This is a genomic window from Bacillus sp. B25(2016b), from assembly GCF_001679765.1.
Lineage (GTDB): Bacteria > Bacillota > Bacilli > Bacillales > Bacillaceae_G > Bacillus_A > Bacillus_A thuringiensis_K.
In genome coordinates, this window is record NZ_CP016285.1 from 2,047,317 (window position 1) to 2,101,853 (window position 54,537).

Below are 54,537 nucleotides of genomic sequence, written 5' to 3' on the forward strand. Positions count from 1 at the left end.
AATGATTAAAGGTTTACTTTATTTGCAAACGAAAAAGAATCTTTATGTTTAACAAATTTTTTATGATCTGGAACGTTTTGAATTGCTACAATTTGCGAATCTCTTGCTTTCAGTGAATCTTGAATCCCGATGGTCATAAGCTTAATAAATAGAATGGTAATAAAGAATGAAGCGAGAGTATAAAAAATAATCCACCATGAAAGATTCATTTCATTACGATTTAATCCAATAAGGCCTGCCCAATCATTAGATAGAGAAACAGGTTTGAGCACTCCGTCATAGAGTTCACGCATTTGTATGCCGCCAATTACAATGTTAAGCAACGCTAAATGGATAACGAGTATGAGTGTTTGGACGATATGTTCCATAAATAATACAAATAAGCGGTCAAGTAATAAGACTCGTAAGTGTTTTTTAATAATATGAAAACGACTAGCCCCCAGTAATTGTGAACTTAAGATGTAATCTTGTTTCATAAATTCATCAACCTCTGAGGATATGTATAAAGAAAGTGTAGGCAGAGCGACAAAAATAAGTACGAGTACTTGATAAAACGTAAATGAAATATTTGGATCTACCCCATCAGCATTTGATGTAATTATAATATTAACGGGCGTGATGAGTATGAATGCGATAAATAGAGTTGGAATATAATAAAAAACTTCTGAGCATGACTGGAAAAATCTCTTGAGTTTTGGAGCAAATAAACTTAAGAGGATTCCTATACATGTTCCGCATAAAATTCGAAAGAAGCTAATTGCCACGGCTAATAAAATAGTGAATTTTGCTCCTTCTACAATTTGTAAGAAAACAGACTCTCCAAAACGATCAGATCCAAAAGGTGGAATTAACGATGGCGGAAAGGGGGCCTTTCCAAGTAATTCGTTATTGTCATTGTAAAGTAACTGAGGAGGTTTTGGGATGTTATCTTTAAAGAACCAACTATAAATAAAACTAGCTGAAATAAGTATGAATAGATAAGCAAAGCCGATTAAAAAGCGTTTTGATTTCCAAATAGATTTCATAATGATACTCCTTTCAATTGCTTTTTCCATCTATTCATCATGAATGAGGCTATTTGGAAAATGGCGTAAAATGGTAAAATTATCATAACAAGTATGATAAATGCAGCTGGAGGTGAAACAAACGCCTTATTAAATAAAAATTGAATAATGCCTTCCATATTAAAAACAAATTCTAAAATGAATAAATTAGAAAGTAAGAAAACAAAAATTGTTTTTAAATGGTGGAAGAAGTGGATAGATATATTTTTGAATAAATGGATGCATAGTATATAACTTGAGGTAAGGCCTTTTCCATATGCAACCTCTACGTAATGTTTTCCTTGCTCTTCTTTTATGTATAACACCATCATCCGAAACATTTGTAATGTAGGTAAGACAGCTAATGATAAAATAGGGAGTAAATAAGCTCGATTTTCATTAAAAGAAATAATAGTGACAGGAGATTCCCCAAATTTCTGAAGTACCCATATGAAAAATATTTGCAAACAAATCATCATCATCATATCAGGGACAGCTTCTAATATGAACACAATTCGGTTTATCCATTTTTTTATATAATCTTTTGCTAAAAAATAAAAAAATGCCATGCTAGATGATAAAAAGAGAGCAAGAAAAAAGGCTGAAAATAATATAGTAAATGAATATAGGTAAGGTTCTAAAACAGTTGGAAATAATGGTGTTTTTTTGAAATGGCCAAACTTCGGGTCTGATCCTATAATCACTAATGATTCAGGGGAAAAAACCTGTTTTAACATAGTAACGGTCTGATTAAAAAAATAAATTGGTTGAAAGGTAAATCCTTGTTGGGTGATAAATAAATAAGGTAAATTTAATAATAGTAAGAGTGATAAAAGAATTGATGAAAGCTTAATTGTGAATTGAGATATTTTATTTAACATTAAATCCCTCCGACATCTTTTTACAACATTATACAATAAATTCCGTGTTATTGTTTTTATTTTTCTGAAAAATAAAAATACTTTTTGGTTTTATAGTATGCAAGATATATTTACAAGATAAAAAAGGGTTAGTAGGGGGCCGCGCTCTATGTTTATCAAGATAAAAGACTAGTGAACCTAAAACAATAAATAAGAGCAAAATGCACAGAATTCTCATTCTGCGGTTAGTTACTTTTCTTGGCTTGATGGTGATGTTACGTGACCGCTAAAAATGAATATTGTTTTTCAACTCTTTCTTCAAGCAAATAAGTAGAACGTATGGAGGACTATGTATGTGTTGTTAATGGGAGGAAAGAGTGTATTGCGTAACGAATATAACGTAAGTTTACCGCATGGAAAAGCTAAATGTAGTATATAAGTGAAATGGAATGAGGGGATTTATTTTTTGGTACGAAAAAAATTTTCTCTGTATAACTTGATAAATGAAAAAATATTTTATATACTAATTCATGTAAACGGTTTACTAAATCGTATTTTGCTAGAAATGAAGGGAAGATTCGCATGGAAACAAGGGGGAGAGTAATCGGGATTGATATCGGTACCACAAGTACAAAAACGGTTGTGTTCACAGAAAAAGGAAAAGTCATTGCATCACATGCAATCGATTACCCAATTATTCAACCGAATGTAGGATGGGCTGAGCAAGATCCTGATGTAATATGTGCCGCTGTATACAAAAGTGTAAGCGTTGCCATTGAAAAAGGTAATGTATTACCAGAAGATATTTCTTCAATCGGTATTAGTACAGCTATGCACGCATTAATTGCAGTAGATGAAAATGGTGCGCCATTAACGCGTTCTATCATTTGGGCAGATAATCGAAGTACGAAGCAATCAGAAAAATTATTACAACAAATGAATGGGCATGAAATTTATAGACGTACAGGTACACCGATTCATCCGATGTCACCACTTTCTAAATTGTTATGGATGAAAGAAGAGGAACCAGAGTTATATACAAGTGCCTATAAATTCATTTCCATTAAAGAGTATGTGATTTACCAATTATTTTCACGCTACGTAGTTGATTATTCGATTGCTTCTGCTACGGGGTTATTTAATTTAGAAACATTAAACTGGGATGAAGATGTTTTAACTATGTTACATATGTCACCAGAACAATTATCAACCCCTGTACCAACTACATATATTTTATCAGGTATGAAGCTAGAATTAGCACAGAAGATGGGGATAAGTGCAGAAACACCAATTGTCATCGGAGCAAGTGATGGGGTTCTTGCAAATGTAGGAGTTGGTGCGATATCACCGGGTGCGGCTGCAATTACGATTGGAACGAGTGGTGCGGTTCGAACAATCTCATCAAATATAAATACAGATGAGAAAGGGAGAACGTTTTGTTACGCATTAACAGATGAGCACTGGGTAATCGGTGGTCCAACGAATAACGGTGGAATATTACTGAGGTGGTTACGTGATGAATTTGGTAGTCCAGAGCAAGAAGTAGCAAGAAAGCTCGGCATTGATCCTTATGATTTATTAATTAAATATGCAGAAAGCGTACCAGCTGGAGCGGATGGACTATTGTTCTTACCTTTCTTATCTGGAGAACGCGCACCTTACTGGAATGCAAATGCTCGTGGTACATTCTTTGGAATCAATCTTCAACATAAGCGAGAACATTTTATACGTGCAGTGATGGAAGGTGTTTGTATGAGTGTATATTCAGTAGCACTCGCAATCAGGGATTGTACAGGGCCACTTACTGAAATACGAGTTTCAGGAGGGTTTGCAAAATCTGCATTTTGGAGACAAATGTTGTCCGATATGATGGGAAAAGAATTGCTTGTACCTGAAAGTCATGAAGCATCTGCGCTTGGGGCAGCAGCAGTTGCTTTGTATGCTGTAGGAAAAATTGATTCTCTTGAAGAGGTAAAGGATTGGATTGATATTGTCCATCATCATGTACCGAATAAAGAAAATACGGCTATATATTTAGAAATGTTTTATATGTATGAACGACTTTACAATCGCTTGAAAGAAGAATTTGATTGTATAGCTGCTTTCCAACGTAAACAATAGGGGGATTGGGAGAAATGGTAGTTGGGATCGTACTAGCGGCAGTTGTCATACTACTTTTACTTATTACGGTAGTAAAATGGCATCCATTTGTCGCATTAATTTTAACAGCAATTGGTGTAGGATTAGCAATGGGAATGCCTTTAATTGGAACTTCACCAAAAGATCCAGGGATTATTGATTCTATTAAACTAGGGCTTGGTAATACGTTAGGATTTTTAGCAATAGTTTTAGCACTAGGAACGATGCTTGGAAAAATGATGGCCGAATCTGGTGGTGCTGAACGTATCGCTAACACATTAATTAATCGTTTTGGAAAGAAACGAGTTCATTGGGCGATGATGTTCGTTGCATTTTTAGTAGGGATTCCGGTATTTTTCCAAGTTGGATTTGTACTATTAATTCCGTTAGTATTTACAATTGCGTTAGAAACTGGGGTATCACTTATTACAATTGGTATTCCGCTAGTAGCAGGACTGTCAGTCGTACACGGACTTGTTCCACCGCATCCAGCGGCAATGGCGGCAGTTGGTATTTTTAAAGCAGATGTAGGGAAGACAATTTTATATGCGTTAATTGTCGGACTTCCAACTGCAATTATTTCAGGTCCACTTTACGGGAAATGGATTGGTGCTCGTATACATAAGGAAGTACCATTAGATATAGCGGAGCAATTTATTGAAAAAGATAATAAAAAAGAGCTTCCTAGCTTTTGGAATACATTGTTTACAATTTTACTTCCAGTATTTCTTATGCTTGGTGCATCAATAGCAGAAGTTGCATTAAATAAAACGAGTCAACTAGCACAAGTATTACACTTTATTGGAGATCCGATTGTGGCTTTATTAATTGCAACCATTTACTCTTTCTTTAGTCTTGGATATGCAAAAGGTTTCTCAAAAGATAAAGTGTTACAATTTACAAATGATTGCCTTGGACCTATTGCAAACATATTGTTAGTGATTGGTGCAGGCGGTGCATTTAATAAAGTATTATTAGATTCTGGAATTGGAACGACAATTGCAGATATGGCGAAAGAATCACATATTTCACCGATATTATTAGGGTGGGGAATTGCGGCACTAATCCGAATCGCAACTGGATCGGCAACTGTTTCTATGATGACAGCAGCTGGTATTGTTGCGCCGATTGCAGCAAGCACACCAGGTGTAAATGTTGAATTATTAGCACTTGCAACTGGTGCAGGGTCATTAATTTTATCACACGTGAATGATTCAGGATTTTGGATGATTAAAGAGTATTTCGGAATGACTGTGAAAGAAACGTTATTAACATGGACTGCAATGGAGACTATATTATCTGTAGTAGCACTTGGGCTAATTTCGATATTAAATATATTTGTATAGAATAGGAGATTGATTAATATGAAACTAGGTTTAATTGGATTAGGAAAAATGGGATTCCCATTAGCTGAACACTTACATGAAGACAAGCATGAAGTAGTAGTATACGATGTAAATAAAGAGCTTGTTGAAAAGGCAGGAAAACTAGGAATTACTGCACGTCATACATTAAAAGAAATGATTGCTGAACTAGAAGCTCCTCGTACAATTTGGGTAATGGTGCCTGCAGGAGAAGTTGTAGAGTCAGTATTAAAAGATGTTTATCCGTTATTAGATGAAGGTGATATCGTTATTGAAGGCGGAAATTCATTCTATAAAGATACGTTACGCCGTGCTGAAGAAGCAAAAAGCTTCGGATTACATTATGTAGATATCGGTACATCAGGCGGTGTAGAAGGAGCTAGATACGGTGCTTGCTTAATGGTTGGTGGAGAAAAAGAAATTTACGACCAATTAGAACCTTTATTTAAAGATTTAGCAGTAGAAAATGGCTATTCTTATGCTGGCCGTGTTGGTAGTGGTCATTTCTTGAAAATGGTTCATAACGGTATTGAGTACGGCATGATGCAAGCAATCGCTGAAGGATTTGAAGTACTAGATAAGAGTGACTTTGATTTTAATTATGAAGATGTTGCAAAAGTATGGGCGAACGGATCAGTTATCCGTGGTTGGTTAATGGACTTAACTGAAAAAGCATTTGCAGAAGATCCGAAACTAGATGGCATTAAAGGTGTAATGAACTCTTCAGGAGAAGGAAAATGGACTGTTGAAACTGCACTTGAACTTCAAGCTGCAGCACCAGTTATCGCTATGTCATTATTTATGCGCTATCGTTCTCAGGAAGATGATACATTCCATGGAAAAGTAGTTTCAGCACTACGTAATCAGTTCGGTGGACATGAAGTTGTGAAAAAATAAGGATGTTTTTGAAAAGAAACTTGTGCATAAGCGCAAGTTTCTTTTTTATAGTTTAAGAAACTACTAATTTAAAAATACCAATCAATCATCGTTTTTTTGTCACAAATGACAGCTTCAACGTTCATTGAATGAACAATATATTCTATATTTTCTTCTTTAGCTAATAATAAGGTTATAAAGGAATTAAATATACTCATAAACGCATACTCATTATCTTCGCCAGTAATAATTAACTCATTATTGCTAATGTCCCAAATATCTAATGGAGTAGTATTATCTACCGCTAATAATCCGTTTGTATCAAGAATTGGTTCAGAGAAATATAAATTTTTTGCACCTTTAGAACCGAGGAGTTTAAGTAATTTATGTAATAAAAATATAGACGTAAAATCTTCTGTTGGATAATAAAGATCTTTTTTTAAGTTTGAATATAGCTTTTCAGCTAAATCCTCTCTTTTATATTCTTCTGTAAAAGCACCAATGGAAGTCAACATGGCCATTGCTAATTCTGCGTATGAATGTAATCCACTATAAGACATCATTTCCTTCCAAGAAACGGATTTTCCATTATGAACGATTTCTTCAGCGCTAGGATAGATGTGCTCATATGGTCTTTTTCTCACAGACTTTTCCCATCCTAAAGGCATTTGGACAAAAGGGTGTAGCAATATAGCTGCAGATTTACAGGTGCTTGGTAGTTGTTCTAAAATTGGTGATTTGTCATCTAGCCAAATGTAATCCAACAAAATATAACCTCCTCTTAGACTTTGAAATGTACGGATTCCCGCATTATGTTTTTTGTATTGATTGTATCAAATATAAAGCGCTGCATGAAATATGTCCCAACATAAAAGTAAGAATAAATAAAATGAAGTTTTCATAAATAGTAAAAGGGTGCTTATGTCATCAGTATAGCTAAGAAATGTTGTTACATATGAGAAGAGCGTGTTAATAAAATATGAGGTGGTTAAATGGGAAATGAGCAAGTGAAGTCTGTAAAGGAAGAAAAAAAGTTATGTCTTTGTATGATCGTCAAAAATGAGTCTAGAATTATGGAAAGATGTTTAAATGCAACAAAATCAATTGTAGACTTTGTTTCTATTTGTGATACTGGATCGACGGATAATACGCCTGAAATTATTGAAAATTGGTGTAAGGAAAATGAGATACCTGGGACGGTTCATCATGAGCCGTTTAAAAACTTTGGTTATAACAGAAGCTTAGCTGTTTCGTTAGCGCAAAAAACATACCCAGAAGCAGATTATTTATTAATATTAGATGCAGATATGATTTTAGAGGTTGGTCCGAATTTCGATAAAACGAGCTTAACGGAAGATCATTATCTTACACTGCAATATGATGTTCATATTAAATATTGGCTTACGCGTCTTTTAAAAGCTTCTTTACCATGGAAATCTGTCGGTGTTACTCATGAGTATTGGGATATAGATCGTTCAAAAGTTGGAGCGAATTACAATACGAGGGTAGCTCGGTTAGAGACTCTTGTCGTGAATGATCCCGGAGATGGCGGGAGCAAAGCTGATAAATTTGAAAGAGATGAGAGGTTGTTGTTACAAGGAATAAACGACCCAGAAACAACGCCAGATTTGCATATAAGATATTTATTTTATTTAGCTCAGACTTATTTTCATTTAAGTCAATTTGAGAATTCAATTAAATGGTATAAAAAACGAGTGGAAGCAGGAGGATGGGTTGAAGAGGTATTCTATTCGTTATTGCGAATAGGATTTTGTTATGAGCAGTTAGCAAATCGTTCAGCAAATAAACAAAATGAAGTGACAGATGCTGATGAAAAAGAAACTGTTAAAGGGCAAGAAGAGCAATATTTAGCATTAGCTGTTTTTTATTTTCAAAAAGCTTGGGAATATAGACCAACCCGGGCTGAACCATTATACCAACTTGCAAGGTTGTATCGATTACGATCTCAAAACAATATTGCTTTGATGTATGCTCTGCAAGGGAAGGAAATTCCTTTTCCAAAGGATGATCTACTATTTGTAGATTATCATGTGTATGATTACTTATTTGACTATGAAATTTCTATTAGTGCTTTCTATATACCTCATAAAAAACATTTAGGAGCGGTGTCGCAGAAGTATTTGGAATCGATAAAAGAAAAGATTCCATTTCATATAGCAAATATAGTAGAGAATAATGCGAAATTTTATTAAATACATTTTCGGTTAAAGGAGTAGTGGAGTAATCATGGAATTAATGCGATGGGCGATTGAACTAGGAGAATCGGTGCATGGAAATACGTATGAAGAATTGATGCCACTACTAGACTATTATTATGATCGTGATCATTTAAAAGCGTATTGTATCGCAAATCTTCTTTTAAACATGGATGTATTAGATGAGGATCGGGAAAGAATCGAATTAAGAAGATGCATCGCTGCTTATTATGCTGGATTATATAAAGTAGCAAGAAAACATGCAAATGAGTTGGTACTTAAACATCCAGATGTAGATTTATATAAAAATAATTTAAGATTAATGGAAGTTTATTTGAATAAAGAATATGATTATTGTCTTTTTATATGCCCAAAGACATACGGTAGTTTCATAGATGTTGCGCGAGCTTTAAAGTGGCGGTTGGAGCAGGAGGGAAATACCGTAATTATATCAGAAACAATACTGGAAAATGTAAAGAATACAGTTGTTTTTGGAGCACATACATACGCATATAACCCGAACCTTCTTCCGAAAGATGCAATTATTTATAATTTAGAACAGCTATACGAAGGAAGTCCATATGCGCACCCCCTTTATTTAATATTATTAAAAGATAGAGTGATTTGGGATTATAGTAAACAAAATATAGAATGGCTTAAACAAAAAGGGGTAGGAAAAGAAATAAAACATGTAGAAATGAACTATGCTCCCACTTTGGAAATAAAAAAAGATGCATTTGAAGATGAGATTACTGAAGATATTGATATTCTGTTTATAGGTGCTCTTAATCCGAGGCGGCAAGCTATTTTTGACCACCTAAAAGCGGTTGCGCCGAATTTAAATATAGTTTTTAAAAATAATGCGTGGGGAATTGTTAGAAATGAATTGATTGCTAGAGCTAAAATTATATTAAATATTCATTTTTACTTATCAGGAATTCTTGAAACACCTCGCGTGTCTTATGCAGTCGCAAATAAGAAATTTATTATTTCCGAAAATAGTAATCCAGAAGATGAGGTAGAGTGGCCAGGAATTGTATTTACTCCGTACGAAAAAATAATTGAAAACGTAATGAAATATATAGAATTACCAGAAGAACGGAAAAAATTAGCGGAAAAAGCATATAATCATTTTGAAGCAAATGAAAGTTTAGGTACGTTGAGTCTGAGAGATGAAACAAAGTAATTGTACGAAACTCATACGAAAGTATGAGTTCTTTTTTGTTTATCATACTATTTTATGAAGCAAGTTAACTCTTTATATTGTGTTTTGTATAGAAATTTCTGATAATATATAAGTAGAACTTGAAAACAAAGGGGAGAAATAATCATGAAACTAGTCGTTATTAACGGTACACCAAGAAAATTTGGTAGAACTCGCGTGGTGGCGAAATATATTGCGGATCAATTTGAAGGGGAATTATATGATTTAGCAATTGAGGATTTACCTTTATACAATGGAGAAGAGTCACAACGTGATTTAGAGGCAGTAAAAAAATTAAAAACGTTAGTGAAAGCTGCGGATGGGGTTGTATTATGTACACCAGAATATCATAATGCGATGAGCGGTGCGCTGAAAAACTCTTTAGATTACTTAAGTAGTAGTGAATTTATTCATAAACCAGTTGCGTTGTTAGCGGTTGCTGGTGGCGGTAAAGGTGGAATAAATGCATTAAACAGCATGCGAACGGTCGCTAGAGGTGTTTATGCAAATGCAATTCCAAAACAAGTTGTGCTTGATGGATTACATGTGCAAGATGGTGAACTTGGGGAAGATGCAAAACCATTAATTCATGATGTAGTTAAAGAATTGAAAGCATATATGAGCGTATATAAAGAGGTGAAAAAACAACTAGGAGTGGAGTGATATGTCCTCACTTTATCATGATTCTCGCTTGTATTACATTCTAGGAGCCAATAGTCTATCTGCTATTGGTTCCGGGATTGTTATGATAACGATTCCTTGGCTGTTAATTAAAGAGAGTGGAGGAGAGACAACATTTGGTTATGTTTCTATCATTGCAACCCTCATTATGTTTTTATTAACACCATTCATTGGGCAAAGTATTGATCGTTTTTCAAGAAAATCTTTATTGCTATGTAACGAAGGAATCGGAATAGCCGTAATCGGAATAATGGTTATATGGGGATTTGCTGGGCAACCTTATCATTCTATTCACTATATTCTTATTTATATAGCCGGATCATTCTACTATTTATTATTTTATCCTACAATATTTGCGTTCAACCAAGAGATATTTCAAGCAGAACATTATAAAAGTTTAAGTGGAACGATGGAAATACAAGGACAGTTAACACAAGTTATTTCTGGAGCGGCCGCGAGCTTCTTAATTGAAATTGTATCTTTGAAGTGGATTTTGTTAGTAGACATGTTAACTTTTGCTGGAGCATTTTTTCTTTTCTTATGTATACCGTACGTAAAGAAAAAAGAAGTGAAAAGAAAAATAACATTTAAGAAGCAATTGTTTGAAGGAATTCACTTTATGAAAAAATGTCCTAAGCTCTTTTGGTTCTTACTGGCCACTTATATGCCGTTTATAGGTGTCATGATGGCAAATTATTTAATACCAGTGTATATTTCGGATATACTAAAAGCCAATGCCTCTGTATACGCAATAGAGGGCACGATGTACGGTGTCGGAGCGGTTGTTGCAGGGATCTGTATTCCACTCATAATGAAATATATCAAAACAGAAGTTTCAATCGTTATGACGATGTTCATTTATGTAATTTCAATTACTGCAATGAGTATTGAACCTTCTGTATTGTTTTTATATGGACTAGCGATTTTTCATGCAATTGGAAATGCGGGTACAAGAGTGGCGAGAAATGTATTGATGATGGAGGAAATTCCAAATGAAGTAATGGGACGTGTAGACAGCTTATTTCGCCTAATTGGTACTGGAATACGAATTGTATTATTAATGTTGTTTACAGCGGGTGTATCTAAAGCCGGAGTAATGCTTCCATTTTACGTATTAAGCTGCATATTGATCTTCTCATTAGGAATAGCTATTTATTATGTACTATCACAACGTAAAGTAGCGGCGAATGTTTCTAATAAATCAATCGTTTAAAAAAACACTTCTGCCTCCCTTTCTTTTTTTATATAATAAAAAGAAAGGGAGTGCAAACTTATTTATGAACAAATGGATCTTTCTTATAATTTTATTATTACCGCCACTATATATCATTTATATGACGTTTAGAATGAACAAAGTTGCTCGTGAAAAGTTGAGCTATCACTCTCCGTACGTTCTTATACTGGGTGCAAAGTTATTTGGAGATAGACCGTCTTTATCTCTTCAAAATCGTTTGGATGTAGCGTTGGAGTATTTATTTTCCCATCCTGAATCGAAAGTAATTGTTTCAGGTGGTCAAGGAGAAGATGAAGATATACCGGAAGCTCACAGCATGAGAAACTATTTAATGGTACACGGTATAGATGAGAGTCGTATTTTAATAGAAGATCAATCTACAAATACGTATGAAAACTTAAAGTTTAGTATGGATTTATATAATGTGAAACATGCAGTAGTTGTAAGTAATACGTATCATTTATATCGAACGAAAATAATTGCAAAGCGTTTAGGCATGAAGATGGAGGCACTAGCTGCTGAAACACCAATTCGTTCTAAGAGAAAAATGTATGTTCGCGAATATGCTGCTATTATGAAAACAATATTGTTCGACCGTTAGAGCTCAAATGTGAGCTCTTTTTTAATTTAAAAGCGTATCATTTGAAATGAATGCCATATTCCATCAAAATAAAGGAAACAACAGTAAAGGAGTTGTATTTGTGATTCAATTTAATCATGTGTCAAAATCGTATGAAGATGGCACGAAAGCAGTGGATTCATTGCATTTAGAAATTAAAAAGGGAGAATTTTTTGTTCTTATCGGTCCGAGTGGTTGCGGGAAAACAACGACAATGAAGATGATTAATCGTTTAATCGAAACGACTGAAGGATCGATTTTAATCGATGGAAAAGATATTCAACAATATAATATAAACGAATTACGTTGGGATATAGGATACGTGTTGCAACAGATTGCTTTGTTTCCTCATATGACAATCGCTGAAAATATTGCAGTTGTTCCTGAAATGAGGCAATGGAGCAAAAAGGAAATAAAAGCACGCGTCGATGACTTGTTACATATGGTTGGATTAGATCCGGATATATATCGAGATCGTATGCCTGATGAATTGTCAGGAGGACAAAAACAACGTGTCGGTGTCGTGCGAGCATTAGCCGCAAACCCGAAAATCGTTCTTATGGATGAACCATTTAGTGCGTTAGATCCATTAAGTAGGGAACAGCTTCAGAAGGATATTGTACAGTTGCAAAAAAAGATTCAAAAAACAATCGTGTTCGTAACACATGATATGCAAGAAGCATTATCACTTGGAGATCGCATTTGTATTATGAAAGAAGGAAAAGTTGTTCAACTAGATACACCAGAAGGAATTATACATAATCCGAAAAATGAATTTGTAGAGGAGTTCATTGGAAATCATGGGCGAACTTGGTATGAGGGGAAAAGTGTAGCAGATGTATTGCCACTTGATCAAAGTGTGCAATTAGAAGGGCAGGCGCTATCATTACATTCTTCCTTACAAGAAGCACTAGTTCGTGTGCGTGATGAAGAGGTCGTTCCAGTTGAAGAAAACGGTCAATATATTGGAGCGTTAACAAGTCGTCATATTGTCAATTACATTGTTGAACAAATGAAGGAAAGAGGCTAAACAGTGACTAATTTTATACAAACGTTCCAAGAACGAAAAATAGAATTACTAACTGCATTAAGTGAGCATTTACAAATATCGCTTATTTCATTATTTTTTGCAGTAATTATAGCAGTGCCACTTGGCATCTTATTAACAAGAAAAGAACGAATGGCTGAATTTATAATAGGAACTTCTGCAGTAATGCAGACAGTGCCATCACTTGCATTGCTTGGACTCTTAATTCCGTTAGTAGGAATCGGAAAACTTCCAGCGATTATCGCATTAGTTGTGTATGCACTATTACCTATTTTACGAAATACATATACAGGAATAAGGGAATTAGATGAATCTCTAATAGAAGCCGCGAAAGCTATGGGGATGAATAGTTGGAGAAGATTGTGGAAGGTAGAACTTCCTCTTGCATTGCCAATTATTATGGCCGGTATTCGTACAGCAATGGTATTAATTGTTGGAACGGCTACATTAGCAGCTCTCATTGGTGCTGGTGGGCTCGGTAAGCTTATATTATTAGGTATAGATCGAAATGATCATGCACTTATCATTTTAGGGGCCGTACCAGCCGCGTTACTCGCTTTATTCTTTGATATAGTACTTCGCATACTTGAACGACCGAAACGCTCTTCTAAGCGTGTTATATTGATGATATGTATTGTTTGTATAATGATTGCTTCTCCATTTCTTTGGAGTACAGAAAAGAAAGATATTGTTATTGCGGGCAAACTTGGATCAGAACCTGAAATTTTAATTCAAATGTATAAGCAGCTTATTGAACAAGATACAGATTTACACGTACAATTAAAACCAGGTCTTGGGAAAACAGCATTTGTATTTGAAGCGTTGAAATCAGGGGAAGTAGATATATACCCAGAATTTTCAGGAACAGCTTTATCTACTTTCGTGAAAGAAGAACCAAAGAGTACAAATCGTGATGAAGTATATGAGCAGGCTCGCGTTGGAATGGAAAAGAAATATAATATGATTATGTTGAAGCCAATGGAGTATAACAATACATATGCACTAGCCATGCCGAAAAAAATAGCAGATCAAAAGAATATAAATACAATTTCTGATTTAGGGAATGTTGCGCAGGAAGCCAAAGTAGGATTTACATTGGAATTTGCTGATCGTGAAGATGGTTATAAAGGAATGCAAAAATTATATAACTATAAGTTCTCGAATGTTAAAACGATGGAGCCGAAGCTGCGTTATAGCGCAATTGAATCTGGAGATGTTAACGTAATTGATGCATATTCAACAGATAGTGAATTGGAGCAATACGGACTGAAAGTGCTAAAAGATGATAAAGGGCTATTCCCACCTTATCAAGGAGCACCATTATTAAGAAAAGAAACGTTACAGAAATATCCTGAACTTGAAAAGGTATTAAATAAATTATCTGGAAAGATTACAGATGAAGAAATGCGAAAAATGAATTATGAAGTTAACGTAAATGGTAAAAGTAGTGAAGAAGTCGCAAAACAATTTTTACAAAAAGAGAATTTACTTCGTTAAATTTACAAGGAATATACAAATTTATATGTTTGAAATGACCGTTCATTACAAAATGAGCGGTTTTTTTGTGCATACTTATACATTTTTTCAAAAAAGTATTCCATTTTTGCTCATTTTCTTTTAGAATAAGTAATGTTTTCCTGAAAAAATATAAGAGAAACGTCTATTAGAGAAAAAGGTGACTTTAATAGTTGAACGAACATAACACCTAGAATGACAGATGGGGTGGTACAAATAGAAAAGAAGTTAGGATTTTTTCCATTAATCGCATTAGTAGTTGGAACAATGGTTGGTGGCGGTGTTTTTAGTTTACCGCATGATTTAGCAGTAGGAGCAAACAGTGGTGCAATAATAATTGGCTGGTGTATTACAGCGATGGGAATGATTCCCCTTGCGCTCGTATATCAAACGTTAGCAAGACAAAAACCGGAACTTGAAGGTGGAATTTATAGTTATGCACGTGCTGGTTTTGGTGAATATATTGGATTTAATAGTGCTTGGGGATATTGGCTAGCAGGAATCTTAGGTAATGTCGCAACAATTATGTTACTGTTTAGTACATTAGGTTATTTCTTTCCAATTTTCAAGGGAGGAAATAATGTTGCGTCTATCGTTGGGGCATCACTTTTATTATGGACACTTCATTTTCTAATTTTATTTGGGATCCGTGAAGCTTCTATTATGAATGTTATCGCAACAATAGGGAAGTTAGTTCCAATCGTTTTATTTATTGTTGTAATGGTAACAGCCTTTCGCTGGGACACATTTACACATGATTTTTGGGGAGAAGGAACGATCTCACTTTCCGCTATACTTGGTCAAGTGAAAAATACAATGCTTGTAACACTTTGGGTTTTCATTGGAGTTGAAGGAGCGGTTGTATTATCTGGAAGAGCGAAGAATAGTCGAGATGTTGGTAAGGCAACAGTATTGGGACTTATTTTAGTAATGTCCATTTATATTTTAATTTCTGTCCTGTCAATGGGAGCTATGACAAGAGGCGAACTTTCTGTGTTAGAAACTCCGTCAATGGGACATGTATTAGAGCACGTTGTTGGTCCATGGGGTGCAGTTGCGATTAACATCGGATTAGTTGCTTCACTTGTCGGTACATTAATTGGCTGGTTTTTACTTGTTTCTGAAATTTCTCATGTAGCAGGAAAAGATGGCGTATTTCCGAAAGTCTTTACGAAAACAAATAAAAAGCAAACACCACACATGGCATTATGGATTTCAAATGGTGTTGCCCAAATTATATTTATCATCGTTTTGTTTTCGGAATCAACATATCAAATTATGTATTTCATTGCATCAACATCAATTTTATTACCATATTTATTATCAGCGTTATTCCAATTTAAATTAGTCATTACAAACGAGCTAAGGGACGCTAAATTCAAAAACGGAGCGTTAGCTTTAATTGCTTCTATTTACTCTGTATGGCTTCTTTATGCAGCTGGTTTAAAGAATTTACTACTCGTTTCAATTGTGTATGGAATTGGAATTATTGTTTACACGTTTGCAAGAAAAGAACAAGGGAACCGTTGCTTTGCAGGTGCAGAGAAATATGTGATGTGGGCAATTATTATTGCGGCTATCACATCACTGTATATGTTATTAACTGGAAATATAAAAATGTAAAAAGTCCTTTTCATTTAAAGGGCTTTTTTCTTCGTTTAGAGAATATTTACTACATAAGATATTCAGGAGGGATGAGAATGGAAGAAAAAGAACAGTTGTCTAGAATAATTGATTTAGCTAGTGAGTTAAGGAAAGTATTAGTGCAAGAATCTTTTTTTAATCATCATCCTGAACTGAGAGGAGTCATTGAAAATTTAGCAAGTTCTGTTGAAAATTTGGCGGAATTACAAACAAGTAAAGATGAAAACGCTGAAGATCGATTACGTTACGTACTTGCGAAAATGAAAATTGCTCATAATGCAATTTTACAAGAGAAAAAAGCATTTCCTTCTCATTAATATAAGTTTTCATTTTGAACCTGGCGGATAATGTCAGGTTTTTTATTTCTAGTTTTTCGTTTCTTTCATACACTAAGAATAGTATGAAAAAAGAAGGTGACTATGGTGAAATTACATAAAGCTCTTCAACCAAGTTTTATAAAACGAATGTACTATATGAGATTTTTAGGGAAATTTACAAAAGCTGAGAAAGAGAAGAGTGGAGAAAATTTCTTTGTACAATGCTTATCGCCAATACCATTCACTTTACAGGAACAATTTGCAAATGAACTATATGTATTTGAAGGGTTATGTAGCAATAAAAAGAATGAAAAAATCTTTTCGGAATTAAAGAAGAGGAAATTAGAAAAGCAATTAGTAATGTTTCGTCTTTATTATGAAAGAGGAAATGTATACGTGGAGTTAATATGTACAGAAGAACCGAAAGAAATAGCAAGTAGCTATAAAATGATTCCGGCACCTAAAGTTACAAATAATAAAAAAAGAGAATCTTTAGAACGAAAACTTAGCAACGGTTATTTATCATTTCTTATGCCAAAATTTCCGAAAGACTTTGAGTCTCCCGAATTATTGTGGCACGATGGAAGACTGTATGGAAACATATCTTTAAAGTCATCAATTAGCTCAATTGCCTATTTTGAACAGAAACGTGAATGTAAATATATAAACTGCAGTGACTGGACGAAGTATGTAGAAATAGCGGTAGAAGATCAATTATATTTTGTAAGTGATCATGTGTATGAGCACTTACAAAAACGAATGCATGAAGAAGGTAAGCTAGTTGAAGTAGAGGATATAAAAGTGCAAAAAGATGAATGGGAATGGGATGAGCGTGAATCGTCTTTTTTACAGTATGTACAAAGTATGGTGCATAATAAAGGGTTATATTTGGATGAAACGGATATTTATAATTTCCATATAAGTGTAAAAACAAATATGTTAACGATTCTTGGTGGTATACCGGGTGTTGGGAAATCGCGTTTTGTGCAAACTTATGCAGAAGCATTAGGGTTACAGTATGGGGAAGAGTTGGTTTGGATTCCAATTTCGCCATCGTATCAAGAACCACATGATTTACTTGGTTACCTTCATCCAAATGGTACTTTTATTGAAAGTGAAACGAAGTTAGTTAGGACGTTAATGAAGGCGAAAGAAAATCCAAATCAACTGTATATAATCGTTTTTGATGAAATGAACATGTCTCATATTGAGCATTGGTTTACTCCGTTTCTATCTGTTCTTGAACTTGAAACAAAAAATCGTATTTTAAACTTGTATGAGGGTGTACAGGACATAGAGAGTTCAATTCCATCAACAATTGAAATTGGAGAAAATATTATATTTGTAGGTACTGTGAATTTTGATGAAACAACGAAAGAGCTCTCTGATCGATTATTAGACCGAACGAACCTAATAACGTTACAGAAAATTCCGTTTTGTGAGATGGGCCTGGAACAGGGGAAAGTCGTATTACATCCACCTTTGAAAGTAACAGCGGGAGAATTTCGGATAAATTGGATGAGAAATAAAGCGATGATTGAAGTATTTTCTGAAGAAGAATTAGAGCTATTAGATAAGTTGCATGTCGTATTGTCATCACATGACGCGTCTAAGGGAATTTCTTTCCGATGTGCAAATGCAATTGCGACTTATTTGCAAAACATACCGTTCCAAAATAACCATACCTATATGATCAGTAGAGAAGAGGGGTTTGATTTACAAATAAAGCAGCGTGTATTGACGAAAATCAGAGGGACCGAAATGATGGTTGGGCCTTTACTTTCTGAAGAAGCAAAAAGGGGGGCGACCTTAGTACCTCTTTTGCAATCTGCACTTGCTAACAGAGTATCTACATTTGAACACTCTTTAGCATATATACGAGAAAAACGTAGAGAACTGGAGTTGTATGGATATGCAAAATGAAGGGCGTTACGAAACAAAAATCGTTGATACGAATGAAACGCTCCCTTTTGTATTAAAGCTAATCATTGGAAATGAGGGGAAAGGAGATTATATTTTATTAAATCGTCTTTGTACATCTACTACAGCATTAGTTCAATGTATTTATAAAGTACAAGAATTAAAACCAATAAGATTGCAGTACAATTATGAAATCCCAATGAATATTACTTTTATATGGAATAAAGTATATGAGGGACAGAAAAATATAAAAGAGGCTCAATATGAAATAAATGAAAAAAAACAAAGAGTATTAATATATGAACATGGGAAAACAGAATTCTTTTATCCATGGCGCTGTGGTCTATACCATTTTGAAGTGCGTATAGAAGATACAACGTATTATGGCGCATTTCAAATCGTACCGAAAAATTTTTTTGATGATCAATTTGAAATGATTCAAGACTATGTGAAGTCAATTTTAAATGAGTTGATTTTGGATAGAGGTTACTATAAAAAGACTTTCTCTGCACTTAGCGATATTGAGGATTCTTCTTATTTAGTGTTACTTAGAAAGTTACCCCAAAAAATGAAAATGATAAAGCCAATTTTTAAGAAAATAGAATCAAGCTCAAAATTTATAAATGAATATAAATGGGAAGGAAAAGAGCGAAAGCCAACAAGAAAAGGAACTATAGTGGCAGAACGAAAACCTTATGCCAAACATTATAATCGTAAGTTTATGGAACAAAAAAATAGTAAGGAAAATGCATTTCTTAAATATAAAGCGATGCAATTTTATCATTATTTAATTGAAGCTAAAAGCTTTTTACGTCAAACAATTGAAATCTTAGAAAGAGAAAAAAAGAAAAAATCAGAAGAGTTTCAAGCTGTAAAAACGATTATACAAACAATTGAGCGTAATGGATCAGTAACCGATAGAGAGAAGCAAAAATATAAAAATATACATTTACTAAAAGAAGCCGATTTACGAAAGAGCTCAATGAAAATACAAGAATATAAAATATTGGCGCATATTGTGCATGAAAATGTACAATACTTTCAAATGTTAATGCACTCTTCGTTTTGGAGGGAAGTTACTGAAACAAGTAATATGAACTTACATGATTTACCGATACCACATCAACAATTACTACATCATTTAGAAGTACTCCCGCAATATACGGATCAATCTCCATCGTTATTATTTGTTTATAAGCCAACGTTTTTAGTGTATGAATATTACGCTTTTTTTATCGTTATTTCAATTTTAGAGCAAATTGGTTTTGAGGCTAGAAACTCCATTCGTGAACAAATACAAGAACATTTTTATGTAGATGGATTACAAGATGGAACGACAGTAGTTTTAGAACGAGATGATATAAAGGTGCATGTCGCATTTAATGACTTAATTGAAACACATCCTCTTATTGCATTAAGTAAAGGTAGTAATTTTTACAATGGTGAGGATACGAAGAAGCCAGATATTCGCTTAGACTGTTATGTAAAAGAAGGTGGGAAATACGTATATAAATCTTCTATTATTATTGAAGTGAAGTATAGTCCAATGTACAATATTTTTCAGCACGTCGGAAATACGAAAGCAACTGAGCAAATGTATAAGTACTGGTCTATAAAGTATGTAGAAGAACAGGATGGAAAGCGAGTCTATTATCGAAGGTCAATTTATGAAGTCATTTGTGTATATCCAGGAAGCCATATGCATAGCAAAAAAATTGAGTCTGGATGCGGTGTTTTCTTGCAGTTATATCCATATAAGACGAAACAAGGGGAAGAGAAATTAGCTGGAAAACATGGGATGGTACAAATTTTTGAAAAATGGTTAAAAAGCATTAAGAAGTAAAAGAAATCCTTTTTCATAAAGGATTTCTTTAGATTAAGAAGAATTATATGCTGTATGGAAAGAAACATAATGTAATTTAGATTTGAAAAGTGATACAAATGTGTTATTAAAAGGAATGTGAGCGCGGGATAAAAGTCGATTAAATTGGAATCTAATTCATTTTGCAGAATATAATAAGTCATAAATATTTTTAGTTGCATACGAAGATTTGTTCTTATATGATAGATAGTGAAAGCGTTATCAAAAAACAGAGCGGCGATGGGAAAGGCGGTTAAATATGTTCCAGCGTGTTCAAACAAAGGAAGAACATTTTGGGTTCGAACAACTATGGGGAGATTTTTGTGAAGAAAGAAACTTAATGTTCGTAGAACGTAATTTAAATCCATCACGATTTTTATTAATAGAAGATGAACATCCTATTGGTACAGTAGAATGTATTAAGTATACGGTACCTGAGCAATCGAATTCTGAGTTTTTCTATCCGTTTTCTAAAAATGATTTAGTAAAAGATTTGAAGAATGTGTATGAAATAGGCAAGTTAAGTATTTCGAAAACGTCTCGTGGGAGAGGACATTTCAAAAGGCTAACAGCTATTTTATTTATACATGCGTTAGAAACAAAAGCTGAATGGTACATTGCAGCAGTAACAAAAAGAATGTATATGTATTTACTTACACTTGGTTTTCCAATTGAACCGATAGATAATCCATTTCAGTTTCATGATACTTTACAAGGTGTACCAGTAAGAATTCATGCTCGAAAAGGGGTTACGCATTTGTATTCTTTAAAAGAATTTCGTGATGTGATTCAAGGGAATGCTCATGCACAGGCATTAATTGCAGAATACAGTAAAAATATTATGTTAACGAAATAAAGCGAAGTGAATATGTATAATAAAGAGAATAATATTTGTATAGGATATAACTCTTCATTAAAAAAGACCCTTATTATTTTAATAAGGGTCTAAAAATTATAATCCAAATATACTAAAAATCATTTTGCGGCGCTTCGGTTTCTTTTCTCGTTCATATGTTGGTTTTGAATCAGGAGTAATATAAATGGGTTCTTCTTTCGTTAGGGCAGCTTCTAACTTTTGAATTCGCTCTAACATTTCCTCCATTTCACGACGGTGTTGTAAAAGTTGGTACGTGACGACATCATTTGCCTTATCTTGCATTTGTTCTTCCATTCGATCAAGTCTTCTCGTAATAGTGTTTAATTGATTAGTTAATTGCTCAAAATCATTCGATGATATGTTTTGAACAATTGTATTAACTTGAGTTTTTAATTCCTCAACCTCATCTGAGGAAGCTTTTTGAGTAGATTGAGAATTTTGAGATTGCTCTATTTGAAATCGATGGTGTTCTAACATTTGATCGACATCCTCTTGTGTGAAAATAAAGTGGCCATATTTGTTTTTCTCTATCGTAAGATTTAATTGTTGCGCGATCCGAACAACAGCCTTTGGGCTAACACCTAATTTCTTTGCGATAAATGGTGTTTTATATTCCAAAATAATCCCTCCTATATATATCCTGTTGAATGATTTCGAGCTATAAAGTAAGTTCCCTTCTAGTGCGACAAAAGAAGTGTGGAATCGGCAAAGAAAGTGTTTTTTCACGAAATTGAGTTAAGAAGAATAGTTCGTTTAAATAAAAATGTCTTATCGTAGCATTTAGAATAATTTGACGAGTGTAAATGAATTAGATTATCATAATGATAAATATCTTTTTTATGTATGCATATAATATATAAAAAGGTGGTTGCTAATGTAGAATTTTGTTAGAGTATTAGAATGCTTACTTCACTTGAATAAAATTAAGTAGGAGGTGGCTTCCTTGCTTACAATGTAAGTAAGGAAAAGTATTTGGACATATATAGTATAAGTATAGTGATTGTTTTAATTGCCTTAACGGCATTTTTCGTTGCAGCAGAATTTGCAATTGTTAAAGTGAGAAGTTCACGAATTGACTATTTAATTGCAGAAGGAAATAATCGTGCAACATCGGTCAAAACAGTCATTACAAACTTAGACGAATATCTATCTGCTTGTCAGCTGGGAATTACTGTTACAGCTTTAGGAATTGGGTGGTTTGGTAAACCTGCGTTAAAGCAAATGTTTGATACGCTTTTTGCAAATTGGAATATCTCTACTCAACTAGCAGACATTTTTGCTGTAATTTTAGTGTTTTTGTTAATTACTTTTTTACATGTTGTAATAGGGGAATTGGCCCCAAAAACATTTGCAATTCAAAAATCTGAACAGGTGAGTTTACTTGTTTCTAAGCCGTTAATTTTCTTTTATCGTATTGCATTCCCATTCATTTGGCTATTAAATGGTTCAGCTCGAATCATTACGAAGCTGCTAGGGCTGAAACCGCCGAAGGGGCATGATGAGGTACATTCAGAAGAAGAATTACGGTTGTTAGTTTCAGAAAGTTATAAAAATGGTGAGATTAATCAATCTGAATATAAATATGTGAATAAAATTTTTGAATTTGATGATCGGATTGCAAAAGAAATAATGGTACCTCGAACTGAAATGAATATTATAAGTAAAGAGATGCCTGCTGAAGAAGCTTTGCAAAAAATGTCTCGTGAAAAATATACAAGGTATCCAGTTGTTGATGGCGACAAAGACCATGTAATAGGTTTTGTGAATTTTAAAGATATTTTTACTGAATTTGTACAACATAAAGCTGCTAATAAGAAGACAGTAGAGCAATATATGAGACCAATTATTTTAGTTATCGATTCTATTCCAATTCATGATTTGTTTTTAAAAATGCAAAAAGAAAGAACACATATTGCTATATTGATAGATGAATATGGTGGAACATCTGGACTTGTTACTGTTGAAGATATTCTGGAAGAAATTGTTGGAGATATTCAGGATGAGTTTGATACGGATGAGCAGCCAGAAATTCAAAAGGTTAGTGAAACGAAGACGATACTAGAGGGAAAAGTACTTGTTAGTGAAGTGAATACGTTATTTGGTTTAGGGATTGATGATGATGGTGTTGATACAATCGGTGGTTGGATTTTAACGAAGAATATAGAGATTGCTGAAGAAGATTCCATTGAAATTGAAAATTATAAGTTTTGTGTGAAAGAATTAGATGGACGATATATAAAAAGATTAGAAGTTACAAAGATAGTAGAATCGATTGTTATTTTAGAAGATGAAAAACAAATTTCGTTACAAGAGCAAATTAGCTCGTAAACTCTGCTATATAGCAGAGTTTTTTTGAGCATAATGTTTTTTGAGGGATAGGGGCTATGATACAATGAAATAAGTCAGTTCTTTCAGTAGGTGAAATATTGTTGTATACATATATTTGGAAGGAGAAGAAGTATGAAAAAGCATTTATATATAAATGGAGATTGGAAAACTGTAAACACGTATAAACCATTATACGCACCATATTCTGAAGAAACATTAGCGGAAATTGCACAAGGAACGGAAGAAGATGTAAAAGAGGCTGTTACTGCTGCAAAAAATGCAATGACAAAAATGAATAAATTATCTGCATATGATCGTGCGACTATTTTAGAGAAAGTTGCACAAAAAATGGATGAAAGAAGAGAAGAATTTGCAGAGATTATTGCAAAAGAAGCTGCCAAACCAATACGTGCTGCAAGGGGAGAAGTAGATCGTACTGTTCAAACGTACAAATTTGCAGCTGAAGAAGCGAAGCGTATATATGGTGAAACATTGCCATTAGACGCCGCACCTGGTGCGAATGGGCGTATTGCATATACAATCCGAAAGCCAATTGGGGTTATAGGGGCTATTACACCATTTAATTTCCCATTAAATTTAGTAGCGCATAAAGTTGGACCAGCAATTGCTGCCGGAAATACAGTTGTATTAAAGCCAGCTGATCAAACGCCATTATCATCTTATGCATTAGTTGAGTTATTTAAAGAGGCAGGATTGCCAAATGGAGCTTTAAATATCATTTCTGGCCCTGGCTCCACGGTTGGTGAGGCAATCGTCAAAAATGATTATGTTGCTTCTATTACTTTTACCGGAAGTCCAAAAGTTGGAATCGGAATAAAACAAAAGGCTGGGCTAAAACGAGTTACGTTAGAACTAGGCTCAAATGCTGCTGTTATTATTGATGAAGATGTAGAGTTAACAGATGAAATAATTGAACGTGTAAAATGGGGAGCATTTGTTAATAATGGGCAAGTTTGTATTTCCGTACAACGTGTTTTTGTACATGAAACGAAAATACATGAATTTCTTTCGAAGCTAAAGAAAGCGATGGAATCAGTTGTTGTTGGTGATCCACTGCTTGAGGAAACGGATGTATCAGCTTTAATTTCAAAAAAAGATGTAGAGCGAATTGATATGTGGGTTCAAGAAGCAATTAAGGAAGGAGCAACTGTTTTATGCGGTGGTAAAAAGCAGGATGCAAGAATTTTTGAACCGACTGTATTAACAAATGTTCCAGATCATGTATCTGTGCAGTGCCAAGAAGTATTCGGTCCACTCATGACAGTAAATACATTTAAAGAATTTGATGAAGCGATTGAGCAAGTAAATAATTCGCGTTACGGCTTACAGGCAGGGGTATTTACAAATAATTTATTTAAAGCAATGCGTGCAATTGATGAGCTAGAGGTTGGTGGTGTCATGATTAATGATATTCCAACGTTCAGAGTAGATCATATGCCTTATGGTGGCGTGAAAGAAAGTGGCACGGGGCGCGAAGGAATTAAATATGCAATAGAAGAAATGACAGAAATGAAATTAGTATGTATTAAAAAATAAAGTAGAAAAACTTAAAACTTGCGCTAAAAAACGAGTAGGAAATGTTTACGATTCCATACTCGTTTTTTACGCTTCTAGTAACTATTTAATTAAGTGTAACTTTTACTTCATTTCTTGTTTGAAAATAGTATCTTCTACATAAATTTGTTCTTTATCTACAGCAGTAGCATGAGTTAATACTAAACCGATTGGTGTTTTTGTATCTTTATTTTGAACAATTGTAAAAGGAACATTTTTTTCGTTTGCTAATTTAATGTATTTTGATAAATGTGGGTAAGCAATGCCACCATTTAGGAGGAGTTGTAATGATTGAGAAGAGCGCATGCTACCCGCCACTTCAGAGTATACATTACTTTGCATTACTTGACCGATCGTTAAAGCGATTTCCACACGCTCACGTAATGTAGTTAAATACATATTACGTTCTTCTGGTTTGTTTTGCTTTTGGCCGTAAATGCCTTCTTGGAGATAATCTTCCACATTTTTATTTACCATATTTTTCACACCTTTCATTTTCTATTGTACGCAAGAATTAAAAATGATGCAAAAAAAAGTCGTTTTGACTAAGGAAATAATGAAAATATGTGAAGGAAAAAGGGGATTTACATACAATTAGTTAAATAAGAAAGAAAAAAATAATTTTATCAACAGAAATTAACAAAATGTGACAAAAATCTATTAACGAATCTTATTTTTTGTGTTAATATTCAAAATATAAAGGGTATTCGTCGTATGGAAATGGAGGGAATGGAGGTTTTTCCAATCGATAAGGATATTAAAGAAATATTTTGTTCACACTTGAAAAACAATAGGCACCAATTCGTAGAGAACTGGAAAAACAAAATGATAATTTCCGAAAAAGATCCATTTAAACTAGAAGTAGTTCAAAATGGAGAGGATTTACTAGAGTTAATTATCGAACTTACTATGGAAGATAAAGATATAAATTATCTTCAACCGTTATGCGAGAAAATTGCTATTGAACGTGCTGGAGCAGATGCGAATATTGGAGATTTTGTTTATAACGCAAACGTGGGAAGAAATGAACTTTTCGAAGCGATGTGTGAATTAGATGTTAGTGCTCGTGAATTGAAACCAATTATGGCAAAAATACATACTTGTTTTGACAAATTAATTTATTATACCGTTTTAAAATACTCGGAAATTATATCGAAGAATTTAGAGGAAAAACAGCAATATATTAACGAAACACATAAAGAAAGACTGACGATTTTAGGACAAATGTCAGCTAGTTTTGTACATGAATTTCGTAATCCGCTTACTTCCATTATGGGGTTTGTCAAATTATTAAAGGCAGATCATCCGAGTTTATCGTATTTAGATATTATTTCGCATGAATTAGACCAATTAAATTTTCGTATTTCGCAATTTTTACTCGTATCGAAAAAAGAAATGTGGAATGAATCGGAACGGTTTTGGCTTAATGACTTGTTTCAAGACATTATACAATTCTTATATCCGAGTTTGGTCAATGCGAATGTTTTGATTGAAAAGAACTTACCGTATCCAATTCCGCTTGTTGGTTATCGAAGTGAAGTGAGACAAGTATTTTTAAACATATTAATGAATTCAATTGATGCTCTTGAATCAATGAAAGAAGAACGAAAAATTATCATCGATGTATTTGAAGAAGATCAAGCTATTCGAATTGTGATAAAAAATAATGGACCAATGATTCCAGCTGAAAATGTAGAAACGATTTTTGAACCATTTGTAACTACTAAAAAGTTAGGAACTGGTATTGGATTATTTGTATGTAAACAAATTGTGGAAAAACATAATGGGTCCATTATGTGTCGATCAGATAACGATTGGACAGAATTTCAAATTGCATTTCAAAAATAAACAGTCTACACCAAATGAATGGTGTAGACTGTTTTAATTTGTGAGTATGACGGCTTCTAATTTAGGATCTTTAGTTGAATAACCTACTATTGAAATTGTATAAATAACATTTGGTTCAACATTGAATTTCGGTATAGTCAGTAAAACGTTTTTATTATCTGCGAGTGAAATTTCAATATCTGCTGTACCAGGGCTAACTTGCAAAAAATCTGTTATTTGTTTAAAGAGTACATTTTCAAATAAATGATCCCCATCTTTTAAATCTACATTTACAACAGGGGTATCTGGAGAGAAATGTGCAAAGCGTATTTTGGCTTGACCAGCTGGTAAATGTGTATTATCAAGTATAGGTTGTAATTGTAGGTGATTGTCACTATTTATTGCAGCAAGAGTATAAGTATGATTTCCCATTATTGGTACCAGCGCTGAAAAGATTGGAGTTTCATTTCCGACAGGAACAATATCTATACGGTATTTACCTTGTACTAATGATAAATAAGGGCTGAATTGCTTAAATGAAATATTTTTAATAACTTTTTGTCCGTTTACTAAAATGTCAACAGCCGGTATATTTGGATTGGCATGAAAAATTCTTATATGTGAAGGTAAAGCAGCTTCTTGTGAATCTCTTGTTTCATACGCCTGTACAAGTTTTGATAGTGCATCGTAATATTTCATATATAATTCTATATATTTTTTAGGATTACGAAACTGATAGTAACGTGCGAGCTGTTCGTATTGTGTAACTTCTTGTCCATATTTTTCGATTTCAGATTGAGACATGAACATTCCTCCTTTGTCATCATTAAAACTATATGCGAAGCAAGAAAGCGGTTATGCGAAAAAAATGATTTTATAGAGGGGAAATTAAAAATTGACAACAAATATGTTGTCATAAAGAGGTGCTGGTGCTTATGAGTATTTCGCAGAGTAAAGCAGTACATATGACTGTATGAAAGTAAAATAAATGCCAAATTGTAAGTGCATTTCAATTAACATATAGAATACATGTCCAAAAATCGCTAGAAAACTAGGGATTTTTTTAATTATAGGCAAATACACATACAAAGTGATAATTGTCCTACATAAATTATAAAGGAAAGATAATTTAAATCTGAGAAAAGGAGTGCCACTTCGGGATAGGGATATCCCGATAGTAATTGTGAATGAAGTTATGAAAAGATTTTGTGTTATAAGCTGTAGGATGAATTTGTAAACTTCATTTTTCTATTTATTTTAGCAATTGACAGTATTAACCCATAAGAGAGCGTCATGACGAACTGATTAGTGTGGTTAATCGGTTCTTTTTTTATAGTTTAAAAATGAAAAGTTTACATAATAAATAGGAATTTGAATTGATTAGTAAGGTGGGGTGTCGAAATTTGTTTTAAAATATGCAATTTAAAGTAGGATAATAGGAAGGAGTTTAACGGGAGTTCCGTCGAAGTGTACAGAATGTCGGCATTTAAGGACAGCTGACATTATGCTATAAAAACATTTGGTGATGTAGTCATTTCATATAAAAGGGAGGGTTATTTGGGCGTATAGAAAAGGATTGGTCTTCGTTTAGAGTTCTGAATTTTCTGTTTTATAAATATTTTTAAGCACTCATTTGTATATTTTATAATAGTTTTTTGATAAATTCACTGCTTTTGCAGAGGATTCTTTTTTATGAAAGAAACGTCAATTTTCTTCATATATATATACAAATTGGAGAAATGGGGGAGCGCTATGCGCGATTACTTAATTAAACCACTTGTTGGTCAGCCGTATCCAATGATTTCACATGGAAAAGGTGTTTATTTGTATGATCAAAATGGCAATAAATATTTTGATGGTTCGTCAGGAGCAATTACGGCAGGTATTGGGCATGGCGTAAAGGAGATTGCAGACGTTATTAAAAAGCAAGCTGAGGAGATTGCTTTCGTTTATAGATCACAGTTTACGAGTGAACCAGCTGAAAAATTAGCGAAGAAGTTAAGTGATTTAAGTGTAGGAGATTTGAACTGGAGTTTTTTTGTAAATAGTGGTACGGAAGCGAATGAAACAGCTATGAAAATTGCAATTCAGCATTTTCAAGAGCGAGGTATTCAAGGGAAACATAAAATTTTATCAAGATGGATGAGTTATCACGGCATTACGATGGGTGCTTTATCGATGTCTGGTCACCCACTACGTAGACAACGTTTTGTATCTATTTTGGAAGACTATCCGACTATACCAGCTCCATATTGTTTCAGATGTCCTGTTCAAAAGGTATATCCAACTTGTCAGCTGGCATGTGCGACTGAACTAGAAAGATCAATTGAAAGAATTGGTGCAGAGCATATTGCTGCTTTTATTGCTGAGCCGATTATCGGAGCAGCTGGAGGCGCGGTTGTTCCGCCGAAGGACTATTATAAAGTCATTAAAGATATTTGTAATCATTACGATATTTTATTTATTGCGGATGAAGTAATGACTGGGCTTGGTCGTACTGGAGCATGGTTTGCGATGGAGCATTGGGGTGTAGAGCCGGATATTATGACACTTGGTAAAGGGTTAGGAGCGGGATATACACCGATGGCAGCGACAGTTGTAAGTGATCGTGTTATGGAACCAATATTACGTGGATCACGTTCAGTAATGAGCGGTCATACGTTAAGTGCAAATCCCTTGTCTGCAGCAACGGCTTTAGCTGTTATTGAATATATGGAGAAACATAATCTCCCTGAAAAAACAGCAGAAAAGGGAGAGTATTTAATAAAAGGCTTACAGAAAGTTCAGCAACAATCGACAATCATTGCTGATGTGCGCGGAAAAGGGTTGCTAATCGGAGTAGAATTGCAACCGTTTACAAAAGCGTCAGAGCTTATTTCAGTTGCAGCTAAAAATGGGCTACTTTTATACCAAGCCGTTTCAGGGCAAGCAGGAAAAGAAGATAGTGCACTGCTTGTAGCACCGCCAATGACAACTACATATTCCGAGTTAGATGAATTACTTTCAATTTTCTCTAAAAGTGTGGAAGAGATGATGCAAAAAGGAGGGCATAGTATCGCATGACAACTATTACAAATACATTCGGTAAATTAAAAGAAATTGAGGAAGTAATTTCTTTGTTCCATGATGATATGACATTAATGTTTGGGGGATTTGGAGGGATTGGATCCCCTCCATCTTTAATACAGGCAATTTTAGAAAAAGGCATTACAAATTTAAATTTGGTTGGAAATGACACTGGATTTCCTGATGTAGGTATCGGTCGTCTTGTTACAAATGAAAGAGTTAAATCACTAATTACTTCTCACATTGGCTCCAATCCAAATGCAGGAAGGCAACTAAACGAGGGAAGATTACAAATTGAGTTTTCTCCGCAGGGAACATTAGCAGAGCGCATTCGCGCTGGTGGCGTTGGTCTTGGTGGTGTTTTAGTTGATGTTGGTGTTGATACGATTGTGGAAGAGGGAAAACGAACAGTTGAAATGGATGGTAAGACCTACTTAGTTGAAACAGCGTTAACTGCTGAAGTTTCAATTGTATATGCGAAAAAGGCAGATCCGTTTGGTAACCTTGTATTTGACAAAAGTGCACGAAATATGAATCCTCACGTAGCTATGGCTGGGGATATAACAATTGTAGAAGCAGAAGAAATAGTTCCGCTTGGAAGTTTAGATCCAGAGGAAATTGTCGTTCCAGGTGTTTTCGTAAATTATATTGTACCGTCGGAAGGAGTGAACTGGAAATGGGTATGGGCGTAGAAGTGAGGGATAAGATTGCTAGGCGAGCGGCGAAAGAAATACAAAATGGCATGATTGTAAATTTAGGTATTGGCATACCATCGCTTGTACCAAATCATTTGCCTGACGATATAAATGTTATGTTTCATGCGGAAAATGGAATCGTCGGCATGGGACCAACGCCAAGTAAAGGGAATGAAGACGAAAATTTGTGTAACGCAGCAGGTTTACCAACTTCTCTTATAACAGGAGCGAGTTATTTCGATAGTTGCACAGCGTTTGGTATGATTCGAAAAGGTTTGCTAGACATAACGATTCTTGGTTCATTACAAGTAAGTGAAAATGGTGATTTAGCAAACTGGATTGTACCTGGAAAACGTGTTCCAGGTATTGGTGGAGCAATGGATTTAGCACAAAAAGCGAAGCGGGTCGTTGTTGTGATGAATCATGTTGATAAGTACGGAAATGCAAAAATTGTTTCAGAGTGTACATTGCCATTAACTTCAAAGAAATGTGTAGATTTAATTATTACTGATATGGCAGTCATGGAGGTAACTCCGAGTGGACTTATATTACTAGAATTAATGAGCCCATACACAGTAGAAGATGTAAAACGACATACAGAAGCTGATTTTCAAATTAGTTCTAACTTACTAGTAATTGAATGAAGGGAGATGTAATATATGGAGCAATTAAAAAAGCAAGTTTGTGATTATATTGAGAGCCATGAAGAGGAAAGTGTGAAATTTTTAAAACGATTAATTCAAGAAAAGAGCGTATCTGGTGATGAAAGCGGAGCGCAGGCAATTGTGATTGAAAAATTACGTGAATTAGGTTTAGACCTTGATATATGGGAGCCTTCTTTTTCTAAAATGAAAGATCATCCTTATTTTGTATCACCCCGTACAAGTTTTTCAGATAGCCCAAATATTGTAGCAACTTTAAAAGGAAGTGGCGACGGGAAATCTATGATATTAAATGGGCATATTGATGTAGTTCCAGAAGGGGATGTGAATCAGTGGGAACATCATCCTTATAGCGGTGAGAAAATAGGAAATCGTATATATGGCCGTGGAACGACGGATATGAAAGGCGGAAATGTCGCACTTATGCTTGCGATGGAAGCGATTATTGAATCTAACATTGAATTAAAAGGAGACATCTATTTTCAAAGTGTAATAGAAGAGGAAAGTGGCGGAGCTGGGACATTAGCAACTATATTACGAGGATATAAGGCAGATGGTGTCATTATTCCAGAGCCTACTAATATGAAGTTTTTCCCGAAACAACAAGGTTCCATGTGGTTTCGTCTACGTGTAAAAGGGAAAGCTGCACACGGTGGAACGCGCTATGAAGGGGTTAGTGCAATTGAAAAAAGTATGTTTGTTATAGAACATGTAAGAAAGCTAGAGGAGAAAAGAAATAGTCGAATTACAGATCCGTTATTTAAAGGAATTCCGATTCCGATTCCAATTAACATTGGGAAAATTGAAGGAGGGAGTTGGCCAAGTTCTGTTCCCGATGAATTAATTTTAGAAGGAAGATGCGGTGTTGCGCCGAATGAGACTATAGAGGCGGCAAAAGAAGAGTTTGAGAATTGGATTGCTGAATTAAATGATGTGGACAATTGGTTTGTTGAAAATCCAGTAGAAGTAGAATGGTTTGGAGCGAGATGGGTTCCTGGTGAACTAGAAGAGAATCATGAACTCATTACGACACTTCATCACAACTTTGTTGAAATCGAAGGGAACGAACCAATTATTGAAGCATCTCCGTGGGGGACTGATGGAGGTTTATTTACACAAATTGCAAACGTACCAACAATAGTATTTGGTCCAGGAGAGACGAAAGTAGCACACTATCCAAACGAATATATAGAAGTTGATAAAATGATAGCTGCCGCAAAAATTATTGCATGTACATTACTAGATTGGTGTGAGGTGAAAAAATGAAATACTATGAATCTTTTAGAGAACAGACGAATTGTTATACAGTAGAAGGCGTTTTAGATTATTTTAATAAACGTATCCGGGTAGATCACTATACAGGAAATGTTGAAAGTATTATACAGACAATTGACGAACTAGCAGAGAAACATTCTTTCACTAAATGCATTATTAAAGGAAAGGGAGAGCATGTTTCAACATGGCTCTCTTTCGGTTTTTTGTTGGAAGCAACGATACCTCATTATTTTCAAGGACACGATGCATACTTTTTCGTGAAATATAATAATGATGAAAGACGAAATAGTATGTATTGGACTGAGGAAGATACTATATTAAGCGGTGTAAAAGCAAAAGAAATAAAAGAAAAAGTAGTTCCAGAGGAATTTTTGCTGAGAAAAGCGACTGAAGAAGATGCAGAAGAATTAGCAATTGTATTCGGAAAAGTGTTTGAAGTGTATCCGACACCTTTAAATGAAGCGAGTTATGTATTACAGACGATGAAAGAAGACGATACAATTTACTACGTATATGAATTTGAGGGGAAAATTATTAGTACAGCATCTGCAGAAATGAACATAAAGGAAGGGAATGCAGAATTAACAAATTGTGCTACTTTACCTGAATATCGTAAACATGGATTTATGAAAAGTTTACTAATTAAATTAGAGGAAGAGCTTCGAGAAAGATCTATTTTCTGCTCCTATACAATTGCTCGATCGCTTTCTTTCGGAATGAATGCTGCCTTTCATCAGTTAGGCTATACGTATACAGGAAGACTGGCGAATAATTGTTACATTTTCGATAAGTTGGAAGATATGAATATATGGGTGAAAAATCTATCTAGCTATTCGAAAGCAGTAAAAATTTCGCCTCAAAATTTGGCTGTAAAGCAAAACAGTTAGGTGGAGCTGGGTGTTCGAAAAGCCGTACTAATTAGAGTCTCGAGTTATCTAATGAAAATATAAAATTGATCAAAATTATAGAACGGAATCGTCATGCTTACAATCGCACATAGGTATGCCGAAAATTCGGCATATAATTGCTGAATTTTCGGCAAGAGGGGGGATGACATTGCTAGCAGTTTCGACACAAGAAGTCATTGAAGCGATTTTGGGCAGTATTGATGAGGCTATACACGCTGTAGATGAGAATGGAATTACAATATTTTATAATTCTGTAGCTGCAAAACACGATGGATCGAAGATTGAAAAAGTGTTAGGGAAACATCTGTTAGAAGCGTTCCCGTCTTTATCAAGGGAAACGAGTACATTGATGAAAGTACTAGATACAAAAAAACCTATCGTACATCAAGTACAGCATTATCAAAATTTAAATGGTGAAGATGTTTGTACAGTAAATACGACATTACCTATTTTTATAGATGGGAATATTGCTGGGGCTGTTGAAATTGCAAAGGATTACTCTACAATTCAAAAACTTACTGACACAATTGTTGATTTACAGTCGAAAATAAAGCGATCATCTAGAAAAAAAGTGATTAAAAAGCACGCTGCATTTGAGACGATAGTGACAAATGATACGCGGTTTAAACAGACGAAAGAGTTAGCACAAAAAGTAGCACCAACAGACGCGAATGTTTTAATATATGGTGAAACAGGAACAGGAAAAGAACTGTTCGTACAAGCAATTCATGAAGCTTCTAAAAGAAAAAATAAGCCATTTATTGCACAAAACTGTGCAGCTTTACCAGAGTCGCTACTAGAAAGTTTATTGTTTGGAACGACAAAAGGAAGCTATACAGGAGCGATTGAAAGAGCTGGGCTATTTGAACTGGTTGATGGTGGTACATTATTTTTAGATGAACTGAATTCAATGCCTCTTGATTTGCAGGCAAAAATGTTACGAGTGTTAGAAGATGGAGTCATTAGAAGAATTGGTGATAATAAGACGAGAAAAGTAGATGTTCGTGTTATTACCGCGATGAACCAGCCTCCAGAAATATGTTTACGAGAGAATAAAATTCGCACGGATTTATATTATCGCTTAAACGTATTTTCATTATATATCCCACCGCTTCGTGAAAGAACTGAGGATGTACTATTATTAGCATCTTATTTTTTGAAAGAATATAATAAAAGTTATAAAAAAGGTGTACTTCAAATTGATGAGGAAGCGAAAGATAGACTGCAAGCTTATCAGTGGCCTGGAAATGTCCGGGAGTTAAAACATACGATTGAACATGCTGTTATTATTGCAGAAGGAAATACATTAACAGCCAATTGTTTACCACGTATATTTCGGAAAGAGACGTTTTCGAAGAAGAAGGGTATAATGCCACTTAGAGAAGCACTTCATCAAACAGAAAAAGAATTGATAGATCAAGCGTTGATTGAAACGGAAGGGAATATATTACAAGCCGCAAAAATGTTGGGTATCCCTCGTCAAACGCTTCAATATAAACTGAGCAAGTACGACAAAACCGCCGAATAATCGGCGGTTTTTATGTGTTTGCACGAATAAAAGAGCGTTTACATATATAAATAGTAATGAATATGATGTTAAGTATTGATTTCATACAACGCTTAAAAATATTTTTTCGCTTATGTAATAGGGTTCTCCGCACAATTACTTATCAACAATGTAAAGTTGGCATAACTATTGCTTATATAAAGAATGAGCGTATAAAAAGGGGGAATAGCAATGTTACATGATGTATACAAACCAAATCGTCACTGGAAGGATATCGAATTATGGAAAGATGTTACTGAAGAGCAATGGAATGATTGGGTTTGGCAATTAACGAATACGATCAAAACGTTAGATGACTTAAGAAAAGTGATTAACTTAACACCTGAAGAAGAAGAGGGCGTTAAAATTTCAACGAAAACGATCCCGTTAAACATTACACCATACTATGCTTGGCTAATGAATCCTGATGATCCACGCTGTCCGATTCGGATGCAATCAGTACCGATTTCGGAAGAGTTATATAAAACAAAATATGATTTAGAAGATCCACTTCACGAAGATGAAGATTCACCAGTTCCAGGGCTAACACATCGTTATCCAGACCGTGTACTATTCCTAGTAACAAATCAATGTTCTATGTATTGTCGTTACTGTACACGCCGTCGTTTTAGTGGACAAATTGGAATGGGTGTACCGAAGAAACAATTAGATGATGCAATTACTTATATTCGTGAAACGCCACAAGTACGAGATGTATTAATCTCAGGTGGTGACGGACTTCTAATTAACGATAAAATTTTAGAATATGTATTAAAAAATTTAAGAGAGATTCCGCATGTTGAGATTATTCGTATCGGAACGAGAGCACCAGTAGTATTCCCACAACGTATTACAGAAAATTTATGTAACATTATTAAAAAATACCATCCAGTATGGTTAAATACACATTTCAATACATCTATTGAAATTACTGAAGAATCGAAAAAGGCATGTGAAATGTTAGCGAATGCTGGTGTTCCAGTCGGAAACCAAGCAGTAATTTTAGCTGGTATTAACGACAGCGTTCCAATTATGAAAAAACTTATGCATGACTTAGTAAAAATCCGTGTACGTCCATACTACATTTATCAATGTGACTTATCTGAAGGTATCGGTCACTTCCGTGCACCAGTATCTAAAGGTCTTGAAATTATTGAAGGTTTACGTGGACACACATCTGGTTATGCTGTTCCGACATTCGTTGTTGATGCGCCAGGTGGAGGCGGTAAAATTGCACTTCAACCAAACTATTTAATCTCACAAAGTGCAGATAAAGTTGTACTTCGTAACTTTGAAGGTGTTATTACGACGTATCCAGAGCCAGAGAGCTATATTCCAGGAAGAGCGGAAGGATACTTTAAAGAGATTTATCCGAACTACGAAGAAAAACGTTCAGATGTTGGTATCGCAGGTCTTATGAGCGATAAGAAATTTAACCTCGTTCCAGACGACTTACAGCGTATGAACCGTCGTAAAGACTACGAAGATAATGATACTCATGCATCTTTAAAAGATAAACGTGATAAGCGCGATCAATTAAAAGATAAAAAATATCAAGCACAAATGGCTAAATTAGAAGAAAACGACAAAAAAACTGAGGGTGATGCAGTATGAATTGTATGTGGTGTGACAGTACAGAAGCGAAAGAAAGCTTGAATACTGTATATTGGGAATTACCAGATGGTACGAAAGCCATTGAAATCCAAGAGACACCATGTATTTCTTGTTCCTCGTGCGGGATGGACTATCAATCAGACCATACAGTAAAAGAAATTGAAGATCAATTATTCTTAATTTACACGAAAGATTTACCAAAACAACTAACATATGAAGAATTAATGGGAAGACCACGTCTATTAAAAAGAAATTATTTCGACTTTTAACCAGCTTTTATGCTGGTTTTTTTCTTTTTTGCCTTGTATAATGTACCCAAGTTAGAAAGGTAGGGAATATTTTTGAAAAAGACATTTTACCATTATATGATGAAGCATCGTGCAGCTTTATTTAGAAATGAAATTTCAGATTTAGCAGAGGCGATGTATGATGATTTAAGTTTTCCGAAGCAATCTGAAGACTATGATGAAATTAGTTCATACTTAGAGTTGAGCGGAATGCTAGAAAGTATGTCTATATTTGATGAAGCCTGGGATTTATACATACAAGATAGATAAAAACTATTTGAAAACATACAGAATACATTACTTTATTTAAAGTGAAGTATTCTGTATGTTTTTTATTATGAAATTTGTTGATTTGAAGCTAGTCTAGTTACTAGCTTTTTTTTGAGTGTAATGTAAATTTTATAAGATTATATTTTTTATTGAAAAAATTTATGAATATAAGCTTCTGTGATAAGCGTTTTTATGTAGGTTGCATATACTGATATCAAAATCACGACGTCAAAAAAAGGAGAGATAGAGATGGCAAGAAAAAAACAACCTAAATACAACGTAGGGGACATAGTCGTGATTACGCTATATGGAACCGTTGGGAAAATCACAAATATGAAGGTTTTAGATGGAGTTTATGTATACGAAGTCAATAATCACGATGGCTTTTACGTAGAGCAAACATTGCAGCACGTTACAGAGCAAGATATGAAAAAGGGCGATACGGAGTGGATTGAATTAAATTATAATTTTACGTTTGGTGATCTTGTGCAAGTAACTGGATATGATAAAGATGTTTTCCGTATTGTTGGTTTTCGTACAGAAGTATGGAGATATAAGAATGACGCATGGGAAGATACAATTTATGAATTGTCACGGATTACGGATGGTGAATGGTTAGAAGCGGATGAATCAGATTTAACGTTACTCGCCAATGCTCAAACGGCAAATGCAATTTTGAAGAAAATGAAACAAGATAAAGCAGGTATGAATAAATTAGATTTAGGGAAGTTAAAGTCAATTAACAACTCGAAAAAAGTGAGTGTTAAGACGAATCGTCAAGAAATCATTGATGGATTACTTGATATTTATAACGATTATCAATTATTGTTCGATACATTTAAAGATGAAGAATATAAAATTGTAATGGATGTTGTTCATAATTATTTAGTTAAATTGACAGAGAAAAAATAGTTAACTAGAAAGAGAGAATAAATTGAACAACAACATATGCAGTATAAGGTATGCCTACAACTATTAAAAAAATAAAAAGCCACTTTATAAGAGAGTCTGCCCATTGATCTTCATGCATGAACTCTTCTTTTGTTTGTCCTACTTCATATTGATTTTCCATTATTATTTCCCCCTTTGAATAGCTTGTACTACAATCGTATGTATCTCGTCCAAAGGTTATGACCTATAAAAAAATAAAATCTATTTTTCTAATCTCATATACATAATTTTGAGATTTTTTCATAAAACAGAAATAAAGGAGTGATGCTCATGAAGGAAATTGAAGTCGTGATTGATACGGAAGAGATTGCGGAGTTTTTTTATGAGCAACTAATTGAAAGAGGGTACGTCCCAAAACGAGAAGAAATTGAAGATCTCGCAGATATTACATTTGAGTATTTATTAGAGAAATGCATGATTGATGAAGTTTTTGATGAAGAGGATGAATGAAAGTAACGACGGGCATAACTCGTCGTTTTTTACTCTTTACAAACCTGTCACAAATATAGTCAATAATTATTGGTATAATGAAAAGGAAATTTTACTCAAGAGGTGAAGGAATGTTCAAAAAAATTATTGATTCTTTATTAGGAAAGAAAAAATATCGTTCGTATTCAAGTAGTGATTATCGTCGTAGAGGGCGCTCGTATTCAAGTAGCGATTATAAACGACGTTCATCTGGTTATGGACATCAACATTATAAAAGAAAACGTAAAAGCCGTAGCTTCTTTTCAAGCAGCTGATGAAATGGCGTCGTGTACTAGCATTATTTGATAGACCACTGCGAAAAAATACAATTGTTGCAGAGCGTTATAAAATTGAATCAGTAATTGGAATGGGCAGTTATGGGGTTACATATGTCGTTAATGATTTACAAATAAATAGATATAAAGTCTTAAAACAATTAAGACAAAGTAAACAAAGATATGAGTCTGGTAGAAGATCATTTGAACAAGAGAAAATGATTTTACAAACATTAAATCATCATGCAATTCCTAGTCTATATGATCATTTCCTATGGGAGAAAAAGAGCTTCTTTGTGATGGAGTACATGCCTGGTAAAAATTTTGAAGATTATATTTTCATAGATGGGTATGTATATACAGAACGTGAAGTTTTTGAGATTTTATATGAAATATTAGAAATTGTATCGGTGTTTCATAGTGAAGGCATTATTCATCGAGATTTACGCATTCCAAACATACTAATGAAAGAAAATCAAATTAGTATTATTGATTTTGGATTGGCTAAATGGAAAGGTGAGGATGATGAGCGAGCTACAACTTACGAAGGTGAACAAGCTTTGATGCGAGAAGTTCACTTTCGTAGCGACTTTTATGCGCTCGGTCATTTCTCATTATTTTTATTATATGCAGGATATGAATCTAATGAAAAACAGGAAAAACCATGGTACGAAGAATTAACTTTGGAACATTATACTCGCGAAATGCTTATGCGAATGTTACAAATAAAAACGCCGTACTATGAGAATGTACAAGATTTAAAACAAGATGTAGCTTCTGCTTTAGAAAGGATGGAGACTCCATGTTTCAAAAGTTTTTAGCAAGCGTTGGTATTGGAAGGGCAAAGGTAGATACTGTTCTTGAAAAAGATGAGTATATTGTTGGGGAAGAAATAGTTGGAAAAGTTCATATAACTGGAGGTTCAGTTAGCCAACAAATTGAAAGCATTTACTTAACATTATCGACGTCGTATGTACGAGAAGTGGATGATAAAAAAGTAACAACAACATATGATTTAGAGCGAGTACGCTTAACCGAACCTTTTTCTGTAGAACCGAATGAAACAGTTGACATTCCATTTTCTTTTCCAATGCCAATTGAAGCACCACTTACACTTGGTATGAAAACGGTTTGGATTCATACAGGTCTTGATATTAAACGTAGTATAGACCCAAGTGACCGCGACTACGTTCAAGTGTTACCCAATGCATTATTAAGTAGTGTTTTAGATAGTGTAAATGAATTAGGGTTTAAAGCACGTCATATAGAATGTGAAGAATTACCGCATCGATTACGTAAGCAAGTTCCATTCGCACAAGAATTTGAGTTTATTCCGGTTTCTGGAGAGTACTATGGGAAATTAGATGAATTAGAATTATTAATCTTGCCACGTGCATACGACCGATTAGAAATAATTATGGAAGTAGATAGAAAATCACGTGGATTAGCTGGTTTATTCGCTGAGGCACTTGATCTTGATGAGAAGGTGATTCGTTTTACCGTAACAAGAGAAGATATCCCTGAGATGAAGCAAAAAATTAATAATTATATTTTTTAATAAACTATGCATAAAAAAGAAATGGAGAGGAAAACTAAAACAACCGCTCCATTTTTTTGCATAGTGAGGTTATGTATGTGAAACGATATCGACATTTATACTTGCTAAGTTTTACGTTACTCATTTGTTTTGTCGTATTATCACTTTCGTATCATACCGCTTGTATTGAGAACTTTGACAATATAGTCGCACATTTTATTCAAAGCTTTCGAAACGATTATTTGACGACCTATTTTACTTGGGTGTCTTTTATCGGTTCCAAAAGAATATATTTTCCATTACTCATTATTCTTGTAATGTATTTTCTCGTTAGAAAAAAGTTGCTTAGTGCGTTGCTTCTAACAATTAATTACTACGGATCTCGTTATTTAAACAGTATGCTTAAACTATGGTACGAACGAGCAAGACCTGATGTCACGCAGCTTGTTACTGCAACTGGATATAGTTTTCCGAGCGGTCATACGATGAATGCTACTGCTTTTTTAGGATTTATTGCATACGTCACAATTACTGAAGAGCGTATTTCGTTGCATAAAAAATTGTTAATTATTCTTATAGCAAGCTTTGTTGTATTATCTATTTCAGTTAGCCGAATATATCTTGGCGTGCACTATCCATCTGACATATTAGCAGGATGGGCAGCCGGCGGTAGCTGGCTCGTTTTATGTGTTATATTCCATAAAACGTTTATAAAAAAAGAACCTATGTCATAATAGGTTCTTTTTTCATTGGCTCAACATGAATGTGTGCATGGTAAATTCCAAACTTTTTGCGAAGCATAGCTTCGATGTTGTCGGTAATACAGTGACTTTCTCCAACATCCATACGAGCATCTACTTCAATTGTAATATCAACGTACGTTTGATTCCCGTACATACGTGCTCGAATATCTACAATGTTTTCCACACCGCCAATATGCTCAATAGCATCAGCGTATTCTTCCATTTTATCAGGATCAATTCCATCTGTAAGCATATGAGAAGATTCTACGAAAATCTCCCATGCAGTTTTACAAATAATAAGACCGACAATTAAAGCGGCAATAGGGTCTAAAATAGGCATTTGGAACTGAGAACCGACAATACCTACTACAGTACCAATACTTACGAGTGCATCTGATAAGTTATCCTTTGCAGCGGCTTCTAATGATTTACTTTTTGTTCGTGCTGCAATTTTTTTCGTATACAAATACACGCAATACATAACGACAGCAGAAAATAAAGCAACCCATGCAGCGAGTACATTAGGCGCTGCGTGTTTCGGATTTAAGAAAGATTGAATGGCACTAATAACAACTTCTAATCCGACTGTTGCCATAATGAAGGAAGCAACAAGTGATGCGATTTGTTCGGCCCGCGAATGCCCATACGGATGATCTGGGTCACGAGGTTTACGAGATATTTTTAGACCAATTAATATTGCTAAAGAAGCACCGATATCCGTTAAGTTATTTAAACCGTCAGCACGCAATGCGCTAGAGAGGGTAATATAACTGATGATGATTTTCATAGAGGATAAAAATATGTAGGCCATAATGCTGACAATAGCACCTTTATCAGCTTCTTTATGAGAAAGAGTATCCATTTTAATCACTCACCTTTCTTTAAAGGAATTTCTTTCTATAAATAGAGTATCAAACGAAAGTCGTGTGGGTCTATACAAACATTGTTGACGTTTTATAGCTTTTTAAGAAGGGGATAACAAAGTTTCGTGAAGGAAAAATATGTTGAAAAGTACAAAGTCAGGGTGTGAACCTAATTAGAGTTTATTTACTAAAGAGATAGGAGGGTAGATGGATGAAGAAGCGAATACTTTTCTTACTATGTACTATTCTTATAATGACAGGGTGTAATTCATTAAACGATGAAAAACATCAAAAGATAATTGTGAAAACAGATGAAAGCCCTCTGAAAAATATTTTCCAGAGGGCTTTTATTTTAGTATGCTTCTAAAAACTCAGTAACTTGCTCTTCAGTTTTTGCATTAGCACTATGTAAGTGGCCTAGCTTCTCACTATTTTGGTATACAAGTAAACTTGGAATACCCATTACTTGATACTCTTCAGCGATACTTGGAAACTCATCTTTATTAATAGAATACCATTCAAATTTATTGAACTCTTCCATTACATCTCCGATAAAGTTGTCCATACGTACGCAATCTGGGCACCATGTAGTAAAGAACTTAACAACTACAGGCTCCTCGCTTGCGATGATGTCTTTGAATTCTTGTTCTGTTTTAATTTCTTTCATAAGTAAAACTCCTTTCAATATTACACGAATTTATATGCAAAATTCGTATTTGCAAACATGTTGCAAACTTATTATTTGTTTTTTAGTTTTGTAGTTCGTTCACACTTATAAAACTGTATTTTAAATTGTATATAACATGACTGCACTTCTAAGTGTGAAAATAACGGAACCTCACTTTACTTTATAAGCTTTTTCCAGGATTGTGTCAAACTTCTGAATTTTATACAGCAATTAAAGAAGCCCACACTTTGATTGAGTGTGGGCAGAGTGACTAAAATTAATCGCTTATTAATTTCGAATAGATATTTAAATCGATAAGCTTTCCAGCTGATTTTTCGCTCTTTCTCAGAGTCCCTTCAAAAGTAAAGTTTAATTTTTCTAATACCTTTATGGAATTTACATTTGCAGGTTCAACTTTTGCTTCAACACGATATAGTTTTAAATGTGTAAAAGCATAATCTAATAAAGAGGATATTGCTTCAGGGGCATATCCTTTACCCCAAAATTTTTTTGAAATATCATAACCAATCTCAGTCTTTGAGTTTTCAAAATCTAAGGAATTATAGCCACATGAACCGATAATGTGATTAGATTCTTTTTCAATAATAGTAAAACGTATAGCTTTATTATTTTGAGCGAGTTCGTTAAGAAATTGAATCATATCTTTTGCCTGGCTTTCATCGGTGAAATTACTTATATTCATGAATTTAGTAATATCAGGATCAGACCATATTTTAAACATACTTAATGAATCAGATGCTTTCATTTGCCTTAAATATAATCGTTGTGTGTGTAGTTCAGTAATCAATACTTTTACCTCCGTTATGTTGTAAGAATAGGTAGTTTAAAAATATTGATATCTGCGCATAATTCAGTCCCTTCTAGATTAATTAACTTTTATTATACAAGAAAATTACTACAGTGAACAAAGGCGTTAATTGGTTTAGCTATTTTCTATAATTGATGGAATCAGAGAGACAAAGGAACATGGTTTCAGTGGATTTAAAGATTTTAGCCCGCTATTTGTGAGCAGTAAGACCCCACCTTAAAATTTAGCAGAAGCAAAGAAGTTAGGTGGGGGTCGGGCTGCCCGTAAAAGCCCGATTGGTAAGGGCTAATAATCAGTGGGGGATGAACACCCCCCATTGATTAGAGTTTCACTTTATTCAATTCTTTAACAAACCCCTTATCTGGAAATTAAAGAACGCCTTGGGAGAAAGGCGTTCCATGACCAAGGAATGTATGGAAAATGATACTAAATGATTCATAATGAGATGATCATAAGTATTGTATGTATTTCTCTAATGTATGTGAAGTCTTTATTTCATAATATCGAAAAAGAACATGCATATAAGCATGCTCTTTCACAAGAAAGATAGATTTCTATGAGTGGATGCCTCCATACAATAATATATGCTTGTCCAGTTAAAAGGTGAAAAGTTTTATTAAAATCGTTATTTCAATGGAGAAGCCCTAGGATTAGGAGGCTAGGGCTTCAAGTCATGGTATATCTCACACGAAATTATAAAAAGAAAAGAACGTATTGAAGATAACACATGAATATTTCATATTTTATTATAAAAACTGTATAAGGCTAGAATTTATATAAATGTAATGGAAATTAATTAATAAAAAACTTTATTAGGGATTTGCCTTAATCATTTATAACAGTCAAGAATATTTATAAAATATGACTGTAGAAACAGGTCCGATTTTTATAACGATGGAGGGAATTGGTGTGGACATAACTCAAAGTATGGCCAGAATAGTGGTTAATGGGAAAGATATTCCGTTTACTTCAGTTAGAACTTCAATATGGAATCAAGGACCTGTAAATGATTTAATTGTTTCGACAAATCGGAGAGTCGAGGAGTTTTATCAATTTATGTGGTCACAAGTGCCAGTTACGCTCACAATGTATTTTCTTCAGGGAGCGGACTTGATGAGATTTGCTAGAATTGTTGGAATCGATCAAAGTGTAACGGGAGAATATATATATCATTTCTTTTGGGGATAAAATGAATTTAAAGCAGTTTAATAGCTGTTTTTTTATTTTATAGAGACATGATTCGAAGGCGAAGAATATGTATGGCTAGGAAGAGTAGTTTAGATCGTGATATAGATAAATTATTATCGCTTCTAAGTTTTTAAAAAATTTTCAAGAAAATCGGGAGGTTCTAATTGGATATATATCAACGCTTAGTTATTAATAGGAAATATAATGAAGGTTAAAAAGTTTAATGGGAATTTATTTATTTTTTCCAATCATAAAATGCGCAATTTATGTGAAGAGAATAATGACTAGTAAGTGGTTTAATACATTTAAAGATAGGAACATAAAAAAAGCGGTGTTAGTAATATGTATTATACAAAACAATGTAGAGAAACGATCAATATATAGGTGTTATTTTTAAGGATGTTTGTTTTTATAAGACAATATAATAAAGAAGGAACAGGTTAAGGGACAGTTTGAATTTCTAACAGAGAGCTGTGTGATTAAATAGGATAAAAGTAATTATTTAATGTTGGGATAGGTTATAAATGGAGAACCAATTAAAAGAAATATTTGGTGCATTGATAGCAGCTATAGGTACAATAACTTCCGCTATTGGAAGTACACCGTTCTATTTTATAAGCAGTAATGTAAGGGAGAATCTGAATATATATGGAAACACATTGCAAGCAGTTGGTAACGCTTTAGAGGCTGATGGTCAAGGGGAAATTTCCTTTGAAAAAATTGGAAACGAAATCCAATCAATTGGTAATGTAACTGTAATATCAGGGTTAGTTATTGATTTTACAGATGAAACAAAAGTTAAATTAGTTATTTCTGGAAATTGGGCGCAGGCTTTAGGAGGACTTACAGCATTAGCAGATGAATTTGAAGATACTTCAGATAAAGATGAGTCTTTTAATGTTGTAGGAAACTTATTGCAAGCTATAGGAAATTCCTTGCAAGCGATTGGAGGGATATATGAGCTAAAAAGTATTAGAAGAGATCGGCAGGATAGTAAAGAAAATCTAGTAAATGATACAGGGGAAATTTTAGACAATCAAGCAAATAGTCAACCGGATAAAAAGAAAGAAGGCCAGTCAATAGATACCATAGGAAGTTGGATCCAAGCCGTAGGTTCTGTATTTTCATTAATTGGACAAATACGTGAAGAAAGTGAGGAGTTAGAAGGGAGCGATAAATAGACTAGTTGTAAAAGAGCCTCACATATTGCGCATATTTGATAGTAGGAAAATTTTTTATTGAATGCTAAGTTTAAAATTATATGATGCAGTAAGTAAAAAGGGTTCAAGGAGTATTAATAGTTTAATAAAAAAGAGCGGTTAGCAAAAGCGAAAAGTTTTCATGAAAACTGGTAATAGAAACTGCTTTTTAGAAAAATAACATATACTTATTGAAAATGGAATACAGGAGTTCGTATTGTAGGTTTTGCATATGGCTATTCGTTCTCAGGAATTACACGTGAATTAGTAGGATTGTTAGTTTAGTAGTAATGAAACTTATGACGAATATTTCGATAGATACCATTATCCAAGTGGTGTCTTTTTTATTGTTAAGGAATAAATAAAAAAGAGAGTTTAAACCCTCTTTTTTATAATTATCTAACTATTATGCGCAAATTGGAATTCCTAATGCTATTAGAGTCAATGCTACTTGAAGAGAAAGCTCTAATCTAGCAATTTCGATTCCAGCAACTGAAACCACTAAAAGAGGTTGTCCATTAACGAACAAAACACAACTTTCCATGCTTACGCCTCCTTTCTAGTAATCTAATATAGTATATGGATTAAACTTTAAAAGTGTAATAGTTAAATGTATGAATTTAATATAATTAATAAATTAAACTATTATATTTAATAAATTAAAATTGACCTAACAGCTGCTTTTTTGTCACTTTATAAGAAGGGTCAGAATATATTAGAAGTATAAAAATTATAGGAGTGATAGATATGTTCTTTGCAAAATTGCGTGGTAGAAATGAAGTTCCACCAGTAGAAACAGATGCTCGAGGAGAGGGTTTCTTTAAATTAAGTCGGGACGAGCTTAGCCTAAGGTTCAAGTTAGATTTATTCAATATAGAGGATGTAGTAGCTGCCCATCTGCATCTTGGATTAAAAGGAACGAACGGCCCTGTTGTAGCTTTTTTATTTGGACCGATAACAAATCCAGTTTCAATAGAGTGCGCAACTCTTACGGGAATGATTACTCAAGAAGATTTGGTTGGACCGTTAGCGGGTCAAACATTAGGCACTCTTGTAAATGAGATTATATCTGGAAACATATATATTAATGTTCATACAGTACAACATCCTAATGGTGAAATTCGTGGACAACTAAATTATTGCTAATGAATAATGGTAGTAGGAAAATTTAGCGAGAAACAAAAAGCATCCGTTGAGGGTGCTTTTATTTGGAGAATGATATTTATATTAAAAATGTTTAAACTTAATACAAGCTAGTGAATTAGCTTTCAGCACTCACTGAAATATAGAATCATAACATACTTTGTAATAAATTATACGGAAGTGAGTTGAAAATCATGTTTTATTCATATTTTAATTCTGAAACTGGTATGCGACCAGCGTATGGTACATCTATAACGTATAGTGGAGCACAAAGTACAGTCCAAGCTATTCAACAAGCATTGCAAATGCAACAACAATTGCAAATGCAGCAGCAAGGTGTACAACCGTATTATTCATCCGTAGAGTATTTTTACCCAGTACATCATGTTACACCGTACGGAAGTTCTTTTCTTACTATTCCATATGGAACTGTATACAACTTATAACTAATAAGGAATGAAGTGGTGTATATAAATAAGGGTGCAGGTTAATAGCGCCCTTATGAATAATAAAAATAGCTAGTCCAAACCTTATAAATCAATCTTACATAATATGTAGTAATAAGTTTGAAAGGGGAATTAGTATGTCTTGTTATTACTACTGTAAGTATTGTAAGGAGTATAAAAAGAAGCTTCATGATTGTTGTAAGAACACTAGTAAGTGCCATGATAACAAGGACAATCTTGTTAGAGCATCGGCATTTAGAGCTAGAAATACAGTAAATCAAAATGTTCCTGCTAATACTTTTGTGAAAGTGTTATTTCAAAATGAACAATTTGATTTAGCGAATGAGTATAATCCAGCAACATCTATTTTTATGCCGAAGACTAAAGGAGTATATTCTATTATTGGAACGATTGGTTTCTTTCCAAACGATCCAACTTTAAATTATAGAGCGCGTGTAGAAATTCGTGTGAATGGAAACGCAGCGATAGCTATAGATAATGACTTTTTTGGTCCAATAAGTTTTGGAAATGTAGTAAGTGTTTCGACGATTGTTCAATTGAATGCAGGGGATGAAGTTGAGATTTATGCACAAAGTAGTATAGATGGAGTTTTAAGTCCTTTAGAAGATGGTGCACATTTTGAAGCAGCAAGATTTCCTTCGCCGATTAAATAAAGTCATTAAACATTGAGTTTACAGAAGCTTAAAGGTAAATCCTCACCGAAATGGTGAGGGTTTTTTACTCTATTAAAAATAGTAACAGGTCGTCCAAGCTATTCTAATCTATATAGCATACTATATAAAAATAAGTGTAAAGGGGGACTAACTATGTCTTATTATTACTGTAAGTATTGTAAAGATTACAAAAAGGAAAGTCATGATTGTTATAGAAAAAGTAGTAAATGTGATAGGAAGTATGTAAAGGTGAAGTGTTGTGATGATAAGAAAGAGGAGCTTGTAAGGGCATCGGCATTTAGAGCTGTGAATACAGTTAATCAACCTGTTCTAGCAAATACTCCTGTTAAAGTATTATTTCAAAATGAACAATTTGATCTAGCGAATGAATATAATCCAGTAACATCCATTTTCACTCCGAAAACTAGAGGGGTATATAGTGTATTAGGAAATATAACATTTTCTCCAAATGATTTTAATGTGAATTACAGAGCTAGAGTAGAAATTCGTGTAAATGGAAATCCAGCAATAGCGATAGATAATGATTTCTTTGGAACAGGAGTATTTTTTAATAATGATGTTTCAGTAACTACTATTCTTCAATTAGAAGCAGGAGATTCAGTTGAAGTTTTTGCAGAAAGTAGTATTGCGGGCGTAATTGTACAAAATGTTAATGGTTTAAATACGGTTCACTTTGAAGCGGCAAGATTTCCTTCTCCAATTAAATAAAACAGATCATTAAATGTTTTTTAGTAGGTTTAGTTAATCCCCTTACCAAATGGTGGGGGATTATTATTGTTTTTCTAAAATATATAAGTAAACAGGTAAAGTGTAGTTTAATTTGTAGAGGCTTTAACCTTATTCAGATAATGAAAAAAATAATATGTAAATAAGTAACATGCTTCTGAAAACTCAGTGTTAGTAAGTTTACTAGTTTTTTTATAGAACAAGAAAGACGAAATACATAAAAGATCGTATCATTACGTTTTTTCTTTACTATATAGAAATTACATATTGAACATAAACTTGTGTAGGGAATGCTAGTACACTGAAAAGAATAACATAAAGGCGATTACACTATATAAAAACAAAATCAATCCTAAGATGAGTAGTATTGGATGCAGCTTGAACATATTTGACCTCCTTGAGTACATAAAGAATTTTAATATATTGTTGGTCAATTTAGAAGGGGACGGTTACATAAAAAAAGAGCATACATAATAAGTACGCTCCAAAGAAAGATAGGTTTTATGAGTGGATAATCTCCATACGATAATATATGTCCTTTTAATAAAAACGTGTAAAAAATCAATGAATTATCAATGGAATATCATAAAATGAGTAATTTTAGTCTAGGAATGCAGTCATTTTCTTTCTCAGTTATTTTAGGTAACAAAGTTGTGAAAATCGTGCATTATGCGGACTAACAACGGGATAACGATCGTACTTCAGTTACATATTTCTTAAAGTCTGGATATTGCGTGATAGTTTGACATTTTGGGGTGCATAGTTGATTAATAATAGACACATTTGTAATTACTTCGTTACAAGGACCGAAAAATGTAACTTTTAGCTTTGAATTTGGTGGGATTTTGAACACGATAGGCTTTTTTCCATGAAATCAGCTCCTAATATTGAGTATTATAATTTAATGGATATAGAGTCGTATTAGTATAATATGAAATTTCAGTGGATTTGCTTATAATAAAGAATTTCATAGTAGTAAAAGTGCTTAAAGATGTAAAAGGGAAATTGAGAATGCGAAATAAAATGTTTAATTAATATAATCAATAAATACGAAAATAGTTAATATAACTAATACATTTTTTAATTTGTTACATATTATGTTAGTAAGAATGGTATAAGGAGGTAATATAAAGTAGTGGAAGAAAATGTACAAGCTCAGCTTTCGCCACCGTGGATCACATATTTTAATGAATTGAAAAATTCAATAGGTGCTGATCCAACTGTTACAGTTGGGCCACTTATTCCTGTTGGTGGTAATTATATTATTTTAGTGCATGCGTTAAGCAACGAAAAAGCGAGAGCATTAGCAACGCTTTTAAAATCTTTTGTACAATTTGGGAATGTAAGTGTGACAGTTATTGTAACGAATAATGAGAATGAAATTGTAAATCCATTTCCTTGTCCACTAGATGCATTTGAAATAGCTCATTTATTTCAAGTAGCACTAGAAAATAATCCTTATTTTGAACAAGTTGTGGTACAGCCTCAGTTCCCTGGCGGACCGAATGTTGTCTTTCCGGTTTTCGCTGCGGAAGTCATTCAGTTTTTCAATGACGATATTTCTAACTTATGTCAAACGTTTACAGGTGTTGCTGCCAATGTATTTCGTGATGTAATGAATGATGAGATTTGTGGTATCCCAATTCTATTTTCCACAAGTTGTGTTATGAGCAGTGAAAATCAAGAATTACAAAATACAGATTTAGCACCAAAGTTGTTTTATTAAACTGTAAAAAGACATTTTCATTAATAGAAAATGTCTTTTTTTATGCACCAATAGTGTTCAGGTTGGAAAATTGTGATTTAAAAGGAGTAAACTTCAATTAATTAAAATTTTTCTAAATCTCAAATTTCATGTAGAGGTAGTAATTTTGACTTAAGAATATATAGAAAATGAGGGATGAAATTTTTTAGTTGAAAGGAAATCGATACTGAAAGTTATAACTTAATAATATAGGGGGTTTTTTCTAATATATGTAAAAATGATTGGTAGGACGAGATTACATAATAAATGAATAGTAGGGTGTATTTCGAATATTTTATGTGGCATACATGTTAAAGTTTATAGAAATATTTCTGAAAGAGAATATATTTTGAAAAACGGTAAAGATTCTTTTTACTTATATTATAGATAGCTAGTTTTAGAGAGCTGAGGCTTACAATAAAACTAGCTATGAATAGGACATTCAAAAGGAGCTGGAATGTATGGGGTATATTGTAGACATTTCAAAATGGAATGGAACTATCAATTGGGATATTGCAGCATCTCAGCTAGATTTAGTGATTGCTAGAGTTCAAGATGGCTCTAATACGGTGGATTTTATGTATCAAAATTATGTTAGTGAAATGAAAAAGCATAGTATCCCATTTGGTAATTATGCTTTTTGCCGTTTTATATCTATTGCTGATGCGAAGAAAGAGGCGCAAGATTTTTGGAATCGTGGTGATCAATCTGCTAAGTTTTGGGTAGCGGACGTAGAAGTTCAAACGATGGCAGATATGCAAGGCGGGACACAGGCATTTATTGATGAATTACGCCGTTTAGGTGCGGAAAAAGTAGGATTATATGTAGGGCATCACACGTATCTATCATTTGGAGCACGTAATATTGAAGCTGATTTCGTATGGATCCCTCGTTATGAAGGGAATAAGCCAGCATATTCATGTGATATGTGGCAATATACGGATTCAGGGAATGTTCCTGGGATTGGGAAATGTGATCTGAATCGATTAGTAGGAAATAAGTCACTTTCTTGGTTTATAGATTCCAACAAAGCAAATCAATCTAACATAGTGTATACACAGCAACCGAATGGCATTGGTATTGCAGTTTCGAAATATCCTGATGGATATGGAATAAATTTATATGAAAACCCCATGAATCCCCAATTTACAGGTACACTCACTCAGAAAATTCCATATTTAATCTTAGCAGGTTATTGGGGAGGCGGTGAGCAAGATATGATTTGTTTAGGGAACGATAAGCAGTGGGTATATTTAAAACATTTTAATGTGAAATGGTTTTATGCAACTTCAAAATATCCTGTCGGTTACGGAGTAAATTATTATGAAGAGCCTGAATGTATGAATTATAAAGGAAACATAGATGGATCGAAATCTTTTCGAGTGTGGGGTAGAGTGGGAAATGCGGTAGATATCGGGCAGAATAGTTGGATACCTGAAAAACATGTAATTATTAAGCAACTATAGAAGCTATATTTTTTTGAGAATTATATAAAGAGTCTTCTTACTATGCATAGTAAGAAGACTCTTTATATTTAAAAATGAAAATACATGATACATAGTCAACTCATATGAAATGAATTACATGTAGAAAACACACTGTTTTCACAATGACTGTGTATAGTTAATTTGCATAATGATAAAAGTGAGGTATTTGAATTGAAAAAGAAGAAAATATTTATTGGAACAATTATTTCATGCATGATGCTAGCATTATCTGCATGTGGTTCCTCAGACAACGTAGTAACATCAAAAGTAGGAAATGTTACAGAGAAAGAATTAAGTAAAGAATTACGACAACAATATGGAGAAAGTACTTTATATCAAATGATGTTAAGTAAGGCATTGTTAGATAAATATAAAGTTTCAGATGAGGAAGCAAAAAAGAAAGTAGAAGAAGCAAAAGATAAAATGGGCGAGAACTTTAAATCGACTTTAGAACAACTTGGGTTGAAAAATGAAGATGAATTAAAAGAAAAAATGAAGCCAGAAATTGCATTTGAGAAAGCGATTAAAGCAACAGTTACAGATAAAGATGTGAAAGATAACTATAAACCAGAAATGAAAGTAAGTCACATTTTAGTGAAAGATGAAAAAACGGCTAAAGAAATAAAGGAGAAAGTAAATAATGGTGAAGATTTTGCTGCCTTAGCAAAACAGTATTCAGAAGATACTGGTTCAAAGGAACAGGGCGGGGAAATATCTAGTTTTGCTCCTGGGCAAACAGTGAAAGAATTTGAGGAAGCTGCGTATAAATTAGATGCAGGCCAAGTAAGTGAGCCGGTTAAAACAACTTACGGTTACCATATTATTAAAGTGACGGATAAAAAAGAATTGAAGCCATTTGATGAAGTAAAGGATAAAATTCGTAAAGATATAGAACAACAAAGACTACAAGATACGACAGGTAAATGGAAACAACAAGTAGTCAATGATTTATTGAAAGATGCTGATATTAAAGTGAATAATAAAGAATTTAAAGATACATTTAAATTTCTAGAAAAGAAATAATGACTGTAATCATAATTAGAAAAGGGAACTCATATAGAGTTCCCTTTTTCTAATTAGTGTGTGAGTTATAAATAGATAGTAAGACAATACAATATTACATTTAAATATTAAGAATTACAATGGGAAATTATGGATTATAATTATTTCAACGAAAGTGAATATTCTAAGGTTTTCATTATGCAAGTTTATTACATATATTTACTCTTTAATAATGGATATCGAACATAATTTAAAAAATAATACATATAATGTTTTTGAATAAATATTTAACATGGATAATTAGTAAAAAGCTGAGCATTCGATTGGAAAGGATGTTCTTTTTCATATGAAAATTTTAGGATAAAGAATGAATTGTTTTAAACGCGTCATTTACCACATCAATAAATTAAGGTGGTGGAGAATATATGAAAGTAATCTTTCAAGGAGAGGGCGGCGCGAAAATTTTTGAGTCATATGATGAAAATGTAAGTGATTTATTAGCTATATTAAAAGAAACGAAAGGGATTAAAATCGGGATGGTTGAGTATAAAGTGTTAAAGTACGAACTTAATTATTTTCGTCATCCGAAAAAAGCGGATACAGAGAGAGAGTTACATATAATAGTACAACCTAAGTATATGTAATAAAATATAATAATAAAAATCATTGATTCAGTTTTGTAAAGTTCCATAGAGTATGTAAGAAAAGAGAGTGTTGTATGGTCATCTCCCTGTCAAGTAGACAGTAATAAAAAGAGTATTATGCCACGGCCTTTTCCCGATATTCTATCGGGGAAAGGCCGTGAAGTTTTTCTTGGAATCTTTCTGTATTATAAAATTGAATATATTCTTGAATTGCTCGGTAGGCCATTTCATATGTTTTTGGGCACACTAAATACAACTTCTCTGTTTTTAAATGTGAGAAGAATGATTCGATACACGCATTATCAAAACAGTTTCCACGTCTAGAATGACTACCGACAAATCCTAATTTCTCTAACTGTTTTGCGTAGGATTTAGATGTATATTGAAACCCTTGATCTGAATGGAAAAGGGGCTTAGTAGTTAATGACTTCCCTTCTAATTGACGTAATGTAGTTAAAA

General features: G+C 33.8%; 55 protein-coding genes and 1 pseudogene. 43 read left to right on the forward strand and 13 right to left on the reverse strand.

All coding sequences use genetic code 11. The annotated features are described in order from the left end of the window. Window positions 1–5: 5 nt before the first annotated feature. Entirely contained in the window at window positions 6–1,025 is a 1,020-nt protein-coding gene (locus BAQ53_RS10565) for an ABC transporter permease (protein WP_000836556.1), read from the reverse strand. Next, a complete protein-coding gene (locus tag BAQ53_RS10570; RefSeq protein WP_046946344.1) occupies window positions 1,022–1,924 on the reverse strand; it encodes an ABC transporter permease subunit in 903 nt (300 codons plus the stop codon). Before BAQ53_RS10570 ends, BAQ53_RS10565 begins: the two co-directional genes overlap by 4 nt. 561 nt (window positions 1,925–2,485) lie before the next feature. Between BAQ53_RS10570 and gntK the strand changes: the two genes are divergently transcribed. Genes gntK through gnd form a run of 3 tightly spaced genes read left to right on the forward strand, consistent with a single transcriptional unit; the run spans window position 2,486 to window position 6,303 of the window. Further along, window positions 2,486–4,024: a gluconokinase gene (gene gntK / locus BAQ53_RS10575; RefSeq protein ID WP_000449996.1), complete on the forward strand. Its 1,539-nt coding sequence runs from the start codon at window positions 2,486–2,488 to the stop codon at window positions 4,022–4,024. Between the two features lie 14 nt (window positions 4,025–4,038). After that, on the forward strand, window positions 4,039–5,388 hold the full coding sequence (locus tag BAQ53_RS10580) for a GntP family permease (RefSeq protein WP_000260203.1): 1,350 nt from the start codon (window positions 4,039–4,041) through the stop codon (window positions 5,386–5,388). A gap of 18 nt (window positions 5,389–5,406) precedes the next feature. Continuing rightward, window positions 5,407–6,303 (forward strand): phosphogluconate dehydrogenase (NAD(+)-dependent, decarboxylating), encoded by an 897-nt coding sequence (gene gnd / locus BAQ53_RS10585; RefSeq protein WP_000765982.1) that lies wholly within the window; start codon window positions 5,407–5,409, stop codon window positions 6,301–6,303. A 68-nt stretch (window positions 6,304–6,371) separates the two neighbouring features. Here the strand turns inward: gnd and BAQ53_RS10590 are convergent. After that, window positions 6,372–7,135: pseudogene (locus tag BAQ53_RS10590) on the reverse strand (DUF2711 family protein). 139 nt (window positions 7,136–7,274) lie between these two features. On the opposite strand from BAQ53_RS10590, the gene BAQ53_RS10595 reads away from it, so the two are divergent. The 12 genes from BAQ53_RS10595 to BAQ53_RS10650 all read left to right on the forward strand — a co-directional run bounded on the left by BAQ53_RS10595 (window position 7,275) and on the right by BAQ53_RS10650 (window position 21,397). Continuing rightward, window positions 7,275–8,495, forward strand: coding sequence for a glycosyltransferase family 2 protein (locus BAQ53_RS10595; RefSeq protein ID WP_000526227.1), 1,221 nt, complete (start codon window positions 7,275–7,277; stop codon window positions 8,493–8,495). Between the two features lie 34 nt (window positions 8,496–8,529). Beyond that, window positions 8,530–9,684: a CgeB family protein gene (locus tag BAQ53_RS10600; RefSeq protein ID WP_000422329.1), complete on the forward strand. Its 1,155-nt coding sequence runs from the start codon at window positions 8,530–8,532 to the stop codon at window positions 9,682–9,684. A gap of 144 nt (window positions 9,685–9,828) precedes the next feature. After that, the gene (locus BAQ53_RS10605; RefSeq protein WP_000780352.1) at window positions 9,829–10,365 is read left to right on the forward strand and encodes an NADPH-dependent FMN reductase; all 537 of its coding nucleotides are present in this window, start codon (window positions 9,829–9,831) and stop codon (window positions 10,363–10,365) included. Window position 10,366: 1 nt separating this feature from the next. Next, complete coding sequence (locus tag BAQ53_RS10610; RefSeq protein ID WP_000097158.1) at window positions 10,367–11,596, forward strand: MFS transporter; 1,230 nt, start codon at window positions 10,367–10,369, stop codon at window positions 11,594–11,596. Between the two features lie 64 nt (window positions 11,597–11,660). Next, a complete protein-coding gene (locus tag BAQ53_RS10615) occupies window positions 11,661–12,218 on the forward strand; it encodes a YdcF family protein (protein WP_001045714.1) in 558 nt (185 codons plus the stop codon). A 100-nt stretch (window positions 12,219–12,318) separates the two neighbouring features. Continuing rightward, on the forward strand, window positions 12,319–13,266 hold the full coding sequence (locus BAQ53_RS10620; protein WP_000614074.1) for an ABC transporter ATP-binding protein: 948 nt from the start codon (window positions 12,319–12,321) through the stop codon (window positions 13,264–13,266). Between the two features lie 3 nt (window positions 13,267–13,269). Beyond that, window positions 13,270–14,781, forward strand: coding sequence for an ABC transporter permease/substrate-binding protein (locus BAQ53_RS10625; protein ID WP_000181011.1), 1,512 nt, complete (start codon window positions 13,270–13,272; stop codon window positions 14,779–14,781). Window positions 14,782–14,994: 213 nt separating this feature from the next. Next, window positions 14,995–16,422, forward strand: coding sequence for a basic amino acid/polyamine antiporter (locus tag BAQ53_RS10630; protein WP_000129445.1), 1,428 nt, complete (start codon window positions 14,995–14,997; stop codon window positions 16,420–16,422). Window positions 16,423–16,499: 77 nt separating this feature from the next. After that, window positions 16,500–16,760, forward strand: a complete 261-nt coding sequence (locus BAQ53_RS10635; protein ID WP_000391449.1) for a hypothetical protein — start codon at window positions 16,500–16,502, stop codon at window positions 16,758–16,760. A gap of 105 nt (window positions 16,761–16,865) precedes the next feature. Further along, window positions 16,866–18,683 carry a DUF8727 domain-containing protein gene (locus tag BAQ53_RS10640; RefSeq protein WP_033690264.1) on the forward strand — a complete coding sequence of 606 codons (1,818 nt, stop codon included), beginning with the start codon at window positions 16,866–16,868 and terminating at the stop codon, window positions 18,681–18,683. Then, a complete protein-coding gene (locus BAQ53_RS10645) occupies window positions 18,673–20,523 on the forward strand; it encodes a hypothetical protein (protein WP_001178723.1) in 1,851 nt (616 codons plus the stop codon). The genes BAQ53_RS10640 and BAQ53_RS10645 overlap by 11 nt, the downstream gene beginning before the upstream one ends. A 277-nt stretch (window positions 20,524–20,800) precedes the next feature. Further along, window positions 20,801–21,397 carry a hypothetical protein gene (locus tag BAQ53_RS10650; protein ID WP_000487795.1) on the forward strand — a complete coding sequence of 199 codons (597 nt, stop codon included), beginning with the start codon at window positions 20,801–20,803 and terminating at the stop codon, window positions 21,395–21,397. Between the two features lie 96 nt (window positions 21,398–21,493). Here BAQ53_RS10650 and racA read toward each other — a convergent pair whose 3' ends face one another. Continuing rightward, on the reverse strand, window positions 21,494–22,036 hold the full coding sequence (gene racA, locus BAQ53_RS10655; protein WP_000456019.1) for a chromosome-anchoring protein RacA: 543 nt from the start codon (window positions 22,034–22,036) through the stop codon (window positions 21,494–21,496). A 354-nt stretch (window positions 22,037–22,390) separates the two neighbouring features. On the opposite strand from racA, the gene BAQ53_RS10660 reads away from it, so the two are divergent. Both BAQ53_RS10660 and BAQ53_RS10665 read left to right on the forward strand, forming a co-directional pair. After that, window positions 22,391–23,746: a hemolysin family protein gene (locus BAQ53_RS10660; RefSeq protein WP_000356249.1), complete on the forward strand. Its 1,356-nt coding sequence runs from the start codon at window positions 22,391–22,393 to the stop codon at window positions 23,744–23,746. Between the two features lie 132 nt (window positions 23,747–23,878). Further along, complete coding sequence (locus tag BAQ53_RS10665) at window positions 23,879–25,303, forward strand: aldehyde dehydrogenase family protein (RefSeq protein ID WP_000716477.1); 1,425 nt, start codon at window positions 23,879–23,881, stop codon at window positions 25,301–25,303. A 102-nt stretch (window positions 25,304–25,405) separates the two neighbouring features. On the opposite strand, the gene BAQ53_RS10670 is transcribed toward BAQ53_RS10665, so the two are convergent. Beyond that, complete coding sequence (locus tag BAQ53_RS10670; protein ID WP_000247560.1) at window positions 25,406–25,798, reverse strand: YueI family protein; 393 nt, start codon at window positions 25,796–25,798, stop codon at window positions 25,406–25,408. A gap of 237 nt (window positions 25,799–26,035) precedes the next feature. On the opposite strand from BAQ53_RS10670, the gene BAQ53_RS10675 reads away from it, so the two are divergent. After that, window positions 26,036–27,169: a BA2291 family sporulation histidine kinase gene (locus BAQ53_RS10675; RefSeq protein ID WP_000425086.1), complete on the forward strand. Its 1,134-nt coding sequence runs from the start codon at window positions 26,036–26,038 to the stop codon at window positions 27,167–27,169. A gap of 33 nt (window positions 27,170–27,202) precedes the next feature. On the opposite strand, the gene BAQ53_RS10680 is transcribed toward BAQ53_RS10675, so the two are convergent. Continuing rightward, window positions 27,203–27,952: a DUF4397 domain-containing protein gene (locus BAQ53_RS10680; RefSeq protein WP_000083286.1), complete on the reverse strand. Its 750-nt coding sequence runs from the start codon at window positions 27,950–27,952 to the stop codon at window positions 27,203–27,205. Between the two features lie 948 nt (window positions 27,953–28,900). Here BAQ53_RS10680 and BAQ53_RS10685 point away from each other — a divergent pair. The 10 genes from BAQ53_RS10685 to BAQ53_RS10730 all read left to right on the forward strand — a co-directional run bounded on the left by BAQ53_RS10685 (window position 28,901) and on the right by BAQ53_RS10730 (window position 38,383). After that, on the forward strand, window positions 28,901–30,211 hold the full coding sequence (locus BAQ53_RS10685; protein WP_001205879.1) for an aspartate aminotransferase family protein: 1,311 nt from the start codon (window positions 28,901–28,903) through the stop codon (window positions 30,209–30,211). After that, window positions 30,208–30,906: an acetate CoA-transferase subunit alpha gene (gene atoD, locus BAQ53_RS10690; RefSeq protein ID WP_000208101.1), complete on the forward strand. Its 699-nt coding sequence runs from the start codon at window positions 30,208–30,210 to the stop codon at window positions 30,904–30,906. Before BAQ53_RS10685 ends, atoD begins: the two co-directional genes overlap by 4 nt. Continuing rightward, window positions 30,891–31,553, forward strand: a complete 663-nt coding sequence (locus tag BAQ53_RS10695; RefSeq protein ID WP_000525274.1) for a CoA transferase subunit B — start codon at window positions 30,891–30,893, stop codon at window positions 31,551–31,553. Before atoD ends, BAQ53_RS10695 begins: the two co-directional genes overlap by 16 nt. Window positions 31,554–31,568: 15 nt before the next feature. Further along, the gene (locus tag BAQ53_RS10700; protein WP_000436690.1) at window positions 31,569–32,837 is read left to right on the forward strand and encodes a peptidase; all 1,269 of its coding nucleotides are present in this window, start codon (window positions 31,569–31,571) and stop codon (window positions 32,835–32,837) included. Further along, window positions 32,834–33,733 carry a putative beta-lysine N-acetyltransferase gene (gene ablB / locus BAQ53_RS10705; RefSeq protein ID WP_000878604.1) on the forward strand — a complete coding sequence of 300 codons (900 nt, stop codon included), beginning with the start codon at window positions 32,834–32,836 and terminating at the stop codon, window positions 33,731–33,733. The genes BAQ53_RS10700 and ablB overlap by 4 nt, the downstream gene beginning before the upstream one ends. A 163-nt stretch (window positions 33,734–33,896) precedes the next feature. After that, on the forward strand, window positions 33,897–35,282 hold the full coding sequence (gene rocR / locus BAQ53_RS10710; protein ID WP_080029637.1) for an arginine utilization transcriptional regulator RocR: 1,386 nt from the start codon (window positions 33,897–33,899) through the stop codon (window positions 35,280–35,282). Between the two features lie 210 nt (window positions 35,283–35,492). Then, complete coding sequence (gene kamA, locus BAQ53_RS10715) at window positions 35,493–36,914, forward strand: lysine 2,3-aminomutase (protein ID WP_000902147.1); 1,422 nt, start codon at window positions 35,493–35,495, stop codon at window positions 36,912–36,914. Then, window positions 36,911–37,183: a YokU family protein gene (locus tag BAQ53_RS10720; RefSeq protein ID WP_000995763.1), complete on the forward strand. Its 273-nt coding sequence runs from the start codon at window positions 36,911–36,913 to the stop codon at window positions 37,181–37,183. Before kamA ends, BAQ53_RS10720 begins: the two co-directional genes overlap by 4 nt. Before the next feature lie 72 nt (window positions 37,184–37,255). Then, window positions 37,256–37,471, forward strand: a complete 216-nt coding sequence (locus BAQ53_RS10725; RefSeq protein ID WP_000750717.1) for a YozE family protein — start codon at window positions 37,256–37,258, stop codon at window positions 37,469–37,471. A 249-nt stretch (window positions 37,472–37,720) separates the two neighbouring features. Next, window positions 37,721–38,383, forward strand: a complete 663-nt coding sequence (locus BAQ53_RS10730) for a germination protein YodN (protein ID WP_000101499.1) — start codon at window positions 37,721–37,723, stop codon at window positions 38,381–38,383. A 4-nt stretch (window positions 38,384–38,387) separates the two neighbouring features. On the opposite strand, the gene BAQ53_RS10735 is transcribed toward BAQ53_RS10730, so the two are convergent. Continuing rightward, a complete protein-coding gene (locus BAQ53_RS10735) occupies window positions 38,388–38,543 on the reverse strand; it encodes a DUF3930 family protein (protein ID WP_000431486.1) in 156 nt (51 codons plus the stop codon). Between the two features lie 149 nt (window positions 38,544–38,692). Between BAQ53_RS10735 and BAQ53_RS10740 the strand changes: the two genes are divergently transcribed. From BAQ53_RS10740 to BAQ53_RS10760, 5 genes are all read left to right on the forward strand, one after another. Beyond that, on the forward strand, window positions 38,693–38,872 hold the full coding sequence (locus BAQ53_RS10740; RefSeq protein ID WP_000658451.1) for a YozD family protein: 180 nt from the start codon (window positions 38,693–38,695) through the stop codon (window positions 38,870–38,872). 110 nt (window positions 38,873–38,982) lie between these two features. Further along, window positions 38,983–39,165, forward strand: coding sequence for a hypothetical protein (locus BAQ53_RS10745; RefSeq protein ID WP_000473371.1), 183 nt, complete (start codon window positions 38,983–38,985; stop codon window positions 39,163–39,165). Then, entirely contained in the window at window positions 39,165–39,986 is an 822-nt protein-coding gene (locus BAQ53_RS10750; RefSeq protein WP_000872068.1) for a serine/threonine protein kinase, read from the forward strand. The genes BAQ53_RS10745 and BAQ53_RS10750 overlap by 1 nt, the downstream gene beginning before the upstream one ends. Further along, window positions 39,968–40,723: a sporulation protein gene (locus tag BAQ53_RS10755; RefSeq protein ID WP_000486610.1), complete on the forward strand. Its 756-nt coding sequence runs from the start codon at window positions 39,968–39,970 to the stop codon at window positions 40,721–40,723. Before BAQ53_RS10750 ends, BAQ53_RS10755 begins: the two co-directional genes overlap by 19 nt. A 77-nt stretch (window positions 40,724–40,800) precedes the next feature. Next, window positions 40,801–41,436: a phosphatase PAP2 family protein gene (locus BAQ53_RS10760; protein ID WP_000833370.1), complete on the forward strand. Its 636-nt coding sequence runs from the start codon at window positions 40,801–40,803 to the stop codon at window positions 41,434–41,436. Here the strand turns inward: BAQ53_RS10760 and BAQ53_RS10765 are convergent. The 3 genes from BAQ53_RS10765 to BAQ53_RS10775 form a co-directional block, all read right to left on the reverse strand. Continuing rightward, entirely contained in the window at window positions 41,426–42,307 is an 882-nt protein-coding gene (locus BAQ53_RS10765; protein WP_000380379.1) for a cation diffusion facilitator family transporter, read from the reverse strand. The two genes, BAQ53_RS10760 and BAQ53_RS10765, sit on opposite strands and share 11 nt — an antisense overlap. 353 nt (window positions 42,308–42,660) lie before the next feature. Then, window positions 42,661–42,975: a thioredoxin family protein gene (locus BAQ53_RS10770; protein WP_000658788.1), complete on the reverse strand. Its 315-nt coding sequence runs from the start codon at window positions 42,973–42,975 to the stop codon at window positions 42,661–42,663. 277 nt (window positions 42,976–43,252) lie between these two features. After that, entirely contained in the window at window positions 43,253–43,783 is a 531-nt protein-coding gene (locus tag BAQ53_RS10775; RefSeq protein WP_000627264.1) for a GNAT family N-acetyltransferase, read from the reverse strand. 882 nt (window positions 43,784–44,665) lie between these two features. On the opposite strand from BAQ53_RS10775, the gene BAQ53_RS10780 reads away from it, so the two are divergent. Then, window positions 44,666–44,992 carry a hypothetical protein gene (locus BAQ53_RS10780; protein WP_002164002.1) on the forward strand — a complete coding sequence of 109 codons (327 nt, stop codon included), beginning with the start codon at window positions 44,666–44,668 and terminating at the stop codon, window positions 44,990–44,992. A gap of 524 nt (window positions 44,993–45,516) precedes the next feature. Next, window positions 45,517–46,173 (forward strand): DUF6944 family repetitive protein, encoded by a 657-nt coding sequence (locus BAQ53_RS10785; protein ID WP_046946336.1) that lies wholly within the window; start codon window positions 45,517–45,519, stop codon window positions 46,171–46,173. Between the two features lie 424 nt (window positions 46,174–46,597). On the opposite strand, the gene BAQ53_RS10790 is transcribed toward BAQ53_RS10785, so the two are convergent. Then, window positions 46,598–46,735: a DUF3956 family protein gene (locus BAQ53_RS10790; RefSeq protein WP_000443219.1), complete on the reverse strand. Its 138-nt coding sequence runs from the start codon at window positions 46,733–46,735 to the stop codon at window positions 46,598–46,600. A 203-nt stretch (window positions 46,736–46,938) separates the two neighbouring features. Between BAQ53_RS10790 and BAQ53_RS10795 the strand changes: the two genes are divergently transcribed. The 4 genes from BAQ53_RS10795 (at window position 46,939) to BAQ53_RS10810 (ending at window position 49,183) form a co-directional block, all read left to right on the forward strand. Next, window positions 46,939–47,337: a CHRD domain-containing protein gene (locus tag BAQ53_RS10795; protein ID WP_000464545.1), complete on the forward strand. Its 399-nt coding sequence runs from the start codon at window positions 46,939–46,941 to the stop codon at window positions 47,335–47,337. A 191-nt stretch (window positions 47,338–47,528) separates the two neighbouring features. Next, the gene (locus BAQ53_RS10800) at window positions 47,529–47,780 is read left to right on the forward strand and encodes a DUF3947 family protein (RefSeq protein WP_000500095.1); all 252 of its coding nucleotides are present in this window, start codon (window positions 47,529–47,531) and stop codon (window positions 47,778–47,780) included. 137 nt (window positions 47,781–47,917) lie between these two features. Beyond that, window positions 47,918–48,454, forward strand: coding sequence for a C1q-like domain-containing protein (locus BAQ53_RS10805; protein ID WP_001278090.1), 537 nt, complete (start codon window positions 47,918–47,920; stop codon window positions 48,452–48,454). A gap of 153 nt (window positions 48,455–48,607) precedes the next feature. Continuing rightward, complete coding sequence (locus tag BAQ53_RS10810) at window positions 48,608–49,183, forward strand: complement C1q domain-containing protein (protein ID WP_000122944.1); 576 nt, start codon at window positions 48,608–48,610, stop codon at window positions 49,181–49,183. Window positions 49,184–49,877: 694 nt separating this feature from the next. Here the strand turns inward: BAQ53_RS10810 and BAQ53_RS10815 are convergent. Then, window positions 49,878–50,057 (reverse strand): hypothetical protein, encoded by a 180-nt coding sequence (locus BAQ53_RS10815; protein ID WP_208906946.1) that lies wholly within the window; start codon window positions 50,055–50,057, stop codon window positions 49,878–49,880. Window positions 50,058–50,336: 279 nt separating this feature from the next. Between BAQ53_RS10815 and BAQ53_RS10820 the strand changes: the two genes are divergently transcribed. The 4 genes from BAQ53_RS10820 to BAQ53_RS10835 all read left to right on the forward strand — a co-directional run bounded on the left by BAQ53_RS10820 (window position 50,337) and on the right by BAQ53_RS10835 (window position 54,078). Beyond that, entirely contained in the window at window positions 50,337–50,927 is a 591-nt protein-coding gene (locus BAQ53_RS10820; protein ID WP_000392280.1) for a hypothetical protein, read from the forward strand. 479 nt (window positions 50,928–51,406) lie between these two features. Then, window positions 51,407–52,411 (forward strand): glycoside hydrolase family 25 protein, encoded by a 1,005-nt coding sequence (locus BAQ53_RS10825; protein ID WP_000540657.1) that lies wholly within the window; start codon window positions 51,407–51,409, stop codon window positions 52,409–52,411. Between the two features lie 192 nt (window positions 52,412–52,603). Further along, window positions 52,604–53,455 carry a peptidylprolyl isomerase PrsA gene (locus BAQ53_RS10830; protein ID WP_000727343.1) on the forward strand — a complete coding sequence of 284 codons (852 nt, stop codon included), beginning with the start codon at window positions 52,604–52,606 and terminating at the stop codon, window positions 53,453–53,455. Window positions 53,456–53,859: 404 nt separating this feature from the next. Further along, window positions 53,860–54,078, forward strand: coding sequence for a hypothetical protein (locus BAQ53_RS10835; RefSeq protein WP_000864279.1), 219 nt, complete (start codon window positions 53,860–53,862; stop codon window positions 54,076–54,078). A 115-nt stretch (window positions 54,079–54,193) separates the two neighbouring features. On the opposite strand, the gene BAQ53_RS10840 is transcribed toward BAQ53_RS10835, so the two are convergent. After that, a partial coding sequence (locus tag BAQ53_RS10840; RefSeq protein ID WP_208906051.1) for an IS3 family transposase occupies window positions 54,194–54,537 on the reverse strand: 344 nt, incomplete at its 5' end.

Bases quoted from the DNA above. Each gene is read 5' to 3' on its own strand.
- BAQ53_RS10565 (WP_000836556.1), bottom strand. From the start codon at position 1,025: ATGAAATCTATTTGGAAATCAAAACGCTTTTTAATCGGCTTTGCTTAT.
- BAQ53_RS10570 (WP_046946344.1), bottom strand. From the start codon at position 1,924: ATGTTAAATAAAATATCTCAATTCACAATTAAGCTTTCATCAATTCTT.
- gntK (WP_000449996.1), top strand. From the start codon at position 2,486: ATGGAAACAAGGGGGAGAGTAATCGGGATTGATATCGGTACCACAAGT.
- BAQ53_RS10580 (WP_000260203.1), top strand. From the start codon at position 4,039: ATGGTAGTTGGGATCGTACTAGCGGCAGTTGTCATACTACTTTTACTT.
- gnd (WP_000765982.1), top strand. From the start codon at position 5,407: ATGAAACTAGGTTTAATTGGATTAGGAAAAATGGGATTCCCATTAGCT.
- BAQ53_RS10595 (WP_000526227.1), top strand. From the start codon at position 7,275: ATGGGAAATGAGCAAGTGAAGTCTGTAAAGGAAGAAAAAAAGTTATGT.
- BAQ53_RS10600 (WP_000422329.1), top strand. From the start codon at position 8,530: ATGGAATTAATGCGATGGGCGATTGAACTAGGAGAATCGGTGCATGGA.
- BAQ53_RS10605 (WP_000780352.1), top strand. From the start codon at position 9,829: ATGAAACTAGTCGTTATTAACGGTACACCAAGAAAATTTGGTAGAACT.
- BAQ53_RS10610 (WP_000097158.1), top strand. From the start codon at position 10,367: ATGTCCTCACTTTATCATGATTCTCGCTTGTATTACATTCTAGGAGCC.
- BAQ53_RS10615 (WP_001045714.1), top strand. From the start codon at position 11,661: ATGAACAAATGGATCTTTCTTATAATTTTATTATTACCGCCACTATAT.
- BAQ53_RS10630 (WP_000129445.1), top strand. From the start codon at position 14,995: ATGACAGATGGGGTGGTACAAATAGAAAAGAAGTTAGGATTTTTTCCA.
- BAQ53_RS10635 (WP_000391449.1), top strand. From the start codon at position 16,500: ATGGAAGAAAAAGAACAGTTGTCTAGAATAATTGATTTAGCTAGTGAG.
- BAQ53_RS10645 (WP_001178723.1), top strand. From the start codon at position 18,673: ATGCAAAATGAAGGGCGTTACGAAACAAAAATCGTTGATACGAATGAA.
- BAQ53_RS10650 (WP_000487795.1), top strand. From the start codon at position 20,801: ATGTTCCAGCGTGTTCAAACAAAGGAAGAACATTTTGGGTTCGAACAA.
- BAQ53_RS10665 (WP_000716477.1), top strand. From the start codon at position 23,879: ATGAAAAAGCATTTATATATAAATGGAGATTGGAAAACTGTAAACACG.
- BAQ53_RS10670 (WP_000247560.1), bottom strand. From the start codon at position 25,798: ATGGTAAATAAAAATGTGGAAGATTATCTCCAAGAAGGCATTTACGGC.
- BAQ53_RS10675 (WP_000425086.1), top strand. From the start codon at position 26,036: ATGGAAATGGAGGGAATGGAGGTTTTTCCAATCGATAAGGATATTAAA.
- BAQ53_RS10680 (WP_000083286.1), bottom strand. From the start codon at position 27,952: ATGTCTCAATCTGAAATCGAAAAATATGGACAAGAAGTTACACAATAC.
- BAQ53_RS10685 (WP_001205879.1), top strand. From the start codon at position 28,901: ATGCGCGATTACTTAATTAAACCACTTGTTGGTCAGCCGTATCCAATG.
- atoD (WP_000208101.1), top strand. From the start codon at position 30,208: ATGACAACTATTACAAATACATTCGGTAAATTAAAAGAAATTGAGGAA.
- BAQ53_RS10695 (WP_000525274.1), top strand. From the start codon at position 30,891: ATGGGTATGGGCGTAGAAGTGAGGGATAAGATTGCTAGGCGAGCGGCG.
- BAQ53_RS10700 (WP_000436690.1), top strand. From the start codon at position 31,569: ATGGAGCAATTAAAAAAGCAAGTTTGTGATTATATTGAGAGCCATGAA.
- ablB (WP_000878604.1), top strand. From the start codon at position 32,834: ATGAAATACTATGAATCTTTTAGAGAACAGACGAATTGTTATACAGTA.
- rocR (WP_080029637.1), top strand. From the start codon at position 33,897: ATGACATTGCTAGCAGTTTCGACACAAGAAGTCATTGAAGCGATTTTG.
- kamA (WP_000902147.1), top strand. From the start codon at position 35,493: ATGTTACATGATGTATACAAACCAAATCGTCACTGGAAGGATATCGAA.
- BAQ53_RS10720 (WP_000995763.1), top strand. From the start codon at position 36,911: ATGAATTGTATGTGGTGTGACAGTACAGAAGCGAAAGAAAGCTTGAAT.
- BAQ53_RS10730 (WP_000101499.1), top strand. From the start codon at position 37,721: ATGGCAAGAAAAAAACAACCTAAATACAACGTAGGGGACATAGTCGTG.
- BAQ53_RS10735 (WP_000431486.1), bottom strand. From the start codon at position 38,543: ATGGAAAATCAATATGAAGTAGGACAAACAAAAGAAGAGTTCATGCAT.
- BAQ53_RS10740 (WP_000658451.1), top strand. From the start codon at position 38,693: ATGAAGGAAATTGAAGTCGTGATTGATACGGAAGAGATTGCGGAGTTT.
- BAQ53_RS10745 (WP_000473371.1), top strand. From the start codon at position 38,983: ATGTTCAAAAAAATTATTGATTCTTTATTAGGAAAGAAAAAATATCGT.
- BAQ53_RS10750 (WP_000872068.1), top strand. From the start codon at position 39,165: ATGAAATGGCGTCGTGTACTAGCATTATTTGATAGACCACTGCGAAAA.
- BAQ53_RS10755 (WP_000486610.1), top strand. From the start codon at position 39,968: ATGTTTCAAAAGTTTTTAGCAAGCGTTGGTATTGGAAGGGCAAAGGTA.
- BAQ53_RS10765 (WP_000380379.1), bottom strand. From the start codon at position 42,307: ATGGATACTCTTTCTCATAAAGAAGCTGATAAAGGTGCTATTGTCAGC.
- BAQ53_RS10770 (WP_000658788.1), bottom strand. From the start codon at position 42,975: ATGAAAGAAATTAAAACAGAACAAGAATTCAAAGACATCATCGCAAGC.
- BAQ53_RS10780 (WP_002164002.1), top strand. From the start codon at position 44,666: ATGACTGTAGAAACAGGTCCGATTTTTATAACGATGGAGGGAATTGGT.
- BAQ53_RS10785 (WP_046946336.1), top strand. From the start codon at position 45,517: ATGGAGAACCAATTAAAAGAAATATTTGGTGCATTGATAGCAGCTATA.
- BAQ53_RS10790 (WP_000443219.1), bottom strand. From the start codon at position 46,735: ATGGAAAGTTGTGTTTTGTTCGTTAATGGACAACCTCTTTTAGTGGTT.
- BAQ53_RS10795 (WP_000464545.1), top strand. From the start codon at position 46,939: ATGTTCTTTGCAAAATTGCGTGGTAGAAATGAAGTTCCACCAGTAGAA.
- BAQ53_RS10800 (WP_000500095.1), top strand. From the start codon at position 47,529: ATGTTTTATTCATATTTTAATTCTGAAACTGGTATGCGACCAGCGTAT.
- BAQ53_RS10805 (WP_001278090.1), top strand. From the start codon at position 47,918: ATGTCTTGTTATTACTACTGTAAGTATTGTAAGGAGTATAAAAAGAAG.
- BAQ53_RS10810 (WP_000122944.1), top strand. From the start codon at position 48,608: ATGTCTTATTATTACTGTAAGTATTGTAAAGATTACAAAAAGGAAAGT.
- BAQ53_RS10825 (WP_000540657.1), top strand. From the start codon at position 51,407: ATGGGGTATATTGTAGACATTTCAAAATGGAATGGAACTATCAATTGG.
- BAQ53_RS10835 (WP_000864279.1), top strand. From the start codon at position 53,860: ATGAAAGTAATCTTTCAAGGAGAGGGCGGCGCGAAAATTTTTGAGTCA.